Source organism: Thermoplasmata archaeon, from assembly GCA_035532555.1.
In the GTDB taxonomy this organism is placed as follows: Archaea; Thermoplasmatota; Thermoplasmata; order Lutacidiplasmatales; family UBA184; genus Lutacidiplasma.
Genome location: DATKQS010000020.1, coordinates 1 through 57,671 on the forward strand (window position 1 = coordinate 1; position 57,671 = coordinate 57,671).

54 protein-coding genes and 1 pseudogene (1 of these 55 running past the window's edge) are annotated in these 57,671 nt (G+C 62.6%); 28 read left to right on the forward strand and 27 right to left on the reverse strand.

Translation table 11 applies throughout. The features are described 5' to 3' along the window. Positions 1–15 precede the first annotated feature (15 nt). Both VMV28_05140 and VMV28_05145 read left to right on the forward strand, forming a co-directional pair. Positions 16–603 (forward strand): TaqI-like C-terminal specificity domain-containing protein, encoded by a 588-nt coding sequence (locus VMV28_05140; GenBank protein ID HUZ79983.1) that lies wholly within the window; start codon positions 16–18, stop codon positions 601–603. Positions 604–852: 249 nt separating this feature from the next. Next, positions 853–1,785 (forward strand): HNH endonuclease, encoded by a 933-nt coding sequence (locus tag VMV28_05145; GenBank protein HUZ79984.1) that lies wholly within the window; start codon positions 853–855, stop codon positions 1,783–1,785. Positions 1,786–2,820: 1,035 nt separating this feature from the next. Here the strand turns inward: VMV28_05145 and VMV28_05150 are convergent. Further along, complete coding sequence (locus VMV28_05150; protein ID HUZ79985.1) at positions 2,821–4,017, reverse strand: hypothetical protein; 1,197 nt, start codon at positions 4,015–4,017, stop codon at positions 2,821–2,823. A 580-nt stretch (positions 4,018–4,597) separates the two neighbouring features. Beyond that, positions 4,598–5,386, reverse strand: a complete 789-nt coding sequence (locus tag VMV28_05155; protein ID HUZ79986.1) for a hypothetical protein — start codon at positions 5,384–5,386, stop codon at positions 4,598–4,600. A gap of 1,791 nt (positions 5,387–7,177) precedes the next feature. Between VMV28_05155 and VMV28_05160 the strand changes: the two genes are divergently transcribed. The 4 genes from VMV28_05160 (at position 7,178) to VMV28_05175 (ending at position 11,772) form a co-directional block, all read left to right on the forward strand. Beyond that, the gene (locus tag VMV28_05160) at positions 7,178–8,038 is read left to right on the forward strand and encodes a hypothetical protein (GenBank protein HUZ79987.1); all 861 of its coding nucleotides are present in this window, start codon (positions 7,178–7,180) and stop codon (positions 8,036–8,038) included. Between the two features lie 410 nt (positions 8,039–8,448). Next, positions 8,449–9,153, forward strand: a complete 705-nt coding sequence (locus VMV28_05165; protein ID HUZ79988.1) for a hypothetical protein — start codon at positions 8,449–8,451, stop codon at positions 9,151–9,153. Positions 9,154–9,573: 420 nt separating this feature from the next. Then, positions 9,574–9,954 (forward strand): hypothetical protein, encoded by a 381-nt coding sequence (locus VMV28_05170; protein HUZ79989.1) that lies wholly within the window; start codon positions 9,574–9,576, stop codon positions 9,952–9,954. Positions 9,955–10,314: 360 nt separating this feature from the next. Beyond that, positions 10,315–11,772, forward strand: a complete 1,458-nt coding sequence (locus tag VMV28_05175; protein ID HUZ79990.1) for an ATP-binding protein — start codon at positions 10,315–10,317, stop codon at positions 11,770–11,772. A 663-nt stretch (positions 11,773–12,435) separates the two neighbouring features. Here VMV28_05175 and VMV28_05180 read toward each other — a convergent pair. Next, a complete protein-coding gene (locus VMV28_05180) occupies positions 12,436–13,686 on the reverse strand; it encodes a crosslink repair DNA glycosylase YcaQ family protein (GenBank protein ID HUZ79991.1) in 1,251 nt (416 codons plus the stop codon). Positions 13,687–13,903: 217 nt separating this feature from the next. Then, positions 13,904–14,293, reverse strand: coding sequence for a VOC family protein (locus VMV28_05185; GenBank protein HUZ79992.1), 390 nt, complete (start codon positions 14,291–14,293; stop codon positions 13,904–13,906). Between the two features lie 398 nt (positions 14,294–14,691). Here VMV28_05185 and VMV28_05190 point away from each other — a divergent pair, with 398 nt between their 5' ends. The 4 genes from VMV28_05190 to VMV28_05205 all read left to right on the forward strand — a co-directional run bounded on the left by VMV28_05190 (position 14,692) and on the right by VMV28_05205 (position 21,579). After that, the gene (locus VMV28_05190) at positions 14,692–17,559 is read left to right on the forward strand and encodes a YncE family protein (protein ID HUZ79993.1); all 2,868 of its coding nucleotides are present in this window, start codon (positions 14,692–14,694) and stop codon (positions 17,557–17,559) included. A 345-nt stretch (positions 17,560–17,904) separates the two neighbouring features. Continuing rightward, positions 17,905–18,810, forward strand: coding sequence for a hypothetical protein (locus VMV28_05195; GenBank protein ID HUZ79994.1), 906 nt, complete (start codon positions 17,905–17,907; stop codon positions 18,808–18,810). A 471-nt stretch (positions 18,811–19,281) separates the two neighbouring features. Beyond that, positions 19,282–20,190, forward strand: a complete 909-nt coding sequence (locus VMV28_05200; protein ID HUZ79995.1) for an aminoglycoside phosphotransferase family protein — start codon at positions 19,282–19,284, stop codon at positions 20,188–20,190. A 264-nt stretch (positions 20,191–20,454) separates the two neighbouring features. After that, on the forward strand, positions 20,455–21,579 hold the full coding sequence (locus tag VMV28_05205) for a hypothetical protein (protein ID HUZ79996.1): 1,125 nt from the start codon (positions 20,455–20,457) through the stop codon (positions 21,577–21,579). A gap of 237 nt (positions 21,580–21,816) precedes the next feature. On the opposite strand, the gene VMV28_05210 is transcribed toward VMV28_05205, so the two are convergent. Continuing rightward, entirely contained in the window at positions 21,817–22,410 is a 594-nt protein-coding gene (locus VMV28_05210) for a dihydrofolate reductase family protein (protein HUZ79997.1), read from the reverse strand. A gap of 613 nt (positions 22,411–23,023) precedes the next feature. Between VMV28_05210 and VMV28_05215 the strand changes: the two genes are divergently transcribed. Continuing rightward, a complete protein-coding gene (locus VMV28_05215) occupies positions 23,024–23,245 on the forward strand; it encodes a hypothetical protein (protein ID HUZ79998.1) in 222 nt (73 codons plus the stop codon). A 225-nt stretch (positions 23,246–23,470) separates the two neighbouring features. Here VMV28_05215 and VMV28_05220 read toward each other — a convergent pair whose 3' ends face one another. Together VMV28_05220 and VMV28_05225 are read right to left on the reverse strand one after the other, a co-directional pair. Continuing rightward, positions 23,471–23,734 (reverse strand): type II toxin-antitoxin system RelE/ParE family toxin, encoded by a 264-nt coding sequence (locus VMV28_05220; GenBank protein ID HUZ79999.1) that lies wholly within the window; start codon positions 23,732–23,734, stop codon positions 23,471–23,473. After that, positions 23,731–23,967, reverse strand: a complete 237-nt coding sequence (locus tag VMV28_05225; protein HUZ80000.1) for a hypothetical protein — start codon at positions 23,965–23,967, stop codon at positions 23,731–23,733. Before VMV28_05225 ends, VMV28_05220 begins: the two co-directional genes overlap by 4 nt. Positions 23,968–25,278: 1,311 nt before the next feature. On the opposite strand from VMV28_05225, the gene VMV28_05230 reads away from it, so the two are divergent. The 3 genes from VMV28_05230 to VMV28_05240 all read left to right on the forward strand — a co-directional run bounded on the left by VMV28_05230 (position 25,279) and on the right by VMV28_05240 (position 27,700). Then, the gene (locus tag VMV28_05230) at positions 25,279–26,334 is read left to right on the forward strand and encodes a hypothetical protein (protein HUZ80001.1); all 1,056 of its coding nucleotides are present in this window, start codon (positions 25,279–25,281) and stop codon (positions 26,332–26,334) included. Between the two features lie 71 nt (positions 26,335–26,405). After that, complete coding sequence (locus tag VMV28_05235; protein ID HUZ80002.1) at positions 26,406–26,624, forward strand: hypothetical protein; 219 nt, start codon at positions 26,406–26,408, stop codon at positions 26,622–26,624. A 182-nt stretch (positions 26,625–26,806) separates the two neighbouring features. Beyond that, positions 26,807–27,700: a Fic family protein gene (locus VMV28_05240; protein HUZ80003.1), complete on the forward strand. Its 894-nt coding sequence runs from the start codon at positions 26,807–26,809 to the stop codon at positions 27,698–27,700. Between the two features lie 48 nt (positions 27,701–27,748). Here VMV28_05240 and VMV28_05245 read toward each other — a convergent pair whose 3' ends face one another. Beyond that, entirely contained in the window at positions 27,749–28,006 is a 258-nt protein-coding gene (locus tag VMV28_05245; protein ID HUZ80004.1) for a hypothetical protein, read from the reverse strand. Positions 28,007–28,221: 215 nt separating this feature from the next. On the opposite strand from VMV28_05245, the gene VMV28_05250 reads away from it, so the two are divergent. After that, complete coding sequence (locus VMV28_05250) at positions 28,222–28,818, forward strand: nucleotidyltransferase domain-containing protein (protein ID HUZ80005.1); 597 nt, start codon at positions 28,222–28,224, stop codon at positions 28,816–28,818. An 853-nt stretch (positions 28,819–29,671) separates the two neighbouring features. Here VMV28_05250 and VMV28_05255 read toward each other — a convergent pair. From VMV28_05255 to VMV28_05265, 3 genes are all read right to left on the reverse strand, one after another. Continuing rightward, positions 29,672–30,367 carry a nucleotidyl transferase AbiEii/AbiGii toxin family protein gene (locus VMV28_05255; protein HUZ80006.1) on the reverse strand — a complete coding sequence of 232 codons (696 nt, stop codon included), beginning with the start codon at positions 30,365–30,367 and terminating at the stop codon, positions 29,672–29,674. A 759-nt stretch (positions 30,368–31,126) separates the two neighbouring features. Continuing rightward, entirely contained in the window at positions 31,127–31,513 is a 387-nt protein-coding gene (locus VMV28_05260; GenBank protein HUZ80007.1) for a type II toxin-antitoxin system VapC family toxin, read from the reverse strand. Between the two features lie 3 nt (positions 31,514–31,516). Continuing rightward, the gene (locus VMV28_05265) at positions 31,517–31,762 is read right to left on the reverse strand and encodes an antitoxin VapB family protein (protein ID HUZ80008.1); all 246 of its coding nucleotides are present in this window, start codon (positions 31,760–31,762) and stop codon (positions 31,517–31,519) included. A gap of 284 nt (positions 31,763–32,046) precedes the next feature. Between VMV28_05265 and VMV28_05270 the strand changes: the two genes are divergently transcribed. Then, on the forward strand, positions 32,047–32,913 hold the full coding sequence (locus tag VMV28_05270) for a hypothetical protein (protein HUZ80009.1): 867 nt from the start codon (positions 32,047–32,049) through the stop codon (positions 32,911–32,913). Between the two features lie 125 nt (positions 32,914–33,038). Here the strand turns inward: VMV28_05270 and VMV28_05275 are convergent, their stop codons facing one another. From VMV28_05275 to VMV28_05310, 8 genes and pseudogenes are all read right to left on the reverse strand, one after another. Next, a complete protein-coding gene (locus VMV28_05275; protein HUZ80010.1) occupies positions 33,039–33,524 on the reverse strand; it encodes a hypothetical protein in 486 nt (161 codons plus the stop codon). A gap of 146 nt (positions 33,525–33,670) precedes the next feature. Next, positions 33,671–34,822, reverse strand: a complete 1,152-nt coding sequence (locus tag VMV28_05280) for a TIGR04053 family radical SAM/SPASM domain-containing protein (GenBank protein HUZ80011.1) — start codon at positions 34,820–34,822, stop codon at positions 33,671–33,673. After that, positions 34,819–36,252 (reverse strand): protoporphyrinogen oxidase, encoded by a 1,434-nt coding sequence (gene hemG / locus VMV28_05285; protein ID HUZ80012.1) that lies wholly within the window; start codon positions 36,250–36,252, stop codon positions 34,819–34,821. The genes VMV28_05280 and hemG overlap by 4 nt, the downstream gene beginning before the upstream one ends. Further along, complete coding sequence (hemH, locus tag VMV28_05290; GenBank protein ID HUZ80013.1) at positions 36,249–37,154, reverse strand: ferrochelatase; 906 nt, start codon at positions 37,152–37,154, stop codon at positions 36,249–36,251. Before hemH ends, hemG begins: the two co-directional genes overlap by 4 nt. A gap of 288 nt (positions 37,155–37,442) precedes the next feature. Then, entirely contained in the window at positions 37,443–39,101 is a 1,659-nt protein-coding gene (locus VMV28_05295) for an acyl-CoA dehydrogenase family protein (GenBank protein HUZ80014.1), read from the reverse strand. A 476-nt stretch (positions 39,102–39,577) separates the two neighbouring features. Continuing rightward, complete coding sequence (locus tag VMV28_05300) at positions 39,578–39,850, reverse strand: hypothetical protein (protein ID HUZ80015.1); 273 nt, start codon at positions 39,848–39,850, stop codon at positions 39,578–39,580. Positions 39,851–39,982: 132 nt separating this feature from the next. Further along, positions 39,983–40,525 (reverse strand): annotated as a pseudogene (locus tag VMV28_05305) (TATA-box-binding protein). An 80-nt stretch (positions 40,526–40,605) separates the two neighbouring features. Continuing rightward, on the reverse strand, positions 40,606–41,727 hold the full coding sequence (locus tag VMV28_05310) for an FAD-dependent oxidoreductase (protein ID HUZ80016.1): 1,122 nt from the start codon (positions 41,725–41,727) through the stop codon (positions 40,606–40,608). Between the two features lie 214 nt (positions 41,728–41,941). On the opposite strand from VMV28_05310, the gene VMV28_05315 reads away from it, so the two are divergent. Beyond that, entirely contained in the window at positions 41,942–42,328 is a 387-nt protein-coding gene (locus VMV28_05315) for a hypothetical protein (protein HUZ80017.1), read from the forward strand. Between the two features lie 117 nt (positions 42,329–42,445). Here VMV28_05315 and VMV28_05320 read toward each other — a convergent pair whose 3' ends face one another. From VMV28_05320 to VMV28_05340, 5 genes are all read right to left on the reverse strand, one after another. Further along, a complete protein-coding gene (locus tag VMV28_05320; GenBank protein ID HUZ80018.1) occupies positions 42,446–43,129 on the reverse strand; it encodes a methyltransferase domain-containing protein in 684 nt (227 codons plus the stop codon). After that, positions 43,110–43,508: a DUF302 domain-containing protein gene (locus tag VMV28_05325; GenBank protein ID HUZ80019.1), complete on the reverse strand. Its 399-nt coding sequence runs from the start codon at positions 43,506–43,508 to the stop codon at positions 43,110–43,112. The genes VMV28_05320 and VMV28_05325 overlap by 20 nt, the downstream gene beginning before the upstream one ends. Before the next feature lie 28 nt (positions 43,509–43,536). Then, positions 43,537–44,064 carry an OsmC family protein gene (locus VMV28_05330; GenBank protein ID HUZ80020.1) on the reverse strand — a complete coding sequence of 176 codons (528 nt, stop codon included), beginning with the start codon at positions 44,062–44,064 and terminating at the stop codon, positions 43,537–43,539. A 139-nt stretch (positions 44,065–44,203) separates the two neighbouring features. After that, positions 44,204–44,869 carry an isoprenylcysteine carboxylmethyltransferase family protein gene (locus VMV28_05335; GenBank protein HUZ80021.1) on the reverse strand — a complete coding sequence of 222 codons (666 nt, stop codon included), beginning with the start codon at positions 44,867–44,869 and terminating at the stop codon, positions 44,204–44,206. A gap of 80 nt (positions 44,870–44,949) precedes the next feature. Beyond that, entirely contained in the window at positions 44,950–45,216 is a 267-nt protein-coding gene (locus VMV28_05340) for a hypothetical protein (GenBank protein HUZ80022.1), read from the reverse strand. A gap of 100 nt (positions 45,217–45,316) precedes the next feature. Between VMV28_05340 and VMV28_05345 the strand changes: the two genes are divergently transcribed. Further along, positions 45,317–46,048: a helix-turn-helix domain-containing protein gene (locus VMV28_05345; GenBank protein HUZ80023.1), complete on the forward strand. Its 732-nt coding sequence runs from the start codon at positions 45,317–45,319 to the stop codon at positions 46,046–46,048. A 761-nt stretch (positions 46,049–46,809) separates the two neighbouring features. On the opposite strand, the gene VMV28_05350 is transcribed toward VMV28_05345, so the two are convergent. After that, a complete protein-coding gene (locus VMV28_05350; GenBank protein ID HUZ80024.1) occupies positions 46,810–46,989 on the reverse strand; it encodes a CDGSH iron-sulfur domain-containing protein in 180 nt (59 codons plus the stop codon). Positions 46,990–47,176: 187 nt separating this feature from the next. Between VMV28_05350 and VMV28_05355 the strand changes: the two genes are divergently transcribed. Next, on the forward strand, positions 47,177–47,416 hold the full coding sequence (locus VMV28_05355; protein HUZ80025.1) for a hypothetical protein: 240 nt from the start codon (positions 47,177–47,179) through the stop codon (positions 47,414–47,416). Here the strand turns inward: VMV28_05355 and VMV28_05360 are convergent. Together VMV28_05360 and VMV28_05365 are read right to left on the reverse strand one after the other, a co-directional pair. Further along, the gene (locus tag VMV28_05360; GenBank protein ID HUZ80026.1) at positions 47,413–47,778 is read right to left on the reverse strand and encodes a hypothetical protein; all 366 of its coding nucleotides are present in this window, start codon (positions 47,776–47,778) and stop codon (positions 47,413–47,415) included. The two genes, VMV28_05355 and VMV28_05360, sit on opposite strands and share 4 nt — an antisense overlap. A 71-nt stretch (positions 47,779–47,849) precedes the next feature. After that, on the reverse strand, positions 47,850–48,560 hold the full coding sequence (locus VMV28_05365) for a transposase (GenBank protein HUZ80027.1): 711 nt from the start codon (positions 48,558–48,560) through the stop codon (positions 47,850–47,852). Between the two features lie 438 nt (positions 48,561–48,998). Between VMV28_05365 and VMV28_05370 the strand changes: the two genes are divergently transcribed. The 9 genes from VMV28_05370 to polC form a co-directional block, all read left to right on the forward strand. Next, positions 48,999–49,964, forward strand: a complete 966-nt coding sequence (locus tag VMV28_05370; protein ID HUZ80028.1) for an NAD-dependent epimerase/dehydratase family protein — start codon at positions 48,999–49,001, stop codon at positions 49,962–49,964. 59 nt (positions 49,965–50,023) lie between these two features. Next, positions 50,024–50,413 (forward strand): methionine-R-sulfoxide reductase, encoded by a 390-nt coding sequence (locus tag VMV28_05375; GenBank protein HUZ80029.1) that lies wholly within the window; start codon positions 50,024–50,026, stop codon positions 50,411–50,413. Positions 50,414–50,593: 180 nt separating this feature from the next. Beyond that, positions 50,594–51,529, forward strand: a complete 936-nt coding sequence (locus VMV28_05380; GenBank protein ID HUZ80030.1) for a site-specific integrase — start codon at positions 50,594–50,596, stop codon at positions 51,527–51,529. A gap of 137 nt (positions 51,530–51,666) precedes the next feature. Next, entirely contained in the window at positions 51,667–52,032 is a 366-nt protein-coding gene (locus VMV28_05385) for a metalloregulator ArsR/SmtB family transcription factor (protein ID HUZ80031.1), read from the forward strand. Continuing rightward, positions 52,029–52,844 carry an arsenite methyltransferase gene (arsM, locus tag VMV28_05390; GenBank protein ID HUZ80032.1) on the forward strand — a complete coding sequence of 272 codons (816 nt, stop codon included), beginning with the start codon at positions 52,029–52,031 and terminating at the stop codon, positions 52,842–52,844. Before VMV28_05385 ends, arsM begins: the two co-directional genes overlap by 4 nt. Positions 52,845–52,849: 5 nt before the next feature. Further along, positions 52,850–53,296 carry a low molecular weight phosphatase family protein gene (locus VMV28_05395; GenBank protein HUZ80033.1) on the forward strand — a complete coding sequence of 149 codons (447 nt, stop codon included), beginning with the start codon at positions 52,850–52,852 and terminating at the stop codon, positions 53,294–53,296. A gap of 111 nt (positions 53,297–53,407) precedes the next feature. Then, positions 53,408–54,577 (forward strand): ACR3 family arsenite efflux transporter, encoded by a 1,170-nt coding sequence (arsB, locus tag VMV28_05400; protein ID HUZ80034.1) that lies wholly within the window; start codon positions 53,408–53,410, stop codon positions 54,575–54,577. 484 nt (positions 54,578–55,061) lie between these two features. Further along, entirely contained in the window at positions 55,062–55,760 is a 699-nt protein-coding gene (locus tag VMV28_05405; protein HUZ80035.1) for a class I SAM-dependent methyltransferase, read from the forward strand. Positions 55,761–55,790: 30 nt separating this feature from the next. Further along, positions 55,791–57,671: the 5' portion of a DNA polymerase II large subunit gene (polC, locus tag VMV28_05410; protein ID HUZ80036.1), read on the forward strand. 1,431 nt of this gene lie beyond the right edge of the window; 1,881 of the gene's 3,312 nt are visible here — the first part of the coding sequence; its start codon is at positions 55,791–55,793; its stop codon lies off the right edge, out of view.

The window sequence follows — 57,671 nt, forward strand, 5'->3', positions numbered from 1 at the left end:
TCTCGTGGGTACGGTTTGGGGCGGGGAAATCGGTCCGGGAATGGTGCACCCGTCTCACCAAGGAGCAGAAGGAACTCCTCGCCACCCTCGGAGCGAGCGAGTATCTACCTGCTACCTAAATCCGCGGGAAGGCAGGTCAGACAGACCGGGGATTCGATTATAGCAGCACTCGACACTCAACGGTTCGTTGTTAGGGACAATCTCTACACCATTGTACCGAGAGAGCGATCTCCTGACCTAGGATATCTTTGTGCGCTTCTAAACTCGAAGCTGATGACCTGGTTTTACCGGAAAATAATCAATCCTGAAGAGGGTGAAGCACTGGCTCAGGTCAAGCGCGGCCATCTTGCGATCTTGCCCATCATTATACCCGAGCAGAAGAATCTAAGCCAGTGGGCAACTTACATTAGTCTAACCGAACTTGCAAATCAGATTCACTCCCTAAAACTCACGAAGAGGGCAGCAAGGACCCCTACACAGGTAACCATGCTCGAGGATCAGGAGAATGCCCTCGAGGACCAAATCGATCAACTGGTTTTCACTCTCTACGGGTTGGCAGTCGACGAGATCGAATTGGTCACGGGCAAGGCCGCGAGAGCTTGAGACCGGTGTTCGGCTTTGTGATGTCTAACCTCTCGTTGGGACCAACAACTCCCAGGAGACCTGTGTTCAAGAGTCATTGAAGAGACTTTCGCGCGGCTGTGGGGAGGGGATGGTGCCTGGCCCCTCAGTGGGAGATGCTTCGGCCTAGGGCTACAGGATTATGCATAGGGCCAGGCTCCGGCGGCGTAATCCCCCTTCGGTGAACCCTTCGGGAAGACTCTTAGATCGCCCCGTGTTCCAGAAAATTCGATGCCCGATCCCTTGGATAGAGTCGGGAATGCCTCCCTGAAGGATCAGCTCGCTAAGATCCGGCGAATGTTCGGAGACTCGGTGCCTACCCAAGAGTTGCAGAGAGAAGTGCAAGGGTTTCAGGGTCAGAGGGGAATTTACAAACCAGCTGGGTCGGAGTATGCGCTCTGGGTGAGGCAGACACTCCGCGGAGCCTATCCTGATGAGGAACCCGCCTTCTATCCTGATGGATCTTGGACCTATCGATATTCACCCGAAGGGCGGGATGGTCGGCCGGATCTCGAGCTTCCGACGAACCGTGGACTTCTGCGGTGCCAGGCTGATCACGTCCCAGTTGGAGTCTTTCGCCAAGCAGATTCAAAGCCGGGTCGTGGTGGCTATGAGGTCCTTGGGCTGGCATTCGTAGACGGGTTCGACGGAACCCACTTCATCCTGAGAGGGGAACCAATCGATTGGACCGCGACCCCACAAGCTGACCGGTTGGTTCCCACCTTTGCCCCCTTCGAGTTGGACCCCGCCCCTTCAGAGGCAGCGAATCGCACGCTTCGTGATCGGAGATTTGGGGCCGTCATTCGTCGAATCTACCATGACAAGTGCAGTCTTTGTTCCGTGGGTTACCGACTTCGGGGGAAATCACTCGGACTGGACGCAGCGCACATAATCCCCGTAGAGGAGCGGGGAAACATCGCCGACATCCGCAATGGACTCCTGCTCTGCAGAAATCACCACTCGCTCTTCGACGGATTTGCCTGGACAATGGACGAGGATCTCAGGGTGATTCTAACTCCAGACGAGGACTTCCGTCGATCTGCAATGGCGAATCACGTCCTGAGTTGGGAAGGCAAACGGCTTCCGAATCTTCCGGAACTGGCAGAGGACCTTCCAGCACCCGAGGCGATACAGTGGCGGCTCGCGGAGTTCGAAAAGGTGTGACCTCATCCAGCCGATCCCGACGAAAGCGCTTCGACCGGTCAAGCAGCGGCAGGGCCTGAAGGGAACAGTTCGTAGCAGCCAGGCGACCGTCGTAAGATCGCGCCCTCCGCCACGAGAATCTGGAGCTGTTGCCTGATTTTGGGCCGAATGTTCCGGTTGGCGGGATGCAACGAGGCTAGCTCATCCTCGAAACCGTAGACCTCTTCGAGCCTGAAGGGGCCGGGTGCAAGTCCTTGCACAAACGAGAGTACGTCCCTTAGCCAGCCCCTACTCTCAGGTCGAAGGCGGACCATGAACTCAAAGCGAGCCCACTCTTTGGTCACGATCGGCCAAGGTAGCGCACGCCCATCCCTCACGACGCTTACTCGTCCGGAAGCCGGAATCAACTCCATGTTGATGCTGCATCCCTGCCATCCCGCTCGTCGCGCTTTCGAAGAGAGCGGCTTGCGTGGAACGATCGCCTGGTCTGAGATCAAGCTCCTATGCACTGCTAGCAAAGTCCTGACGCCTAGATCGTCACGGTTGTACTCCATGAGCAGGAGATTTGGAACACGGTCGGAGCCAACGGCTGACCGGAAAGTGGAGTACTCTCCATCGGGCACAAGGCGACCGAACCGTCTCGAACTCGCTTTCAGTTCGTAGGGCTCGGAGCACTCTGGACATTCAAAGTCCCGTGCCCTTGTGTTCTGGGCGGTTGGCGTCAGTGGAGCGGCAGAGCAAGAGAGGCAAGGAACTTCCCGACCCACCCACTCTTGGGTAAGGATGCGGGCAATCTGTGACCGGCTTTCGTATCTCGAAGCCAGATCGCCCCTGAGAGTAAGGTCCACGAGCCAAGAAGCGAGGGGTACGATCTAAACGTTCCTGGGGGTCTTCCCTTTCCACTCCCAGGGCGGCGTTACAGTGGATCCGCTGCGGCCGCTGAACGCCGAGGGTAGTGATTGTCTCCCGCGAAGGCCCAAGACGCGACACAGGGAGGCTACGCTCAACAAGCGTTGAACACACTCGCAACGCTCGCCTTGTAGTTCAGGAAACGACTCAGATCAGAATACGAGCTAGATCGCGATCGGTATGCAACATGAGCATCATCAGACCGTACTCGGTCATCGGAACACATGCCCCGAAACCGTGCAAGCTTCTTGCTGACAACTCACGAATCGGGATGCCGCGCTCTTCTGAGAATTCTATGTCCTGCCGACCAACAAACTTGGTCTTTAGTTCATCATATGTTAGCCTAAGGGGCACGTAGGCGCATAGCCCAACTGTAGGTAACGAGCCTTCCAAGAAGACCGATAGAATTCGTGCGTCCATGGGTTCGAAATCATCGGGTGGGGCAATGGAAAGCTCCTCCAGGAGTCCTCGCGCTAGACACGCTCCTAATCGTGCGTCAGGAGGGAACCTCAGATCGTCCTCGGACACATTCTCGTCCACAGTAGGGGACCAATGGTTAGGGTACCACCCTACGTCTGGAGGGCGTTTGATTACTAGCAATCGATCATCCTTGGTGACGACCAAGCAGTGAATCGCGGTCGAGGCGGGAAACGAAATTTCACCTGGAGTTATGGCCTCCAGGGCGGAAGCCTCTAGCCGTTGCGTGTCTCCAGCTGCCCACGCCTGATAGAAGCGGCACACGGAGTACTGCGTCTTCCTCGCCTCGAGAACCAACTCCGGACTGTCCGTGAACGCTGTGGGTGATCGCGCGATCATGTAGTTCGTGCCGTCATTGTAGAGTCTGAGAGAGTCACGATTATCCTCGACAAACCGATTGTAGGCCGCCTTCATACCTGAGGGAAGTTCGAACGGGGCTTCCGAGACTCGGAACTCCACCTCCTTCAGTTTCCAACCCTCGGCCGGATTGGGGTGAGCGCGCACCGTAACGATGGTCCCGAAGGCATATCGATCCTTTGCTGCAAGTCGAAGGTATGGGGGGACAGAGCGCAGCATCGCCGCGCTCAAGCTCGAATCAATCGACTTGGCTCGTCTTCTCCGCTCCAAAGCGTACCAGAGCACTACTGGGACGAGAACCAAGCTGATTCCCATCCATAGGAGAATGCTCTGGCCAACGTTTCCGAACAGCAGCGCTGCAGAGAGGCTGCCTCCTCCGGCCGGGTTCGAGGCGATTGCCGCTGTGAGCGTGACGAGAATCGTTACCCCTACGATGGCAACCGTAGCTCCATAGCGTGAGAGATAGTGACGAACCCAGCCTTCGAACGTTCGGTCTGCCTTTAGCGTCATTACCGCTCAGTCACGGGGTGTATTACCCGGCCAACATTATAGAGCCTACCGCAGGCTGTTCTTTCTCCGTCTTCACGGTAGACTGCGGGAGTGGAATCCGCAGGCATTCGGCGCGATGACCACATCAGATGCTGATTGATCGATCAAGAGCTCTGCGATCGTGATTCGTGTCCACGACGGCGCTGGGAGTTGGTCTATCGCCGGTAGCACCGGCCTCGGGTCCAGTTGCTCGCGTGTGTTGTCTTCCCCTCGTAGTGTGTGAGATTTAAGTCTGCGAACTGAGCTCAACGCTCGTTGTGTCGGAATCGTGAATCCTTAGCGGGTAGGCAATGAGTGAGGGTGGTGTTGGCCCGTCCGCGGGCGCACGTGGCCGCCCGACATCCGCTACGGTCTGAGTTGCTCCTCACCAAAACCTGTCGGCATCGGAATGACCCAATACACTCGGCGCGATGCGGGCGTTCGCTCAGGCAAGTCGTACCTTCAGGATGGTGAATAGCCGATCAGCCAAGCTAGGCAGACGACCGGGACACAAGGAACTGCAATCCCTGTTCCCCCTCCCTCGATGTCAGCAGCAAGGCAGTCAAAGGGAGGGACTGGTGGCCCAACGCGCATCGAACGTTGCGTGGAGGATCCGATGCAGATCGTGCGCAACGGATTCGGTGAGAAGGACTACGAATGACTCCCGTGCGCCAAGGTCCTTGATGCCCGGGCCAACAAGCAGAACGGCCTCATTCGCCAGAATGTATCTATCGTGTAACTGGTTGTGCCCGGGAAGGCGACGCATTTCGAGATTTGGGTGTTCGGACTTGAGGTCCCGAATCTGAGGAGCCATCGCTGGTGCGCGCTCGCCCCCACCGAGGTCCTGGGTAAGGAATCGCACGCGTCCGGATCTGTTAGCCAACGCGTCGAGAACCTCAAGAGATCTTGTTCCGTAATACCGATCCGTGATTGCCAAGTCTCCTTGGAGCGTGTCGGCTAGACCGAGGAGACCCTTTCGGGCGCTCCAGCGGCGACCCGCTTCGAAATACATTACCTCGATCGAATTCTTGCCACCGATAGAGAAGAGGCGCTCTCTGCCCTTCCGTGCGATTCCGTAGCGAAGCCCGTGCTCAGTTGGCTCACGAATCACGAGATCCTGGGCTCGGTTGAGGGCGTTCGCGATTTGCCCCCGCCGAATCGCAACATCGAGAGACTTGAGGATTGCCTCGATTTCGCTGACAGACAACGGACCGGACTCTCCCGAGTCGCGGGCGGCAGCGAGGCACCAGAGAGTGCGATCGAGCGGTCTAGAGAGGTTGTGCAACTCCTCAGGATTGACGTCTGGCGAACCACGTATCTGTGCAACGATAGACACTGGGTCGCCCGTCAAAGTCGTACTCTAACCTATCGCCTCTATCTCACGGAACTTCACGATCTGATTGACGCAAACTCAGCGATTTCCATACTTCCAGCTACCACCGTCCCGCGTCCGTTGAAGTTCCTTCCTTCGAACTAGACGAAGCAAGATCACGGCGAGCGGTGTCGATGGTACTAGGTGGCCGTCCTTTCCGAGAGCGTCCTTAACCTCAGCCAATTTCCTGGGCGTACGGAAGTACCCCGATTCCCGAAGAGCGAGGACGTGTCCAACTGCCCCGCGCTGGGTCTTGTTCGTTTTCGCTGGACGAGTCGTGTGAGTTTTCTCAGGTCTGCCAGTGCCAGCCTCTAGCTTGTGAAGAACCGAGGCAACCTCCTCGGTAGTCCCTTCAATCGTAACCCGGGCTCCGGATGATGTAACGTACTGCGCTTTGGGCATGCGAGACGTGAGTCGATGGACCTCACAGTATATCAGGATTTTCAAGAGAGTTGCAAGTGTGCTAATCCGGCCCGTTCTCCGTCTAAGCCGACATGTCACAAGTGTCCATCAAGTGAAAGTCTAATATCCGTCCATCGCACTCACGCGCATCGCAGGCCAAGGGAGATCGGGGGCCGAACTAGATGGCAGATGAGAAGGGCGACGATGAGCTCACCGCAATACGCACTGCACTAGGTGCGTTGATACCTCTTAGTGAGTCAGCTCGTTCCCGCGTGATCCAGTACATCATGGCCCGTTTCGCACTGAAGCCTCCAATAGACTCCCAAGCCTCCTCTACGCTGACCGAGGGAGCAAACGCTGGAAAACCTGCTCTAGACCCAGCCCCCCGACCACCCCACAACCGTGCCGCAGGTGACATTCGGGAGTTCGTGTCCGAGAAACAACCGAAGAGTGGGATTGAGATGGCAGCCGTTATGGCCTATTATCTCGCCAACGTGGCTCCTGCCGACGAACGTAAGGGAGCGGTCATCGCCGACAATATTCACACCTACTATGTACAGGCCGGCTTCCCGCTGCCTGCGAAGCCTCGACAATGTCTGGTCGACGCCAAGAATGTCGGGTGGCTTGTGCCAACAGGCAATAGGGGAGAGTACAAGCTTACTCCCGTAGGAAACAATCTAGTCGCTCACCGTCTTCCTGAGTCAAGCGATACCGTACGCCGCCGACGGGCGAAACGTACACCTCGTGTGCCGACCGAGTCGGCGACACCTCGCCCGACTTGAACACGATAGGTCTCGTCGCTGCACTGGCTCTTCCTCGCGTCTCCGCCTCGCCTTCGTTTGGACAGTAGCCAAGCTCAGCGGGCGGAAACCGACATGGACTCGTCGGACCGAAGGTCCGGTATCTCGTCCAACTTCAGGCGTGGCAATCAGACAGACGGGTCGGCTCCGGCCGAGGGTCGTTCGCGTGCGATCCGTACAGCTCAGTGAGACAGAATCGGTGGGCGGTCCTCGATCAGCATCCCTCTCCAGCCGGGAGCACAGGTCGAATCAGTCAAGGTGGGTTCAATAGTGCTTGAGCGGACGGAGCAATTTCACTCATACCAACCGGCCCTCCGACCCAGGACCCGCCAGATCGACGTGTCTCGACGGACGCCATCTCGGCAGGATACTGTATAAGGGTGGAGCCCCCTGTCTGACCACCTGTCTAATGGCAACTCACCGCGCTCCTCAGGGTGCTCGGAAACGAGCTGCTAACGCTAGGATCCCGACACAGGCGCTTCCCCCTGCCTCAGTGTCAGAGACCCATCCTGTACAATCGACCAAGGCTGGTTCTGAGAGGTTGAGAGATGCATTCACTTCAACGGAGATGTTTGCCGACATCGGGCCCTTCGGTGACTCCGCGCTGCCCCCAAAGCTCTCGAGCCGGGAGGTGGTCGTCTGGTACAGTGATATCCGTGGATTCACTCGCTATTGTAACGCCCTCAAGGCGCGGAGTCAGGACCGTCTGATAGAGAATCTGCTCGCATCCTACCTCAAGATCTACGTCACAGCTTATCGGCTCACACTGGATGATTTCACCGAGACCCACCTGAGAGCCGACCTGGCACGAGCAAAGACGCTTAGAATGCCGAGTGCGACAGCCGAGGCTCGGACTCGATACCTCCGGACACAAGCCCAGCTCAAGGAAGTTCGGCACATTGCCACGCCCGTGTACTACAAGAACCTCGGTGATGGCTTGCTCGTCGTCTGGGAACTCGATGGGGCGTCGACTATGGCAGTGAAGAGCCTGGCAACGGACTGGATCCAGTCAATTATTTTGGAGACCCACGCGCTGTTCCTTTATCGCTTCAGTCACCTGACGCCTGTAGAGCGTGATTCCTACGCCGACGAAGCCACTTCCCTGAAACTTGGCTCGGGCGTCGCACGAGGAACGGTGCTGCGATTGGACTTTCCAGGACAGACCATGCATGACTACGCGGGATCCATCATGAACCTGGGCGCAAGGCTCTGCAATCTTGCTAGACCCGAGGGCATAGTGGCGGAGCTCGGCACTACCCGAGCCACTTACTACAGACTGTTTAAGGGCGGGCGAGGCGAGATCATAGAGTTGCGCGGGCTGAAAGGAATCGAGAAGGAGACCATTACTGTCTGGACGTTTCGAGTCAACAAGATTCCTGGGAAAGTCATCAAGAAGAAGTGGTCAACGAAGGATATCCCTGCAGATTAGCGGGCCGAGCAAGACTGGTCGGAGTCGATACTCACCGACCGGCCGATCTGGTAGCGAGTTCCTCCTGGAACGGCTGGCCGTCAGGGCCCGGCGGAGACCGTCTCGGGCCTGAGGTGCCACGGGGTACCCATCCGTGTCAGGGCTCAGGTCGCCGGTCCGGCCGCTTCAACCGCTCGGGTGGAACCTCGGATCCAAGTCGGACCGCCGCCCAGCCCGGACACACACAATCCAGCGATCATCTATGCAGAGGCGATCTGCCTTCCTCCACCCGAAGCGCAGTCGCGCTTGTTCTCGACCCTGCTATGCTCAACTCTCCTTGTGCGCGATTTCTGCGGATCGAGAGTTTTGAAGTGAGCGCGGGAGATCTTCTTGTGTGCATGAGCAACCTTGTGCGAGTCGTAGGTGCGTAGGTGACCTGGCTGACAGCCCCAAGTCCCGGATTGCCTGTCAAGAGAGTCGCAAGGTGCAAGTATGGTTTCGGGTTGCCTGATCCTGTGGCTTACCCCGACTTCCCCCCACATGTGATTGTCGATGTCAGCAACGTAGCCTATGGTCATTCGAGCGGCCCTCCAGCCCAGTTGCGAAACGTCGAGACCGTCGTCGAGTCCCTCAGGGCTGCAAGGGTCGAGTTTGAACTGTTCGTCGACGCTTCAACCTTTCACAAGATTGACGACCCGCGAGGACTCCGAGAGATCCTCAGAAGCCCGTCTGGAATCGACCTCATCAGGTTTGCAAGGACGCCCGCCGGGACCCAAGCCGACGAGACAATCATCAGTAGGGCAAGACTGGAACTCGAGGAGTATGGGCGACCGGTGTACATCCTTTCGGGAGACAAGCTCCGAGACCACCCCAGTGCCGAGGGTATACCCCGAATCACCTTCAGATTCGATCGAAGCGGAGGCGTAACTTTCAGTCCCCCGCTTACTAAACTGCTTTCCAGGAGAGATTACCTGAGGGTGTTTCCCAACCACATCCTGTCTGAGGGTGTGCCATGTCCCCACACCAACGTCGAGACATCGATCACGAATGCGGGCGAGATATCACCTATTTGCGTTGTATGCAGTCAAGTAGTCCCCGATTGGAAATTCCCGGCAGACGGGTCGGAGGAGGACTAGTCGCTGCCCCTCGCCCTCACAGTAAACTTCCTGCTACGGGGCATCTGGTCAAACTCGATCTACGGAGTCCGACTTCTCCGGCAGCGATCGAAAATTCTCCCAGGGCTGCTCATGGAATGCGCCAGCCACTTGCCTACCGCGCTTTCCAAGGAGCGTGACTGAAGAGTTCGGAGCTTATCGACGGTGACTGCGGCGGCAGTTCCTACGGATTGTGAACCACCTCATCGAGCTGCATGGTCAACCTACAGATCCGGGTCCTGCCGTCCCAGAAGGCTATAGCAAGAAGTGCCGTATATCCTATGAGGTGGCTGAGGATTGTAGATGGCTCGGAGAGAACGGTGCGTACCTGCTCTCATACGCAACGACGCCGCTGACATCAAGTTCTGACCGAGGAAGCGACAGACCTGAAGGAGTAGTCACATGGCCGCGAAGAAGCTCTCACCAGTATCCGCGGAGTACGTCAGGGGCACGCTGATTCGAATCGCTACCAAAAAAGGAGAGGCGTTCAACAGGTACTTCCCTAACGCCTCGTCCGAAGGCGGGTACATTGGTTACGAGCTAGTTGACGATCTCACTCATGACCAGGCAGAGTACCTCATCTATGAAATGGAAGAGGCCGTCAGCACGTTTTGGTTCAACGAGAACAAAGTCAAGAGCGGGTATAGAGGTCATGGCAGACCGGGTCTCGCTCCAGAGGATGAAGGGGCGATCCAGGCAGCCATCAAGGACCTACAGAGAAAGAGAAAGGGGATGGAGCGCGCTATTGGCGAGCTCCGCGAGCTCTACGACCTAGCGAATTAGGCAATTCGAGATTTGGTCAAATCAGAGAGTTAGTAATGCTGACAAATTACGGACCATAGCAAAGGTTCGGTTCAATGCTCGATGTAGGTAACTCCAATGGCTTTCCAGCTGATACTGGGGAGATCTGCCTGAGGATGACGGTGCGTTAGAGGGGGGGGCACGGCCTTTCGGACTTACCGAGCGAGTGTCTACTAAGCCATCAACAAGACCCGCCGCATGCGAGTCTTGAGGGGCATCTGGTTGCCAAACGAACGCGACAGGCGACGCGTTCTCCCTGCCCGGAGTCTTTCCGAGCCTCTGAAGGGACCGACATCATGATGCGGTAGATTTAATGTGAACATGCGCATCATGATGTTGCAGATGGCCGAGCAACCCGAGCGCCTTCTCGAGCTATTGTCGGACGCCAACCCCTGGTGGGAACAAGGGTCTGTACCCGATGCTCTCGCTCCGCCTTATCGACGACGCGACTTCTTCGTCATTCGGAACAAACTGCAGGACAAGCCCATCACAGCTCTAGCTGGTCCTCGCCAGGTCGGCAAGACCACGCTCATGTATCAGCTGATAAAGGACCTGCTTGCTCAGGGGACGGATCCCAAGCGAATCCTCTTCGTCAGCTTCGACCTTCCGGGCTTGGGTCTATACAGCCCGCAGCCCTTGAATGACGCCATTCGCGGGTTTGAGGAGCGGATCCTTCGCGAGCCTCTCCGAACCGCCGGTCAGCCGGTCTATGTATTCCTCGACGAGATCACAAAGCTCCCCAACTGGCATCGTGATCTCAAAGGATGGTACGACTTTCACTTCCCCCTCCAGTTCCTCGTGTCATCTAGCTCCAATTCGGAACTCCAGTCCGGGGCGTCGGAGAGCCTGACTGGAAGAGTGACGATTCAGCTGCTCCTCACGTGGAAGTTTGTCGACGTGATGTCGCTTAGGACCGGAGATTACCGGGCGAACGACGAATATCTTCAAGCCCGATCCGAACTGGAAATTGCCCTGAGAAAGCGAGATGCCTCAGGTCTTTTCAAGCGGCTTAAGCGCATTAGGCCGCGCCCGACGCGGAGACGAATCGCCCTCAAGGCGGCTCTCGAATGGTATCTCCTGGTTGACGGCTATCCCGAGCTGATTCAATCGGATGACGCTGGGCGGTGCGCCCGTCGTCTCGACGACTACGTGAAGTTGACCCTCGCACACGATTTGTACCGATTTCACCGGATTCGATCGAGCACACGTGTCCTTGAGGACCTACTGAGTCTCATCGCCGGTCAGAGCGGTGGGTTGGCGAATCACCGGAAGCTTTCCGAGCCACTTGGCCTGGATGAAAGGACGTTGTCGGAATATCTCGACTATCTCGAGGGTGCATTCATGATTTCTAGAGCCTACTTCTACTCTCGAAGGCGGGACACTCGCCTTCGGAAGCAACGAAAGATTTACATTCCCAACCCCGGGCTCCTCAACGTACTTCGAGGCCGGGTCGATGCGTCGATGTTTACGAATTCCATCGAGATGGGTCAGCTCGTGGAATCGGTTGTCCACGGCTATGCAAAGAGACTTGCATTCAATCTATCGCCGGGCCCCTTACCCCCGGTCTACTATTGGCGCGACAGACACGATCATGAGGTGGATGTGCTGATCGAGTACCAAGGAGAGCCCCTCCCCATTGAGGTAAAGTATCGAACCGACCCGAAACGAGACCTCGAAGGAATGCACCATTTCATCGAGGAAAAGCGGCCCCCCTTCGGGGTGGTCGTCACTCGTGATCTGCTGGAGTACGAACCCCCGATTCTATTTGTTCCGTTGGTTGACTTCTTGATGCTCGCGTAGCCGTGACCAAACACTGAGGGAGTTATCGCTCCCGCGAAGTCAGGAGCGTGTCGCGCTACGTGAATGGGTGTACAGATAGACCGTTCGGTTGCGCGTAACCAGCGGTAACCAGGGAGTTTCCGCGTGCGTTACGCGGCCGGATCGGAGGTAGGAATGTGGACCATCAGCGATGATGCCTAGCGACGGTCCGCTTCGAGATACGTAACTTACGGACCATGGGATCGCCCGTGACCCGCCCCCGAGGCATCAACGGGCCCGGTCTCGCGAACAGAGACGCCCGGGACGGAGTCGAGGATCGGGATTCGTGGTCTCCCCGCTTGGATAACTGCTCGGGGGCGACGCCTCGCGGATGGGAGGCTGGTCGATTCGGAATCCCGTGAGGGGAGCCAGAGCATACTGCGCTCATTACCCGATGAGACTCATCCTCAGGAGGACCACAAAACGCGTGTCAGAAACTCGATAGACTTGGTCGACGGGAAGGCCCTTACCCCGACGGACTCAACGTTTGCAGCCTTCCTTCAGTCCACAGGGGATTCGGGACCTTGCTGTGAGGCATGAGAAGAGCACTCCTCTCGGATGTTCAAAACGGGTGGGTTTCGGTCGCCTCACCGAGTAGGCGCGCCTGAAGCCCTCCCTTGGGAGCTAGCGTAGCCTTACTCCGGCTCAACGGAGTGAACGTTTCCATGCCCCAGGAACCCGGGAGGTGTAGGTCACTTTGCTCGCTCCGAGAAAAGTGGCGAAGCGGGTGATCGTCTCTCCGACCTGGGAGGCGACCTCCCGGTCGCGGGGCGCATCAGGTTCAGCATGGACCGCATTGACAAGGAGTTCCCCACGCGCTCTGTCGAGCCGCGGGTCAATTCGGCCGATGAGTCTCTCCCCCCAGAGGATGGGAAGCACGTAGGTCCCGTACTTTCGCTTCTCCTGAGGCAGGAACTGCTCGCGGACGTAGTCGAAGCCGAACAACCTACTCGTTCTGGGTGTGCTGCAGATCAGGTTGTCGAACGGGGGAAGCAAGGACATGCGAGGACGCCAGGCTGCACTACCCATCGATTCGAGGAGGGGAACGTCCCGATCGTGGATGTAGCGCTCGTCCCTCGTACTCAACCCCGCAACGGTTACTCGATGTATCGTGGATTCGTCCTGAAGGCGTTGCAACGTCGCTCTCAGGTTCTGATATCGGCCGCGGACGAAGTAGTAATGGATCTCAGAGGGGGTGGCGGCACCCAGGGCTCGGATGGCCCTCTGAGCGGCCTCGCGCTCGAATGCCTCGTCCGACAATTCAGTTCGGTCCACCCAACGAGGGAGGAACGGCTCGGAAAGGCCCCAGACATTCTGGTTTCCCCGGTGGCCGACCACCATCACCTTTCCGCTCATCAACAGGTGGAATAGCATGAGAGAGACATCGGTCCCGAAGGTCCATTGGCCCCCACTCCACTTTCTTCGAGGAGTGTCCTTGAAGCCACTCAGTTGCAGCGGTCCCTTCCTGAGCTCATTCAGCACCTTCTTGCGGAGTTCTGAATGCTCGGCGAGGAATCTCTTGGCCTGTGCCCTCGGCGTCTCCCAGGAGCTGGACAGGGATTGGGGATATCTGCTCATGAGCGAGTAGTAGAGGGGATAGTCTTCGGTCAGGACGATAGACGCGACCGGCGTCCAGTGCTGGAAGAGCTTCTTCTCCTTCCACAGGAGTCGATCCAAATCCGATGGCCGGAAATCGCCGAGCCTGCACCAGAGCGAGATGAGGTGGGACGGCGCGACGATGCTAATCGGGTCCCATTGAACGTAGGCGAGGTCCCGAATCACGGAAAGGATCGCGCTAGGCGTAGGTCGCGGGATCAATTTCCCGGCAAGGTGCTGCTTCGTGACGGCCAAGCGCCGGAGGGACTTCAGTGAGGTAGTGAGGCGCTCTCGGCTCATCGTAGCCTGACTCCCAGAGGGAGCTCAGCAGTAGGGATACAACTTTCGAGTAGGTCCCCTTGCGGCTCGAGGTAAATGCCGGACTGTGCCTGGCAACCGTTAGTCGGGGCGAATGTCGCCGGGAGGTGCCCGGAGCCATAGGTTCGCTATCTCTGCGCGCGCCGGACGGGTGGGGATCTGCCCGGAATCGCCGGCTTCTATGGCCCGCGGCAGTGCCCTAGCCGGGCGGGACAAAGAATTCGATCCAGATGCCGTTCGGATCTTGGATGTACGCCCATCGGTGTTCCGGGTCTTGCATCTCGAGAACAGCGGGGTACCCGGCCTTCTTGGCCTCCTCGAGCACGCCGTCCAGATCTTTCACCTCGAAACCGAGGTGGTCTAGCCCCTCCCCAACCTCATACCTCGTGTCGAACCGGTTTCCCGGCGGATAGTAGTTCAGCTCTAGCTGATGGCCGCCCGGCTCCCTCATGAGAATCACGACATTGCCCTTCGTGGAGTGCTGCGTAAACCGCGCCACCTCCATCATCCCCAGGACGCTCGTGTAGAACTTGACCGACTCCTCCAGGTCCTTCACCCGGATGCCCGTGTACCCAAACTTCACGTCCATGTCGATGGCCCACTTCGTAGGTCCACAGGGGGTAAAGAAGCTATTCGGGACTGACTCGGCAGCATTCAGCCAGACGGGTACAGTAGCCGCTCAACCACGCCAGGCGGAACGAGACGAAAGATCCAAGGTGCGCGTCGCCCACCCAGGGCTCCACACAGCTCGAAACTCGGTAACCGGACCCTTTCGGGCCGGCGTTCATCGTGTTCGTTTGCCACGCCAGCAACGGGTACTTTCCTCCACTAAATACGGAATCGGACTCCCACGAAGACGCACTCTCGGCGGTTGCTCATCCAAGTATATACGCCGACCCCAAGTTACCAGAGGCAGGCCGGATAATGTGGGGCCGACGTCGAAGCATCGAGGGTGCGACGATCTCCTTGCTCCTCGGCCTATCGATCTTGACCCCAATGGTTCTCGTCATGGGCTCGGGCCCTATTGCGGACCGTTCGGTTCAGGGTGGGATCGGGAATCCCTGGGACTCCGGCCCTTCCGCGGTCGGTAACGCGGCGGCCGGAGCCGGCATCACCTCTGGCGGACCGGTGACCTCCTCGGACCCCGCGGGTGTGATTTCAACGATCAATGTCGGCACCGATCCGGGACTCGCCGCTTACGACAGTGGGAACGGCTACGTCTATCTCGCGAACACCGGATCCCACAACATGAGCTTGATCAACGCGCTGAAACTGCAGGCCACGGTGAGTGTCGGAGAGTCTCCTGAGTTCCCGACGTACGATAGCACGGACGGTTGGATCTATGTATCTGACGTTGACTACCACACAATCGAAGCACTGATTGGAACGACGGTGGAGTTTCTGATCACCGTCGGCGCGAATCCCCAGGTCTCTGCTTACGACTCCGGAAACGGGGACGTTTATGTCCCAAATCAAGGTTCGAACAACGTCAGCGTGGTCAGTGGGAGGACGGTCTTGGCTACCGTCAACGTGGGTACGAGTCCCTCCTTCGCCACATACGACAGCAAGAACGGGTACGTCTACGTGGGAAACAGCGGCGCCAGCAACGTCAGCATTCTGAACGGAACTACCCTGGTCGGCACGGTCAACGTCGGTTCCAACCCGTCGTACGCGACTTACGATGGCGGAAACGGTGACGTCTACGTTTCGAACGTTTTTTCGAATAATGTGAGCGTGATCAACGGGACGACGCTGGTGGGCACGGTTAGCCTCGGCAGCACTCCGGAATCCGGCGCGTACGACGCTCGGAACGGGTTCGTCTACGTGCCGAACGTCAACCCGTACTCCGACTCAAACTACGTGAGCGTGATCAGCGGGACGACGCTGGTGAGCATGGTCAGCGTCGGCAGCATCCCGGAATTCGCTGCGTACGACAGCGGCAATGGCGACGTCTACGTGCCGAACGCCGGCTCGAACAGCGTGAGCGTGATTAGCGGCACGTCGGTGATAGCCACGATCACCGTCGGTTCCGACCCAGTCTTCGCGACTTATGACAGCGGGAACGGATATGTCTACGTGACGAACCAAGGTTCGGGCAGCGTGAGCGTGATTTCGGGCAACGTGAGCGGGATTGGAGCTGCTTCTACGGTAGTCTTCACGGAGACCGGAATCCCCTCGGGGACATCGTGGTCGGTGTCGTTGAACGGAAGTCAAGAGAGCTCGACGGGGTCGGCGATCGCGTTCACGGAGGTTAACGGAACGTACTCGTATTCGGTCGGAGACGTACCGGGTTGGCATCAGAGCACGCTTCCGTACAACGGACGGGTGGCGGTAAGGGGGTCGACCGTGATCGAGCCGACGTTAGCGTTCACCCAACTGACGTATTCCGTCACGTTTACGGAGACACCCCTTCCGTCGGGGACGAATTGGTCGGTGACCATGGGAGGGACCCCACAGGCGTCTACCACATCAACGATCACGTTCACGGACCAGAACGGGACGTACGGCTACACGGTAGCCTCGGTCTCAGGGTACACCAGCTCGCCCTCGTCCGGGTCGGTGACGGTGGCCGGTGAGGCAAAGACGGTCACCGTGACGTTCAACGCACTTGCGCCGGGCACGTTCGCCGTCACGTTCACCGAGACGGGCCTCCCATCGGGCACCGACTGGTTGGTATCGTTGAATGGTACGATGGAGAGCTCCACGGTCTCCTACATCGACTTCGCCGAAATGAACGGGACATATTCGTACATCATCGGGGCGGTCCCAGGCTCGGTCGCATCCCCTTCGGCGGGGAATGTGACGGTGAATGGGGAATCGATCAGCATCTCGTTGGTCTGGACCTTGCTGGCCTCAATCACCTACAACGTCACCTTCACCGAGACGGGTCTAGGATTGAGCGCGGAGTGGTCGGTGAGTATCGATTCCACTAGCTATTCGGCTTCTCAGACCGGGGACACCGGACCGAATTTTGCCTTTGACTCCTCCATCGTGTTCCAGGGCGTGCCCGATGGGAGTTACAACCTCTCGGTGGCTGCCCCTGACTACAGCGCCACCCCATCCTCGGGCGTGGTCACCGTGGACGGATCGAACACTTCCATCTTCATCACCTTCACCGTAGCGGGTATGGACCTGGTCAGTTTCTCGGAGACCGGCCTCGCCGACGGAACCGCCTGGTCGGTGACCTTGGTGGGAGTGGGGATCGTGCAATCGACGTCAGCCACGATTGCGTTCACCGATCTAACGCAAGGAACCTATGCCTACACGGTAGGAGCGATCCCCGGGTGGACCACCGCAAGTTATTCCGGGTCCGTGACGGTGACCGGGGTGGCGCCGAGCGTATCGGTTCCGTGGACCCCGTTTACCTACTCTGTGACGATTGAGGAGACTGGGATATCGGCCGGGACGTTGTGGACGAGCCAGGTGTCGGAGGTAGTCCTCCCGCCGCAGACCGTCGGGTCGACGTCTATAGGAGTAAACCGGGTTGCGATCGCGAGAGGGCCGACAGCACACGACGGCTTCGCGCCCGTGAAGATGAGTTGGTCTGCGAACTCGACAGGGCCAACGGCCGTCTATCAGCTCCCGAATGGGACGTATTCGTACGTGATCGCGGCATCCGGGTATCAGACGACGACACCGACGCCGTTCACGGTGAATGGGCAATCGGAAACGCTGCCACCGGTGTCGGTCTCTCTGAGCTCCCCGTCGGTTGGGTTGTCGCTTTGGGTCTATGTGATCATCGTGGTCGTGATTGCGGCGGTCGTTGTTGGCGTCGGAATCGGTCTGATGCGACACCGCCGGCCGCCCGCTCTGGCTGTTTCACGTCCTCCCCCGAAGCCGCCTACGAATCCCTAGCTCGCGGATACGCCAAAGTAGATACGCGGTTTGTCGTTTTTGACGTAGGTCACTCGCGTCAAAGAGAGCCTGCAGGGCCAATTCGCACTAGCGTGGGATGGCGGGGAGTAGAATGCGATGGAGAGTGCCCGGTGGCCGGGACCGATCCTCGAGGGTACAGAGGTTCCGACCCTGAGGGTCGAACGAGGCGAGGAGCATCGCCGGGGCCGCCCCACTTCGCACGGCAGGTATCGACTCGATTCCATGTTCGCCGCAGGGGTCGCTATCGGAGTTTGCGGCCTCCTACTGGTTGTGGCTGCGGTGGTATCGAGTGGGGCCGCGAGCGCAGGTGTCGGCCGGCCCGCAATGATCCCATCGGCCCTCGACGGTCGGTCGGCGGTGTCTCCTCCCGGTTCGGGGGTTGTGTACGAAGTGACGGTCACCGAATCCGGGCTCACACTCGGAAGCGCTTCCGACATCGTGTGGACGGTTACGATAGAGGGTGGCCTGTCGTACTCTTCGCAGACCGGGACGCTGTCGTTCTTCCTACCGGACGGGACCTACCGGTTTACGGCCACATCCAGCGATACGACCCGCAGCTCGCCCGGAGGTGAGTTCGTCGTGAACGGGTCGGCCGCATACCCGTACGCCCGTTTCTCGCTGTTGACGTTCCCGATCACGTTCACGGAGATCGGCCTTCCGAGCGGGACCAACTGGATGGTCACCTTCGCCTCCGTAACGGAGAGCTCGACGACCAACAGTTTGGCATATGCGGAGCCGAACGGATCGTACTCGTTCTCCGTGTCGGACGTGCCGGGCTTCGACCCCGCTCCCGTCACGGGGAACCTGTCCGTCGGCGGGAGCCCGGTCTCGCAAGTGATCGAGTTTATCCCCATCCTACCGGGGATGTACGAGCTCTCGTTCACGGGGCCTGCGCTGCCGGCGAACGCGGCTTGGTCGATCGTGGTCGGTGGCGTAGCCCACAACGCGATTGGCACGACACTCGTGCTCAGCGAACCGAACGGGACCTATTCCTTCTCGGTGCTCCCTCCGGCTGGATACAGCGCGAGCCCCTCCTCAGGAAGTGTCGTGGTCGCCGGCCACGCCGCCCAGCAGTCGATTGCCTTCCAACGGAGTTCGGCGAGCACTGGCTCGGGTCTCTCCGGCTTCGACTATTTCTGGGGGGCTCTCATCGGCGCGGCCATAGCCCTCGCGGTGGCCGGGCTCCTCTGGGTGTGGATCAAGAGGCGGGGACCGCCACGGGGATTTTGACGACGGGCCCCCGGCAGTCGAAGCGAGCCATCTTGGATACGAGTACGGCTGCCCTGAGGCTCCGATGGCGGCCTGTCCGCTGAGCCACGTGCGCGACTCGTTGAGGAGATCGGATCAAGAGACCCCCGCGGCCCTCAAACGGAGACTCGGGATTGTGAGGAATATCAACGAGACGAAGCGAACCCGTGGACTCCCGGTGAGGGACTACGCTGTCGAACGGCAGGTGGTCGGTCGATGGAGATGCGCGATGGGCGTGATTGAGGTACCTTCCGGAGAGAGGATAGCAGATCGCCCGGAGCGGTTGGGCACCGCCTGGGGTGCACCTCTCGTGGTTCCGGCCCCAGCAGGGGCCATATCAAGGTCGTACGGGGGCGGCAGCAGTTCCGGGTCAACCACGCTCAGTCAACGGGTCCCTTTTAGCACCCGACATGATGGGAGTTCCGTCTCAAGACCCTCCCGGACGAATCAACGATGGCGACCTCCCTCCCTTCGGTGGCGGAACTGAAAGGGGCCGCCCGTGCCGCTTGGCCCGAGCAACGACTCGATCGATTCCGAGTCCACAACGGTGGGTGGGCGAATCTCGTCCTAGAAGCGGACGCGGGCGTCATATTCCGATTCCCTCGTCGTCGTGCGGTTGCCGAGTCGCTAAACTTCGAGTTGCGGGCGCTCGATCTACTGTCCCGCCATCTTTCAGCGCCGATCCCTGCTCCCGTTCGGGTTTCGGTTCTTCGCCGACCCCGGGGCTGGCCGTTCATGGCCTACCCGAAGCTCCTGGGGAAACCCCTCTCGACGGTCTGGCCACTCGATTCGGTGGGCAATCGGAGGCTCAGCCGGTTTATCGAAACCCTCCTAAGGGAGCTCTCGGCCGTGCCTTCCAGTGCCTTGCTTCGAATCGGCGCCCAACCGGGAGGTCGACCATCCTGGGCGAAGCGCTTTCGGAGATTACAGCAACGGTTCCATCGAAGTGGGGCCAGCCAGGTCCCGTGGGAGTTGCGACGGCGGTTGGCGGCAGGGTTTGACTCGTTCTACTCAGACCTTAGAAGAGCTCGATACCATGCGGTCGCCACTCACCGGGATCTCGGGCCGGATCATATACTCTGGAGCGCGGAATCGAATCGGCCGACCGGAGTGATTGACTGGGAAGATGTATGTCTCGGCGACCCCGCGTTCGACCTCACCGGGCTGGGCGCGCTGGGACACAAAAGACTGGCTCCCTCGATCTGCGCGCGCAAGGCCCGCGGCGACTCGACCTTCGATGAGCGCTTGAGGTTCTACCGGAAGGTCGCACCCATCCACGGCCTCATCCACGCCGCCGAGACGCGCGACCCGCATTGGCACAACATCTTCTTGCCTCAGCTCGCCGCTGAGTTCCCTGGCTGAGTCGCTTCGAGTTCCGGGTCGTCCGAGAGATTTTCGCTGGACTCGGTGAGACCAACGAAATCGGGTCCGTCGTCAAAGTGCGGTCGACTTCTCTCAGCATTGCCCATTGTCAACGCGGGGGATTGTGAACGGTGCGCCTTCGATCATCGGCACTCAAAACCCGCGTATCAGCTCCCCCTTCTGGTTGAGGTGAAGCGGGCCATCTGACCTTGCTCCTCAGGATGGAGTACGCTACAAATACGTACTTTCGCTCGCCCCCTTGCCATGAGCGAGAGCCCCTCGTCCCTCGAGCGCGCCGCGGCCCGCAACCTGGTCAAGAACTACCTTCGCGTCAAGCCCGGCGAGAATGTCATGGTCGAAGCTTGGGCCCATACGCTCTCCATGTCGTCGGCGATGGTGGACGAGGTCCGACGGGTGGGCGGGAGTGCGTTCCTCGCGTTCGAGGACGACGACACCTGGTGGCGCGCGGTGGACCGCAAACAGGCCAGGCCCCTCGGCCGCTTGTCCGACCCGGAGTGGGCCGCGGTCGCGGCAGCCGACGTCTACGTGCAGTTCTGGGGCCCGGCGGACTCAGCCCGGTTGGAGAAGCTAGGGCAGAAGGGCTTGGACGCATGGGGCGATGGCTGGTTCGACCGGTGGTACCGGCTCGCCCGGTCGACCGGGTTACGCGGGGGGCGGATGGCCATGGGGTGGGTAACCGACTCACGTGCCCGTCAATGGGGGGTCAGCAAGCAGCGTTGGATGAAGGCCCTCCTCGAGGGGTGCCTTGCCGACCCGGAGGAGATTGCCAAGAGCGGCAAGCGCATCGCCCGCGCCTTCACCGGCACGAAGAAGGTCCGTATCACCCACCCCAATGGGACGGACCTCGAAGTGGCTCTGGCCGGTGTGCCTCCGAGGCTCTACGAAGGGTACCCCCACCCCAAGGACCATGCCTACAGCGAGTATGACATGCTGGCGAACTTCCCCGACGGGAGGGTCCGGATAGCCCTGGATGCCAAGACGGCCCAGGGGAGGATTGTTTCGAACCGACGTAGCTACGACGAGACCTGGTTCCCTTGGGTGGTGTACTCGGGCGGCGCATTCGAGTTTTCCGACGGGAAGCTGACCTCCTACTCATTCGAGGAGGGAGGGTCCGCGTTCGCTCGGAACTACGCCCGGGGTACGCCAGGGAAGGACCGAGCGGGCTCGCTTACGATCGGACTGAACCCCAACCTCGATAACGTGCCGTACCTGGAGCACTCAGAGCGGGGCATCATCGAGTTTGCGGTGGGCCGAAACGCGTACCTGGGGGGGAGCAACACCTCGGACTTCTATGGCTGCGTCGACCTCGCGGGGTCGGAGATCAGCGTCGAAGGGACTCCGGTCGTACGTGCGGGGAAGATCCTGTAGGTCCGGCGGTTTCGTCCTCGAGGACGGTCCTCCATCCTCCCCGACTCTTACGCAAAGGGTTCCATGATCCGCGTAGGCCCGGCCCAAAGCCCTCAGGCATACCGATCGATAGGGTGGGTGAGCGCCGACGCTCGAGATACCGCCCCGACGTGACCCGGGAGAGACAATTCCTCCCGAGAGAGCTCGCGCGACGCTAGACACGCAACACGAGTTGCACCCATGGTGTCCGGCCCCGCGCTACTTCCAGCGCCCTCGAGCCGATTCGTAATGGAGCAGAAGTTCTCCATCCTCCATCGTCTTCGAAGAGAGGAGCTTCAGCGTCCGCTGCTTGCTCAGCGCGCCCCAGTAGTTGGGTCCCTGTCCGTAGACGACGGGCTGCACGAGCAGCCAGTAGTCGTCGGCGAGATCCTTTCGGATGAACTCGAGAATCAGCCGCGGGCCACCCTCCGCGATGATGTTCCCGCCCTTCTCGTTCTTGATCCTCGCCACGATCTTCGAGAGATCGCCCTTCATGATCCGAGAGTTCTCCCATCCGGGCGACTTCAAGCGGGTCGAGAGGCAGACCTTCTCGACGCGGTCGAGCCAGCGCGCATAGTCGATGAGGTACTGGGGGTCGTCCGGCGATCGTGCCTTCTCGGTCCAGACTCTCCGGTGGCCGGTGAACGACCTTCGACCCATGATCACTGTGGTGACGTCGTCGAACCGGTTGATCCACATCTCGCGCCAAAAGTCGCTGGCCTTTTTCGTGACCCGGTCCGAGCCCGGGTACTTCGGGAACGCGCCGCGCCCGTCAATGGTCATGTACAGATTGGCCGTGACTTTTCGACCCATCGATGTTCTTCTACGATGGGGTTCGGATATACTCTGGCCCCCCTCGCAAGCGAGCAGACCAAGAGCGGGTTCAAGTACCCGATGAGCGCAGAGCTGAGCCAGCGTAGGCTACTGGATGGATTAGCTGCGAGCATGGGCAGCTGTGAGCGGGGACATGTATATGTATACTGGATGTATGTATGGAGTACATGGCTCAATCTTCACGAGCGCCTCAGATCGAGTACGCCCGCCCGGGCGCAAACCCCACTCTCGAGACCATCGAACTGATTCGCGCAGCTCTAAGAGAATCTGAAGCTCCTCTCAGTAGGAATTCGATTCTGATTAGGCTCTCAAGTTGGGGCCATTCCACCAGCAGGCCGACCCTGAACGCGGCTCTCGGATTCCTCGGAGACGAGGGTCACACGATTGAGGGAAGCAAGGGCATCGTCTGGGTATCCGATGCCTCGGTCAAGCTGAGGGCAGAGATTCAGAAGGGACATCCGCTCTGATGCCACCCCGAGCGGCGAGGGTGCTGCTGGGCCCGTACGCTCGGGAATCGCTCGACCGACTGAAGTCTGATCGGAGTCCACGGTCTCACTCGGTCGTACGCCGGATTGATGGGTTAGGAGCGATCTTGCTGGAGGATGCGCTCCATGGCGAGGTGGTCCCCAAGTCCAAAATTCCCCAGGTGCTGGTGCGTCGGCATGGCATAGACAATCTGTACGTCGAGGACCCACCCGATTTTTGGAGGCTGCTGTACACGCTCACCCGACTGGATGGCGAGCGGCTCGTCATGATTGTCGAACTGGTCGATCACACGACGTACAGCAGATGGTTCGCCGGGAGGGGCCGTTAGAGCCAAGAAGGCTGGCCGCGGGTTCAAGTTTCCGAATCGGTTCAATATCCAATGTAGGCAAACCCGACCTCTCGGCTCACGGCTATCGATTGGCTATGTGCGAGGTCGGGCGGCGATTCGGGTGGACAGAGCGAGGTGGCGTGTCGTCCGCCATTCTCTATCCGGTGGATGTACGAGTGGGCAGCGGCCCGTGGCTGAGGCTAGGTTGTACCTGCCAAGCCGAGATCAACGTTTTCGGTCATAAACTCGCGACCTGTGATCCACTCGTTCAACCAGAATAGTCTGTTCGGAGTGAGAGAGCACGGCTAGGAGGCGATAGTCACCGATGCGCAGCTTGTATTCATCCGAGGCCGTCAGTCTTGTGAAGTAGTGGAGCGGGTCGGCAGCTGCCGCCTCTAGCCGGACGACGACTCGCCGAGCCACCGTCCTATGAAGTCCGTGTAGGTCACGGACGGCAGTGTCCGACCACTTGATGGACCAATGCGTCAGAGTCCCAACCGCTTCTTGACTTCATCGTGCTCGGTCACGTGCCCCGACCTGATGTCGAGTCGAGCGCTAAGCAGCCCCATCCGGAACGCATCGCTGTACACCCCTTCATCGTCTTCCCGCGGGATCAGGGCCAGTAGCTTGTTCAGAATCTCATCGTAGGTTTCTCGAGGAGAACTCTTCAAGGCGGCGAGTCGCTCGCGAGTTGACGGCGTAATCTGGATGGTCGTAATCATTTACTGTGTGACAGCACATGGTGCACATATAGACTGCCATGCGCCATTCCTTGTGGAATCCTCCTCGGGGCGAAGGGGTCTGCAGGGAACGGCTCCTTGACCCGCCCTCGTGGCTGCGTCGACGCCGGGGGTCCCTTGCCGCTTCCTCCCCCTTCGCGGCCTTACCTCGGCGAGGCGCGTGCGGCCTTCAGCGTCCCGGAGGGGCGCTCATCCCCGGGGCGCCCAGGGAATCCATGTGCACTACTCGTTGAGCGCGACAGCGAGCTCGGGCTCTGTCAAGCCCTCGGTCGGGAGCCGGGGCGGGAGTCGTGACCCAACTAGAAATCACTCCCGGATGGGCCTCGCGGTTCGCTGATGGGCGGAGAGTCGCCGGCGGAGCTCGGCCCGGGCAGCAGGGGTGTAGGCAGGGGGTCTGGGTGAGATGGCAACGAAGACCAGGGCCGAGCCATCCACCGTGTAGAAGACCCGCCTGCTTCCGAGACGGAATTTCCACACTCCTCTCATCTCGTGCAGCTCCCCAACCTGGAGCCATGGGTAGGACCGAAACGGGTTGGCAAGCAGATACGGAGTCAGGTCGCGGAGCTGGCGTTGGAGCCCTTTCGGGAGGTCGAGAAATTCCCGTCGGGCCTCGCTTACGAACTCTGCCGAGACAAGGCTCAAAGCCCTGCCTCACGAAAAACCTGATCAGCAGGGTACCTGCGGCTGCTCTTGATCCTGCTACGGAGTTCTTTGATGAAACTCGGAGGATAGTGGGCTTCCACGAGCTCCTGGAGCAATTCGTCGTAGGACTCCCCCGAGGCCTTGACCGACTCCAAGAGCCGGCGGGTACTCGAGTGCACAGAAATGGTCGTGATCGGATCGCTTGCCATCATGGCATAATTAACGGTAATTATACTTAAGAACTCGGTCTGCCCAACCGCATCCGCCTCGCCTGCCCTTTGAGCGGGTGGGGGACCTGGGCAGAAAGTTGCGGTCAATAGCCGGTGAGCGCAATTCGGCACGCGTTACGAGAATTGAACGGCCCAACACCGTCGAGTCCAGGGGTGGTGTGCCAAAGTCTGTTGACGAGGGAGGTCTCCCTCCAGTGGGGAACTGCAAGGAACCCAACAGGAGGAGAGACCCATGGAACCAGAGGAGATCGCCCAGATAGACTTGACGAACCTATTCCCGAAAGCGCGAGACTACGGAGCGGAAGCCCTGGTCGGTTTCCTTCACCAAGAGGAAGACCGATTAGTGCGGTTGCTCGCGGCGGATCGTCTCCCGGACGGGCGCCATCGATTTGTTCGGGGAGGGCGGTATCTCCGCACCCTCGTGACCAAGCTGGGGAAAGTGGTCGTCCTGGTCGGTCGGATCTACGACCGACTTCACCGACGCACCTTCACTCCGGTGTTGCTCGCCCTCGGACTGGGTCGGCGGCGCTACACCCGGGACCTTCGTCTCGCCTGTGCTGAAGAGGCCACGCGCACGACGTATGGCGAGGCGTCGGAGTCGATTCACCGGACCCTCAGTCTTTGGGTGCCTCGACGGACGATTTGGAACTTCGTGAAGGAACTGGGCCCATGGATCGAGGCGGGGCTACGGAACATCCCACTCCTCGAGACGGAGGGGTGCCACGCCGCCGACGGGACCTTCGTGCGCGGATGGCGACGGGGCACTCAGCACGAGGTGAACGTCGCCGTCCGTCAACGGAGCTCGGACCACAAGGTCGAGCTCGTAGCGGTCCAGGTGAACGGCTCCGCCCGAGGCGTGCTCGACCCGGAGGGAGTCGAGCGCCTAGTCACCGACGATGCGCCGGCCTACTCGGTGGATCTCGCCCGATGGCACCAACTGTGTCAGGTCCACTTCCTCCGCCACATCCGTGATCTCTTGGCGGAAGAGCGGGGTCTGATGGGGATCCCCGAGCGGGAGGCGGTGCTCCGCGAGCTCGGAGGAGTGCTCGGCCACCTTCGGGCGTCGGTGGAGAAGCATCGTGTCGATGGGGACAAGGTGGCGATCACCTATCGGATCGAGTCCACCCTCCGCCGTCTGGGGGAGATCGGCACCGAGCTCGAATGGCGAGGCCTCCACCAGGCGGCCCGGTATGTGCGGGAGCGGGGTCGGGCGACGGTGGTGTTCGCCGAGGTGGCAGGGCACGGTGGGTGGATGCCCGCCACCTCGAACGGAGTGGAGCGGATGATGGGGACAATCGCCGATCGCTGTAAGCGGAAGTGGGCGCACTGGAATGGAGGACTGGAGAACCTCATGCGGCTGCTGCTGGCCCGGAAGACTCGTCCGGCAGCCTACGGGTGGGCGATGCGAAGATATTTGCGGGGAGGATCGATGACCGAGCTATCCCTACTGAGCGGACCCCGCGTCAACAGATCGTGACACAGCACTAGTCCAGGCGCATGCCTAGGAATAAGTAGACTTACTTATACCTGCATAACTATCAATACTCGATGCCGAACATGACGCTGTCGCTCCCGGAAGGGCTGCATCGCGAGATGAAGGCTCACCCGGAGATCAAGTGGGCTGAAGTGGCGAGGACCGCCTTCCGAACTCAGCTGGGCAAACTCGAGATCTACGATCGACTCCTGAAATTGTCCAAGCTGACGAAAGAGGACGCAGTTCGCCTCGGACGCGAAGTCCGCCGTGCAGCCGCCCGGCGTACAAAGTGACCAAGAGTCGTGCACGGGAGGTGCGACCCGCCCTAGATGTTTGATGAGGGCCGGGCTTGGTAACCGGTGATTGTGGCTCTGGAGTTGCCACTGGGAAGCTCAGTCAGGGGTTTCTGTAGTGAATGGTTGTGTGACCACATTTTGCGAAAACTACATTAACTCTACAATATGTGGTCACACATATGACGGCGGTCGTTCGATCGGTACGGGGCGGCCGTACGTACTACTATCTCGCGCACACCTACCGATGGCATGGCAAGTTCGCGAAGACGCGAAGGTACCTAGGGGAGGCAGTACCGGCGAACGTCGACGACATCAAGTTGGAAGTCGAGCGAGAGGCGTGGAGCCAGACCTGGTTTCCAGAGTTCGACAAGATTCGAAGGGGATATCAAGAGCGGTTGAGAAAGCTACCCTCCGAGGTAGTCGAACGCGAACGACACGACTTCATCCTTGACTTTACGTACGACACCAACCGAATCGAGGGATCCACACTCTCTCCGGATGACACCTCCGATCTAATCGATCATGGAGCAGCGCCCGGGGCGAAGCCTCTATCGGACATTCTTGAGACCCAAGCACACGCACGCCTAGCCGAAGATTTGCTCGCGCGCCCCGCTCCATTTGGACTTTCCGAACTGCTTCGATGGCACTCGTCATTGTTCAAAGCGACGAAACCCGGAATCGCTGGCCAAATCCGTGATTACGAGGTGCGAATCCGGGGAAGTAAGCACCAGCCGCCTACTGCGCTCGAGGTTCGGCCGATGCTCAAGGAGCTCCTTCGCTGGGTCAGGCGAAGTGGGAAGGGCGTGCATCCAGTCGAGTTGGCAGCCACCTTCCACTTTCGCTTCGAGTTCATCCATCCCTTCGGCGACGGGAACGGGCGAGTCGGACGATTGGCGATGAACGTGCTTCTCGCCGAGGCGGGATACCCTCCACTGAACATTCAGTACACGAAGCGACGTGGGTACTACCACGCGCTGGAGCGAGCGAGCTCGCTGTCGAACCCTGGCCCGTTCACGGCCTGGTTCTTCCGTCGCTATCTTACGATGAATCGTCACGTTGCCAGGGCCGATTGAGTCCCAATCAATGACCGCTGAGCGTAATGATGCCTGGTCCGAGAACGCCTAGTCGCGCGAGGGTAGTCCTAGCTTGGCCTTCCGCCAGTTCCTCCACTCCAGAATAGCCTCCTTCTGCCGCTCTTTGAGGGAGCGCAGGTAGTCCTGCAGATGCTTCCTGTCCGCTCGCGAGGCCCGAATATAGGCGATCTTCTCTGGAATGCGGTCGATGAACCCTTTTCTGACTTGCTGTCGAAGAGATCGCAGGACCTTGGCGCGTAGATCGGCAAGAGAGTCCGCTTCCGCTAGGACCACCGCGACGTCCATATTCCAATCTGCCCAGAGGCGAGGGCCGTGCGCTTGTCGATGGACATAGACTCGATATGTCCGGGGCATCCTCTCGGTGAGGACCGTCGGTGAGACTTGTTTCGCCTCTCGTCTCGGAGGCCTCCGGGAGCGGTGGGCATTCGGTCTCACGGATCGGGGATGTCAACAAAGCATATTAGGAAATCCTTACATTAGGTCCGTCGAGGCGTGACTCGATGAAGGTCCATGATCCCCTGGAGGCGTTGCTCGCAAGCCCTGTGCGATGGCGGATTGCGCGAACGCTCGTTCTCTCTAGAGAGGGTGCATGGAGCGGCCGCACTCTTGCAGCTGAGGCGGGGGTCTCGTTGCCACAGGCCATTGAGGCGCTGAAGCGTTGGGAGGAAGCCGGGTTGGTTTGGCGGGAGACCAAGGGCCGAGCGCACAAGTGGAGCCTGGTCCGGACTCACGTTCTCGTGGCACCCTTGAATCGCCTCTTCGACATTGAAGCGGGTCTTCCCAAGAAGTTTCAAGAAGATCTCGCCCACGGATTGCAGGGGCTGCCCATCAGGCGCGTTGTCCTTTTTGGCTCGTTCGCCCGAGGCTCCGAAGGGAACACGAGCGATGTGGATCTGTTGGTTGAGCTTTCGAATGGAGCATCACGCTCGAAGGTGGAGGAAGGGTTGACACGCGAAACCGTGCGAATTGTTAGAAGGTACGGGTCAGTCATCTCGGCAATCGTGCGCTCTCCAGAAGAGGCGCGACGCTCAGCTGAGTCTCCCTTGACCAAGGAGATTGAATCCTCGGGGGTAGTGATCGTTGGGGGCCGGCCGTGAGTGGCCCCCGGGTCACCGACATTCCACGAGCTCGATCTGAGTCGTTCCTGAGACGCGCGCGTAGCTTCGCCAGCCTGATGGAAGCAGCCCTCGAGCGGGGGAATTCTGAGGGAGCCGCGCTCGCAGGGGTTCACTGCGTAATCTCGGCCTGCGATGCCCTGACCGTGCATTCTCTGGGCCTTCGATCGAAGGGCCAAGACCATCGCGAGGCAGTTCGCCTCCTATCCCGACTCAGCATCCCCGCCAGTCTCTTGACGCAAGTTCGGGGCGTTCTCGGTTTGAAGACCCTCATAGAATACGATGATCGAAGCCTCTCGGCACAGGAAGTGAGGACGTTGTGCGACCGTGCCCGACGCATCCTAGCTACAGTTGAGAGTCAGCTCGCCCCACGAAAATAGGCTCAAGTCTCGGTGAGCATGGAATCAGGATCTGCAAGACTAGAAGGGTCCATGTCCGGCAGGTGGCCCGGTCAATCGTCTGGAACCTGCCTAAGATGATTGGGCCCCCGAGACCGAGTTCTTCTCAACGATCGACCAATCCTTGGGACCTCGACTTGCGTGAACTCCCACACCCGCTTGAGGTTAGACTCTCTGCCGGCGCTGGTAAGTACCTGAGCGCCAACGCTTGCGATTCGCACCCAACGAATTGATCGGTTCTCTTTACGGAAGGTAGGGGTGGTCCTGCTTGCGGATTCTGCGAGATGGATCACGTCGAACAGGACGACCTTCTGTGTGCGTTTGTCTCCGAAGAACAGACTTGGACCAGCGGCGGTATCCCGTTCGATCTCGGCGATCGCGCGGAGCATGTGCGACACGGGTAGGTGATCAGGATCGGACTCCACGGGGTTCATGGATTAGGGTAGAGAGCCCTCTACAAGGGCGACGAACCGATTCCAGACGGCCCTGTTTGAAGGATGTGATGGACGACCGCGGCTAAGTCGAGAAATCGTATCGAGGTATGTCTTTGGAGACGCCAGTTTCTCCTTGAGGAGATTCGTCCGCTTGGTCAATCCCGAATTTGGATGCTCGGCAAGAAATGCGCGGATTTCGGCGACCCGAATTTGTCTGTCGCTCAGCGCCAGGAGGTCTGCGAGGTCCTGGTCGCGACCCGCAAGTAGCTTGAGCGCCCACAATGCCTCGATACGTGCCACCGAGACCGCTGCACTCGTGCGGCCCGTGCGGAGGGAAAGCACTTCGCGAATGGCGTCCCGGCCCACCCATTCAGGCTCAACCACTACTTGGGCTAGTCGATCCACTACGCCATCGATCATCAAATCTACAGTCACGAGGCCCAGTTGAAGGCGCTCGACTCTAGGTGGGTTGGTCCCCGCAATATTGGGAAGGCGAAGCAAGGTCGATCGCTCTGCAGCTAGAATGGGTCTGATCTCGTTATACTGACGTGCTGTAAGAACGAGGTCTAAGTCCACCGAGAAACGGGGCGATCCATAGGCCGCCAGGGCGTACCCACCGATGAGGGTGCCCCCCCTCTCCCATGGCCAGGAATCCAAGTAGGCAATCGCCTCTCGCTCTCGTTCAACGGGGTCGATCATCCAACCATGCTCGTGCCCCGCCGAATACGTCCGGATGGGCTCGGATGAATTCGTCTACCGCCCGACGCGGGACTACCGGCTCGTGGCCTTTGATGACACACCGAAGTTTCGAAACAGAGTGAAGCCGAACCACTGTCCCCGTCCGTTTACGGCCGCCTAGCGAGATCCCGTGGGATCGCAGGTACCTGAGAGTCGGTCCTACATCCGTTGCTTCCACGGCAATATGCAGCTCGCTCAAGGCGAGAGAGGGAGGGGCGGAGTATCGCCCGTCAGTCCAAACCTCTACAGCGCTGGGCCCCGTCCACGCAAAGCGATAGGGAAGCGCTCGTGCGATGCCTCGCACACGTCGGTACTCTGCTGCGCGAAGATCGGGTTTTTCGGAGGGGCCTAGACAGCGGTAGCGCCCTCGGCCCACGCGCGCGACAACTCCTCGCCGCTTCAACTCAGATAGAGTTCGCGATGCCCTCGGACTATTGATGGCACGACTAAATTCGGCTACTGAGAATTCCCGATCACCGTACAGCGCCGAGACGGTGTCCGAGTACGTTAGTGCCATGTGCCAATAATATCGGTATTAGTATTTAATAATATTCACAAAATCATGTCAGAGGGCGGGGAGGGCTTCCCCTGGACGGAGTGGGTTTCTATCGAAGTGATGGGTGGGATCGAGACAACGTTCAAGGCCCGGTGAACCGAAATCGATCGATCGGGTTCGAGGGCCATCTAAGACGCCTGCGGAGGTTCACGACCACCCGTGAGCTAGTAGGTCTCGACCGCGATTCCCGGGATCCTGGAGAAGTCCGAGTCCTTGGTCAGGATCGTGGCGCGGTGATGCTTGGCCACCGCCGCCACGATGAGATCCAGGTTGCCCACCGAACTTCCACGACGAGCGCACTCGCCGCCCAATCGGGCGGCGTCCACGACAAGCGGCTCGGTAACATCTAGAACCTCGAGCTGGGAAACGAATTCGAGTGCGCGCGCGAGTCGTTTTCCCCCTTGTGCAAAGGCACCCACCAGGAACTCCGTGAGGCCCGGGGCGGCTATGGCCAGCCGCTCCTTACGCTTGTCCAATTCGCGGGCCTTGTCGATCGCCCCGGGGACGCCGTTGGCGAGATCGATGCAGAAGGTAGAGTCGAGGCAGTACATGCTTCATCCCCACGCCAGTCGGATCTTCTCTGCGCGCCTCTGATCTCCCTCGCGAAGAGCCGAGTAGATCTGGTTGAGTTCCCTGCGCTGCTTGGCATTGAGGTCGCTCCAGATCCCTGCGAACTCCGAGAGAGGTTGGCGGGGCCGCGCGAGTCGCTTCACTACTTCGCTGAAGCTCTCGGCACTCTTCTTGCTTCGACGAAGCATTTCGTAGGCCTCCTCGTCCAAGGCCACTGTCCGCGTTGCCATATATGTTCCAAATATATGTTGGTCCTATATATCGGTCAGGCCACCCGCCTCGGGGAAGGCGGGATGCATCCAACGCACCGATGCGGGATCCGATGACCCCAGCGGGGTTTGCGAAGGCCCCGGGCCCCGATCCGTTCTTGATTTCCTTCGACCTCGACGATCCCTCGGACCATGTTTCCTCCGCTTCGGTTTTCCGAAGGATGATCCAAGAGCGAGCGTCGGGGGCCGGAAGCCCTCTCGTACGAACACTCCCCTCATGGCCGACCGAAGGGTGGTTCCGTCGAATGCAGGCGCGCACGGACCCGGATCCCACCGCTTCGGAACGTCGGGCGATCCTGCGGCTTCTTCTCGGAGTCGGGCTGATCTTCGTACCGATGGGACTCTACCCGGGAAACTGGACGACGACCTACTCGACGGCGCTCGACAGCCGGTGGGAGATACTCGCCATCGCGGTCTTCGTGAGCCTGGCCGTGGGCGCCGCGATGGTGGTCGCCTCCCTACGCGACCTCATGCGCGCCTGGTCCACCCGCGGCATTACCACGGCACGGGGCGCTCTCGCGCGGAGCCTGCTCGATCCTCAGCAGCGCCGCGCGCTCTACCTCTCCGCTGCGTTCTACGCGCTCTTCTTTGCGTTCGTGGCGAGCCTCTACAGCCTGGACCTGTCGGGCCCCGGGATCGCGGCCGCGAGCTACCCCTCGGCCACGAACGTGCTCTGTTGCGGCTATATTGGCATCACGCCGGCGGCGGTCCTCCTGGTTACCCCATCGTTCGAACTCGTGATCTACCCCCTCGTGCTGGTCATTCTGTTCGCGGCCACCCTGCTCTTCGCGCTGAATGTGACCTTGACCGTCGCCCTCTTCCGATCGAGGGCCTCGCGGGCGTCATCGGCCGGATCGGGAGCCCTCGGCGGAGTCGCTGCCCTTCTCGTGAACTGCCCGGCGTGTGGAACGCTGCTCCTGTGGAACGTCGTCGCCGGAACGAGCGCGGCGGCGTTTCTCACGGGCTTCGTCACGTACTACTACCCTCTGCTCGCCCTGGCGTTTCCCCTGGCCGTCTTCGTCCTCATCTGGACCGCCCGCCGTCTCGCCCGGGTGGCGGGCAGCGGGGAGGCGTGCCCACGCCCGGCCCGGGCGATGACCGATGGGTCATGAGCAGCCCCCCTCCTCTGCTCAGAGAGAGGAACAGTCGGACATGATCTTGCGTGAAGGGGGATCGGGCAGGGCCCGTTGACACCGGCTCACCTCGGCCGTCCGAATCGCGTGGGCGGGGGCCGCGTTTAGGGGGAAAGCTCGGACCGAAGGTAGTCGGGCAAGGGAATGCCCGCCCGCTCCACGACCTCTCGCCCTGCGGGCACCCAGGATGACGCGAGCACCCCGCACGGCTTCCCGGACTCCGTTTCGCTTTCGGCCCGAATTTCGAGGCGGGTCGGAGTGGTCGCCACGATGCGCCCCCGAGCTACGTGAGCAACTCCGACGCGAGGGAGACGGAGGGCATTGTAGGAGCTCGGCCCCTGACTGATCCAGAGCTTGCGACCCAACGTAAGCGCGGTCCAGTACGAAGCTTCGTAGAGAACCATGAAGTGCAGCCCATGATGGAACAGCGTCGGCCAACCGATCTCATCCGGCTGCGGTACGAAGCGTGTACGGACCTCGGGAGTTCCATCGGGCGAGGTCGTTTCCTCGAATTTCAGCCGGAGCCCTCGGGCGTGTCGGGGGCCGCATCCAAAGCACGGGTTCTCCAGCGGGTTCTCGAGTTCGGACATACCCGCCCAATGGGTGGGGAGGTCTTGTGGATTTCAGCGGCGTACTACCGCTACGTCGCCGGGGTGGGATCGCGCCCGAACGGTGGTCCGGGAAAAGAGGGTTCGTCGAAAACAGGTCCGTTAACCGCCCTAGGCCCGCCCGCCGATCAGCCACCGTCGGCGAAGGCGGCCGAGGTCCACACGCATGCGGGATCCGAGGCGAGGGCGTCACCTGTGGTGGCGTATGCCCGAGCCCGGCTTCCTCCGCAAGCCTGCCGTAAGGAGCAGGCGCCGCACGCGCCCGTGAACGCCCTTCGCCGGATCTGTCGCAGGAGCTCGTGGGATCGGTAGATCGAGGGCAGGTCCCCGTCCTTGATGTTTCCCAGCGCGTAGGGGAGGAGCCCTCCGGGGTACACGGTCCCGTCGTTGGCTACAAAGAGGATCCCGTCCCCGTCGAGGGTGCCTACCGGCGCGAGTCCCGATGGCATGCTCGGTGCTCCTTCCAACGCGATGAGGTCCGAGCGGAGGGTGCGGTACAGCGGGTCGTCCCAATACTCACCCCGTTCCTCCCGCATCCGAAGGACACGTCGCAGGAATGGGGCCTCCACGGTGCGGACCGTGATCCCATACCGGGAGGCGTCGTACAGGAAGTTCGCGACACTCTCGCACCCGGCGGGCGGCAGGTCGTGGGTATCTCCCTCCGCCCCCCGGCCGACCTTGATGAGGAAGAAGAGCTCCCACGCGCGGACATCGAGCTGCCGAAGGATATGGAAGATTTCCGGGAGCTCTCCGACGGTCTCGGCCATCACGGTGGTGTTGATCTGTACGCGGAGTCCGAGGTCCCGGGCCTCCCCGGCCGCTTGCAACGTGCGCTCGAAGGTCCCGTTCTGTCGACGGATTGCGTCGTGGGTCTCAGGACGGGAGCCGTCCAGACTGAGGGAGAGCGCGGATGCGCCCGCGTCGGCCAGCCGCGAGAGCGTGTCGCGGGTGAGTCCCTGCGAGACCGCGGGCGACACGCCGAAGCGCAGGCCGAGGTCCCGAGCGTACGAGAGGAGATCGAACAGATCCTGCCGTCGCAGGGGATCGCCTCCGGTGAAGATCACCGTGGGGGGGTGCTCGCCAAAGGATGCTACTTGGTCGAGGAGACGGCGTCCCTCGGCGGGGGATAGTTCGCCGGGCAGGGGATCCGGGATCGCGGAGGCCCGGCAGTGGACGCAGGACAAGGGGCAGGCCCGTGTCATCTCCCAAAAGAGGAGGAGGGGTGCCTGGGAGTAATCTCGGGGGTGGTGTCCCTGCGGACCTCCGGGATGGGGGGTCATGCGGTTGCCTCCATGGGCGCGATCGCCTCCGTGACCGCGGATAGGAAGGAGGTCACGCCTCGTGCGGCCCGGTCCGCATCCTCGATGCAATCGGGGACGCCGATGCCGCGATACGCGCTGCCCGCCAGGAAGAGGCCCGGCACGTTGGTTCGCGCGGACTCGATGGCAGCCACTCGCTCCATGTGATCGACGTCGTACTGGGGATGGGCGTTCTGCCATCGGTGGACCCGGGCGAACTCCGGAGGTCCACGAAGGCTCAGGAGAGGCGTCAGTTCCTGAACGGCCAGGTCCGCGAGCGCGTCATCGGGTCGATCCAGTACGGAGGCTTCTCGTACCCCGCCGTAGAACGCCCGCAGCAGGACGTGCCCGGAGGGAGCCCGTCCCTCGAACTTGGAGGAGACCCATGTGCAGGCCTTGAGGTGGACACCTTCCGTGCGCGGCACGAGGAGGCCGGACCCGTCCAGTGGCCGACAGGCATCCGCGGAAAAGGCGAGTGCGATCACCGCCGAGGAGGCGTACGGGATGGCGAGGAGTGCGTCCGCCAGCTTCGGTTCGAGCCCCGCGAGGAGCCGTGCGGAAACGGGAGCGGGAGTGGCCAGGAGGACGGCCTCCGAGCGGAGAGCGCTCCCGTCGTCGAGGGGGATCTCGAAGCCCCCCTGCCTCCCCCGCTCGACGGCGAGGGCCTGGGTGACGGGTCTCCACTCCACATCGGGGGTCTGTGCCACGAGGGCATCCACGAGCTCTGTCATCCCGTTGGGGAAGGTGGCGAACGGCCCCGGGAGGGTGGGATCTCGGGCGGGTCGTGACCGTGCCGCCGCCTGAAGACCACGGAAGACGCTGCCATGCTCCCGCTCGTAGGCGAGGAACTGAGGCAGTAGGCTCGACATGCTCAGCCGCTCCGGGTCCCCGGCGTGGATACCGGCCACGAGAGGATCGGCGATCCGCTCCAGAGCCTCTCGTCCCAATCGCCGACGGACGAAAGAAGCGAGGCTCTCATCTCCGCGCTCCCTTCGTGCCGGAACGAGCGGCTCGACCGCGAGGCGGACCTTCCCTCGCATGGAGAGGAGGGAACTTCGCACCATGGGGCCGAGCCGGGGCGTGGTCAGCAGTGCGAGTCCCTCCGGGAGGGGCACGAGACGGCCGCGACGCGCCACGTAGACCCGGCGGTGAGCGGGGCCCTGGAGTCGCCCCCGCAGGCCCAGCGTGCCGGAGAGCTCGACCGCCGCCGTCTTCAGGGTGAAGAAGGAGTCGACACCGCTCTCGATGAGATAGCCCTCGTGCCGCTCCGTCCCGATGGACCCACCGAGGCGGCTCCTCCGCTCCACGAGGGTGATCGCGAGGTCGTCCGAAGAGGGAACCGTCCGTCGCAACCGGTAGGCGGCCGCAAGGCCGGTCACGCCGCCACCGAGGATCACGACGTGCCGCGTCACGAGGTCAGCCTTGGGCGCACGGCCGCGGCCATGGCCTCGATGAACTTCGGGTCGGCGTTCAGCGACGGCGTACGCTCCAGCCGCACCCCGAGGCGCTCCGCCCGCTCCTTCGCCTCTACGTCGATGTCGTACAGGATCTCGAGGTGGTCCGAGACGAAGCCGAACGGCACGATGAGGATCGCCTTCTCGCCCTCCCTTCCGAGGTCCTCGATGACCTCCTCGAAAGGTGGGCCGAGCCAGGGATCGGCGGTGCGGCCGGCGCTCTGGTAGGCCAAACGGGAGCGGATCGGCGGGAGTCGGGCCCGGATGGCTTCCATGGTCTCGAGGAGTTCCTTCTCGTAGGGATCCCCCTCCGCGAGGATCTTCCGGGGGAGGCTGTGCGCCGTGAACAGGACGTACGGATCGGGGAAGCCGTCCTGTGCGAGCGACGCGAGGCTCGCGGCGGCCCTCTCGGCGAACACGTCGGCGAGGGCGGGGACGTCGTTCCACGAGTCGACGTAGGCCACATCGAGGGAGAGCCCTTGCGTACGGACGGCCTCCTTCACCGCGTCGAAGTAGGCCCCCACGCTCATCCGTGCGTAGTAGGGCGTGAGACAGAGGGCAACGACCTTGCGAAGACCGTCCCGAGCGATCGCCGCGACGGTCTCACGGATGTACGGGTGCCAATGGCGCATTCCCACGTAGGCCCGGACGTGGTAGCCCTCCGAGGCCAGTTTCGCTTCGAGCCCTGTCGCCTGACGCGTCGTGATCTCTCGGAGAGGAGACTTGCCTCCGATCCGGCGGTACCGTTCACGGAACTCCGCCACCAGCTCGGGAGGCGTAGGCCGGCCGTGGCGGACCTCGCTCAGATACGCTCCGACATCTTCGAGGGAATCCGGCCCACCGACGGCCATCGCCAGAATGGCGCTCGTCTCCGTCTGCGTATCGGCCCTCTTCCCTCCTCCGGATCACGGTGGACGGACCGGAGGAGGCTCGAGCCATGCGCCCGTCTTTCATAACTTGAGGCTCCGTTTTCGGCGTCGAGGATCGGCGATTTCCCATAGGACCGAAGGGAGCGGACCCGCGGGTAGGGAGTGGTCCCCGACAGGCGGCCCGACCCTAAGCCCCCATCGACAGCGCTCCGAGGTATTCTGTCGGGCTCGACGGTGGGCGTCCACGCCCGAGCACCCTGTGGCCACGATGCCGGAAACCTAGGCGTCGGTGCCCACCGCCGGAGCTCGGTCGATGCCGATTACCTCGTCGACCTCCTCGGGCGTGGGGAGATCGTAGCGCTTTCCTTCGAGATACCTTCGGGCATACAGCGCGGCGACGCGACCCATGCGCGGCGAGGGGAGCGAGTTCGATACCCGAAGCAGCTCGACCACGGCGATCGCGTGACCGAGGTCGTTCAAGACGTCCTTCCCGAAGAACTGCGCTTCCGCCTCCGAATAGGAGGCGAGGGTGTTCAGGGCCTCCTCGATCCGCGCACGTGCGAGTGCGAACGTCGCGGGACCCGTGCGGATCTCCGCTCCGATCCGCTCGATCTCCTGGAGCAGAGTCCGGTCCGCACGCTTCTTCGCGATCACTTCCAACAGGTCGAGCGCTTGGATGTTGCTGGGGCCCTCCCAGATCGGGGTGATCAACGCCTCTCGGTGCCAGCGCTCGATCGGGAACTCCCGCAGGAAGCCGAGGCCGCCATGGAGCTCCATGGCGACCTTCGTGACGTAGGCGGACATGTCCGCGGTCACGTTCTTCGTGATGTGCGTAAGGAGCCGGGCGTAGTGATACCTCGGTCCGTAGGGGGGAGTGTCCGTCCAGGATGTCTGAAACCCCTCGACCGCCAGGAACGCTAGGACCAGGGCGCCCTCGATGGCGACCTCGAGGTCCAAGAGATCGCGTCGGATGAGCGGGTGATCGATCAGACGACGCCCGAAGGCGGTTCGAGTCTGGGTATAGTAGTACGCCTCGAGGTACGCCTTCCGAGCGATACCGAGCGCGGCCATCGAGTTCGCGAGCCGAGAGACCATCAGGTTCTCCAGCGTGTAGTAGATCCCCTGCTCAACGTCTCCGAGCAGCATGGCTTGCGCGCCATGGAACTCGACCTCGCCCGTCGGTACCCCGACGGTGCCGCTCTTCTTCTTCAGGCGGCGGACCAGGAAGTTGCGCTTCCCATCGCGGTCGTGCTCCGGGACCAAGAAGAGCCCGAGACCCTTCGCTCCTCGGTCGTCCGGCCCGACCCGCGCGGTCACGAGCGCCAGGTGGGCCAGCCCCGCATTGCTGGCGAAGTACTTCGTATCCCCATCGATCGTCCATCGTCCCTCGTGCAGGTCGGCCCGCACTCGGTTGGCACCGAGATCGCTGCCTCCCTGGATCTCGGTGAACCACGTGGCGCCATACCGGATCGGGTCCTCCTCGCCGATGAGGCTCGGGAGGAGCGCCCGGGCCGAGGCATCTCCGTACTTATGAATCGCATACGCCGTTTGATTGGTGACCGTGAGGATGCAACCGATCCCGGGATCGGCGATGAGATAGAGGGACGCGAAATGCTCGAACCAATCCCCGCGGCGGTACGGTCCCCGGTTCACGGCCCCTTCCTTGAGGAGCCACTCGAGCGCGCGCATTTCGGAGGGCGCCATCCAGGCGCGGTCGACGCGTTCCCCGTCCACGCTCCACATGATGTGTTCGGGGTGCCCGAACTTGTCGACGTAATCCGCGACCTCGTACAGATCCTTGCCGGTGAATTCCCCTAGTCGCGCCAGATCGGGAACCGTACCCAAGTGAAACCGCAGGACGGCTTGGAACGGGAGGTCCAGGGTGAAGTGGTTTCGGCCGTAGGCGTGAGAGAGATGGCGATAGGGAGAGTCCGACACGGCCTCCCATGGCTTCGGTCTAGTTAACGAGGGTCGGGAAACGCATCGTGGGTCGGTCGTCCGATGCCGGACCCGTACGATCGCGAGTCGCCACGTTGCATTGTACGATCGATCGCTCCATACCGGTCGGAGCGGGTGGGTTCAGTGACGGATGGTCGGAAGGCCCGTCACCATCGAAGGGCCGAAGCGACCTGCTTTCGGGCGGCTCTCGTTTGGTGGCCCGGACCACTTCGGGTGTAACTCGTGCACGCGCATGCACGACACGGACCATCCGACGGATGCAGTCGCCTCTGGTGCCGGCAGCCCGCGGTCTCACACTCCGTCGTCACGTAGTCCTCTGGGCAATCTGTGAGTTCGGTGGGGCGGATGTAGCTTCCGCGGCGGTGAAGGGTGGAATCGGGGCCATGGCACGCGGAGGGAGCCAATCCGCCCGGGGCCCCTCGCGAGGGAGACGACGAGGACCCATCCCCGAACTCTTACGGTGCGCTTCGAACCACGCGAACATTGACATCGTCATGGAATCTTCGGACCTCCAGCGTGGACCCCTGGGCACGGAGGGCGACGAGGAACGGCTCCGCGCCCAGTCCGGGTCCGTCTCTCCACTTCGCCACGAACAGCCCAGTACCCTGCTGGAACGGGATCGCCAAGCCGCGCGCGACGAGTTGGCGGAACCCATCATCCGACAACGGCTCGAATGGCGTTGCCAGCATTCTCTTTCTCCGGGGATAGCTCTGCTTCATGGTCTTCATTCTTCACTCCGAGGCGAGGATTCCGTTTCGGCTTGGCACGGACCGCACCCGGGGCCGAGGGGCGGGGCTCCGCGAAGGCGCGGCGAGAATCTCGCTGGGATCACGGCCCGACGCCGGGGTTCGCTCCGGGGACAAGAGGCCTGCCTGCCGGAGCTCGGTCGTGATGGTCTGCACGGCAAGTTCGACGTCCGACGGTCGACGGGCTCCGGTGCAAACTAGCTTGCCGCTGCCGAAGAGGAGCACCACCACACGCGGCGTCGTGAGACGACAGACCAGTCCAGGAAACTGCTCGGGCTCGTACTCCACTCGGTCCAGGCCGAGGGTGACCGCGATCGAATTCAGGTTGACTTCGCTCCCCAGGTCGGAGGTCGCGACGATGTTCTGGACCTGGATCTTGGGGTGCGGGAGGATCTTCTGGCCGGCCTTACGGATCAGCTCGGAGATCGTGCGGACGGCGGCATCCACCTGATTCCAGCTCTTCCCTCCCGTGCAAACGACCTTGCCCGAGCGGAAGAGGAGGATCGCCGTTTTCGGTTCCTTGAGCCGGTAGATGAGTCCGGGGAACTCCTCCGGATTGTATTCCGCCCCGTCGAGCGCAAGGCCGATCGACTGTAGATCGAGCACGTCGCCGAGCGAAGTCGAGGCCACCACGTTCTCGATTCGGATCCTCGTCATGATGCGTATATATACTATTTAAAGATATATTTAAAAGGGATGGGTCGAGTCCGCCGCGGTACCCCGACGGGTGTCGACTCTCAGACGGGCCCGGCGTGCAATGACCCGCAATACCTCGAGAGAAATGGATCGTTCTGGGTCTGGTTCGTGCACAGGAGCGCCGCGCGCTTTCCCAGGGCCGGAGCGAAGCTCCATCCGAGCCGGAACCCGCCGTTCGCGATGATCAACCGGCCCTTCCTTCCGACGATCGGTAGGCCGTCCGGAGTGCACGGGCGGGATCCGTCACCGAAACTGAGGACCCGATCGACGGGTAGGAGTTCCTTCACCGCGGCGAGGATGCTCGGCGCGTGGGAAAGGCGTGCGGAGAGGTCGAAGTCCCAGCCGCCCGTTACCTTCAGCTCGTTCTCGAACGGGACCACGGCGATTCCCCGGTCCACGAAGATGGTGGCGACCTCCACCTTCATCGGGCTCTGAACGTGCCAGCCGTACCCCTTCACACCCGTGAGAGGGAGACCGAGCTTGCGTGAGGTCACGCCGGTACTGACCACGACCGAGTCGAAGTTCGCCGTTGTCCCTCCCATTCGGAGGGTCCCGTCCAGTCCCACATGATCCACGCGCTGGCGCACGATCTGGGTCTGGGTCAGTTCGCGGAGCATTCTCTGGACGAACCGTTCGGTGTGCACCCATCCGACGGACGGGTAGAACAGGCTCCCGGCCCAACCCTCCCCCTCCCGCACCTCCACGGGAACGATCGAGCCCTTCGACGTCGCGACCGCTCGATCCTCCAGGAAATGGGTCCGGTGGTCGTACCGTTCGAGCAGGCCCTTGAGGGTGTACGCGAAATCGTTGTTCTGGGTAGCCAGCTCCTCGTACCCAGCGACGGACGTCCGCGCCATCTCGCGGAGGACCTCGTCGGCTCCGGGGATGAGATCTCTCTCCAGCTCGCGAAGGCTCGCGGACAGCCATCTCCCGTCGACGCTCCGAAACGTACAGGTTCCGCCACGCCAGAATCTCCAGACCCGACGAAGGAACGCGAAGGTGTTCGTCCGGTAGGCGTTGGCCGGCTCGATGATCCCGGCCGCATGATCGGAGCGAGCGCCCGGCTTCCCCTCCTCGTAGAGGGTGACCTCCGCGCCTGCCCGCTCGAGATGAAATGCGGCGAAGAGCCCGACGATCCCCCCGCCGACGACGGCTACCTTCATCGACAGACCCGTCGCCTTCCGAAGGAGTTCAACCACCTCACCATTGAAAAGCTCGCCATTCGATCGTGGACCCTTACGTAGGACCGCGTGTCGGCACCGTGGAACGGGCGTCGGACGAAAGCGCTCCCGCGTTCCCGAGGGCGGGTGGGCTGCTTGGTTCGAGCTCGGCGTACTTACTATACCATGGACTTCTGCACGACCCGAAGGTTGTAGCATGGCGCGGGGAAGCTGGGTAGGCGTACTCGCCGCGCTGGGCGGGATTCTCATCGTCGTGGGAGGGTTCTTGGGGTTCTTTCTCAGTATCCTCCCGAGCGGCTACGCTCCCCAGTACTCGCTGGGGACGTCGGTCGCGGTAGCGATCGTCGCCGTCCTCCTCGGGGTCGCCATTCTGATCTTCTCGGGCTATACGCGCTACCGGGGAATGGGGCAAGGCATGGCGGGGGCCCTCGCGTTTCTGATCCTCGGGGCAATCACGTGGGTGATTGCGGGAGGATGGCTCCTCGTGGTGATCGGCTCGTTCCTGACCATCCTAGCGGGCCTGATCCTCTTGGTCGTGATCCTCAGGCGCGGGCCTAACGAGCGAAGGTCGGGCCCATCCTGATATCGCGTGGGACCTCTCGCAGAGTCGTAACTTAGCAGGGAACGGTGCGTGGGGCCGAAACGGCAGGGAGTTCCCATGCTCGAGGGTCGGGGCCCCGAGCCTAGGATCGGCGCGATCCTACGCGCGACGCTTCTTCTCGAGCATGAGGGCGTAGTGGTACGGACCTAGATCCCACTCTGCGTTGGTCTCCAGGCCATATCCCTCCAGTATGCGTCGGGCTTCCGTTGCGGCGAGCCGATGTTCCACCGGCGGACCTCCCGGGGTCGATTCCTTCTTCCAGTCCACGTCCACGAGGCGACCCCCCGGGCGAAGGATCCGCACGGCTTCCGCGACGGTCGCCGGTGGCACGCCGTGGAGGACGTTGGCCAGGAGGACGCGATCCGCGAGATCGTCGGGAAGGGGCACTTGATCCGGCCGAGAGATCAGAGCTTCGATGTTGGATCGGTGTCGTTCGGTCGCTCGCTCCCGGATCAGGTCAATCAGCTCGTGGGAGACATCGACCGCGTAGACCCGACCGGTCGGCCCGACGCATTCGCTCGCCGGAAAAGTGTAGAATCCCGAGCCGGCGCCCACGTCGACGACCGTCATGCCGGGTCGGAGACCGACCCGGCTCCACAGGTTCCGTGCATCCTCCGACTGGAGGCGATCGGGACTCTCCAGAACGGCACTCGCACGTTCCCGGGTCCAGACCTCCTCGTGCATCTTCCGATGATCCGCATGATGGTGAGACTTCGGACGATGCGCGGGGTGCCGGGCGTCCACCTCGGCCGGGCGATCGCGGCTACGTTTCTGCGGAGGCATCCACGGCTTCCTTCAGGCTCTGCTCGATCTCCGCTCCCATGCGCTCCAGCTTGGGCTGCGGCAGGAACGCACCGATCAGGATCGTCGGTCGTTGAAGGGTGATCCGCGTTCGGCCCTGCTCCGAGGAGACCTCCAGTTTGCACGGGAGGAGGATCGCCACTTCCCGGCTCACGCCCAGCGCGGCGAGGGCATGCCTCGGGGAACAGACGTCGAGCAGAACGATGGGCTCGATCACGGCCTCGGTCTTCTCCAGGAGGATGTCGTGGATGCGGACGGTGGAGAGGATGCCGAACCCGCGTCGCTTCAGCTCGGTCCCGAGACGGACGACGGCATCCTCTACTCCTTCCGTGGAGAATCGTTCGTACGTCGAACTCTCCATGGTGATCCCATACCTCCTTCGCGATGTCTCACCCGCGCGGATGAGCTCCCGGGCGAAGGGCCGGCTGAGAGGTTATCGGTTCGCTCGTAACGAGGTCCGCCGGCGAAGGCGCCGCCTCGCGAACGGCGCTCCCGAGCGAAGGTGCGAGCACCCGAGCGACCACTTGGACGGGAACGTGCGCTTGCTCGAAGAGGACACCTACAGGGCAGATACGGAGCGTCACCCGCAGTGCTGTCTCCACCTCCTCGCTCGACGCTTCGGTCCGAACTTCGAGGGTGCCTGCGACCCGCTGGATGGTCGGAGCTCCCTTCGGTCGCTCGGCCCCCAACGCGACTCGCATGTCGACGAAGCGTAACTTTCGCCTCTGGGCTACGAGCCCGAAAATCGTTGTGATGCATCCGGCGAGGGAGAGCACCATCAACTCGAGTGATGAGGTGCCGGCATCCGTCCCATCTTCATCGGGCGGTAGGTCGACGGTCACCATGTGACCCCGTCCGTCGTCCAGCCGGGTCCTGAAGCCGCCCTCCCAGACTCCGTGCGCTTCCATGCTTACCATCCTAGGACCACAGATGCGGAGTAGATGGGAGCGGAGTCAACGCCACTTGACCCTCTTTGCAGCGGATGGAAGGCGGTGCTTCTCGAGCACGGATCGCTTCTCTCGCCCGCCTGCGACAACGAGGGGACGCGCGCGACCATCAACGATCCTTCCGTACTGGGGTGTCGGGGGTTCGCGGTTCTCCGCGAGGTCGCCCAGGGAGGAAGCGGCCGGTCTCGGCCATGAGCCGCTCGTATTCGGCCCCCAGACGCGGGGAGCGGGTGAACATCCGCTCTTCCACGGTCGCGCGGTACTCCGCGAGCGCGAAGAGCACGATCGCATCGATCGCAACGACCGGGCTGAGAAAGAGGAGCGTGGTTCCGATCGATAGGAAGAGGATTGCCGAATACATCGGGTGTCGAATCCAACGGTACGGACCGCTCCGGACGATCGGCTGGGTCTCGGTGATCTGGATCTTCACGGTCGTGTACCGACCAAGGGTGCGTAGTGCCCAGCCGGCCAGCAGCGCACCTCCGACCCACACCACGAACCCGACGGCCTGAACGATCTCATCCCCGGGGAACCCGAACGTCCATGGGCCGAGGTAGGTAGGGTGGGGGACCAGCAGGACCAGGAGGGTGTAGAGCAGTAGGATCGAAACTGCCGCGAGCCATACGATTTCGGTCCACTGGGGGACGCCTCCCTCGGTCGCTACCGATTCCCTCGGCCGGTGCTGGGACAGGCTGGGGCGAGCGAGCGCGACGGTCGCCGCGAGGATGAGGAGGGCCGTGAAGGCGAGGCCCTGAGCTACTTCGAGACCGAACATGCTGCTTCCCGATCTTGTTCTTCTGCGCGGGCTCAGGGAAAGGCAGGCTGGAAAGGGTTGTGGGCTGACGGAAGGATCGCCTACCGGGTGAAGAACGGCGTCACCTCGCGGATCGTCCGTTGGGTCGGGAGCCCGACGCTCTGGTACAAGCCCTCGAGACCTTCAGCGCTCGGGGCCTCCCACACGCAGTGAGCTTCGGTGGCGTTCGGAACGCCCACGATCGAGATCGGCCGGAATCCCGCCGGGATCTGGCCGTTCTTCGCGGAGGTGATCGTCCCCTGCACTTTCGCGATCACGATCTTCGTGTCTGCATCCTTCCACTTGTGGCTGATTTCGTAGGTCGGCATTTTTCATCGACCCGAGGAGGCCCCGTACCGAGAAGAGCAGCCCCGTTGCGAATGCAATGGGCTTATCGCGCACAAGGCGGTGGAGCCAAGGGCAGAGCCGGTGCAGCTCGTACATATCCTGATCCAACACCCCTGCCTCCTGTCCGCGCCGGTGACGGCCTCTGTGCGAGGGCTGCGGGTGACCCACCTCTGCCACCGTGGGAAAGAGACGACTCTCGAGGCCCATTCACCGGATCCGGCGGATCTCGCTCCGCTCCTCGAAACGTACCGGAACGCAGGGGGCACCGAGCTCTTCCGCGAGGGAGATGGGTCGGCCGCGCTCGTGCGATTCGCTGCGTGCGCGTGCTGTCGCAGCGGCCGGGTGATTCCCACGATCGAGGCCGCGGGCAACCTCTACCTTCCGCCCTCGATCTACTCGGCGGAGGGTGAGACGTATCAGTTCCTGGTCCCGGAGGGCGGCCTCGATAATGCGGTCCTCGCGACGCTCCCAGCGGACGTCCGCGTGATCCGGATCGGGACCCGAGCGTTGACTTCGCTGGGGTTCGAGGACACCTTCCTCGTTCCGGTCGGCAATCTGCTCTCCAACCTCACACCGCGGCAGCGCCAGGCGATCGTGCTCGCGTTCGCCCGAGGGTACTACCGGATCCCTCACGCCGTTACAACCGGAGAGCTCGCCCAGGCGCTGGATGTTTCGCGGGAGGCGTTCGACGCGCTGCTCCGAAAGGCCGAGAACAAGCTGATGACCGCGCTCTTCCCCTATCTGGCGGCCCAGTCGACCTCCGCGGAGGGCCCGATCTCTTCCGACCGTTCAGGGGGAACCACCGATTCATGAAGCCTTCGCGCACCGGCCCAAGGCCGAGCCCCGTTCGACGGCGGAGGGACGTACGATCCAAGAGCCGAAGCGCATCCGGAGGCGGCCCCTCCCCGCTCCGCCCCTCGACGCGCTTCTGGCCCCAGCACTCGCCGTTCACCTGCGGCCCGGCCGCTCTCGGCAACGTGCTCCAACAGATCGCTCGGTACCGGCCGCCGGACCTTACGGCGGAGGAGATCCGGATTTGGAGGGAGAGCACTGCTCTCGTGTGTCCCGGCTCGCACCCTCTCGGTCTCGCACTTGCAGCGGTGCGAAGAGGATTCCCAGCGGCCGTCGAGATGTCCGGACCGCGCCCGTGGCTCTGGAGACACATTCTTTCAGAGCACGGCGGGCCCGGAGCCCTCCGCATCTACCGCGTGGCGGAGGAGCGACTCCGGCAGGAATGCAAGGAGCGAGGGATTCGCGTCCGTTCCTACCGCGAAGTGCCCAGCCGGGTCGGGTCTCGCGCCGGGCTCCTGCTCGTAGATGCGAGGAGCGTGGAAGCACGGCATTCCGACCCCCACTGGGTGGGACTCGTCTCCCGGGGCCGAGATCTGCAGGTCTTCGACCCGCTTCGGCGATCGCCTTACCGCTCGGAGCGCTCACTCGACGACTGGAAGAGGCACGCCGGGTTCCAGGGAAGCAAGGTGTGGATCTCCCTCCTCCCACTCCGCGGCTAGCGCGCGGAGATTCTTCGGCACCCCCGAGCACCCCGCGGGTAGACCGTTGGGGCCGTCCGCGGCCTACGAGGAGATCACGGGGAGGTTGGTGGCAACCGCCTTGAAGCCCGCGGTGCGGTGGGCACCGTCGCAGTTCGGCTTCTTCGAGGAGTGCCCGCACCGGCACAGAGCCGTCACGACCTTCCCATCGACCAGCACCAGGTTCGGCCCATTCTCTACAGCTTGGATCTCAACCTTCGTCATCGGCTCGTTTTAGGACGCCTGGGATTAAGGCGAGCCCGTTTCCTCGGGTACACCAACTGGTTCTGAGCCTACCAGCCCCGAGTGGCCGGGCCGGCCCGGCAGTCGCCGACCCCTCCATCGACTTCCAGCGGCATCCGAAATCGTATAGGGCGATGGGGGCCTGTACTTCGTGCTGGAGACAAGGACGATGAGTGCCACAGAGGATGTTTTGGGAAAGGGGATGGTCGAGGGGCTGATCGGCGCGTTGAGCGACAAGCACGCCCAGTTGGACCTGCGGTTGAAGGGCGTGACGCTCAATCTGGTCGGAGCCCCCGTCAAGCTCGAAGTGAACGGGACGGTGTCGGTCTCCGTTCACATGCGCGACCTCACCAAAGAGGAGACGGCCGCGCTCGCGGCCGCTCACATCGCAGCCACCAAGGCCGCCTAGATTAGACGCAGCAGTGCGGGTAGAGCGCCGAGCTCTACGCGGATGTTGCCCGTGAGGGCGCTCGCACCCCTTCCAAGCCGTGCCAACGGACGCTTCCCTACCGTGAGGGTCACTGTCCAGCCGAGCTCCGATAGGCGCTGAGGTATCCGGAGCCCTTGTCGCATCTCCCTGAATCCTCCCGATAGGAGGAGGCGTGGGAGCTCCTTGGCGAGGGTCTTGACGGGGGCAAGGTCCACCTCCAGGTTGCGCTGGTCCGCGTCCATCTCGACCCACGGGACCCCGTCCCAGTCGATGCTCAGCTGACCTCCGCTGATCCGCTCGAGGAGGGCCAGCCCCGTCGGGGCAGGAGGAGATCGGGCCATGCTCATGGAGGGCTCGGCCCCTTAACCCGCTTCCCGCCCCGTTCCGAGGTTGACTGAGAACCCCCTCCGACTCACGAGTGGTGGTAGCCTAGCGCCACGGCGTCCCAGACTACGGCTCGCAGAAGAATCTCAGCTCGTTGGGTGTCCGGCCGACGGGAACGGACCCACCCGCCGAACCGCTCCTTGAACGCTCCGAACGTTCCCTCGATCACCGCCCGTCGCCGATACCGACACTGGAACTCCCGTCGGTGGTTCCGCTGGTCCGACAACATCTGGCTCCACGCCGGGGCTCCCCCGGCATCGATGCGCCCGATGTTCCGCTTTAGATCCATCACGGGCCGACCGCCCCGGTCGGCCACCGCTTGGGCGTTCCGTCGCGAGAGATACCCTTTGTCGAGCGCCACGTTGCCGATGGAGACCGTTCTCGGGAGCTGCTCGAGAAGTCGGGGCAGTTCCGTGACGTCGTTCGTGCGGGCGTCGGTGACGTGGGCGGCGAGGAAGAAGGGAAACTGGGCCCGGGTTGCCACGAGCGCGTGGAGCTTCACGAAGACGTGGCGAAGTCCATAGCCGAGACGGGCGGTGATCCACCGCTCGTATCGGCGGGTCGAGAGTCCTGTTCCATCGGCGGCGAGGTTCTCACGCGGTCGGCAGAGCTGGTGCGCCAGGGTTCCCACCAGTCGTTCGAGGTAGAGGATCGGGACTCGGACCACGAGAGCGGCAACCGTGGGAGCGGCGGGGACTCGCCGAAAGCCGAGCTTGCGAGCGAGTTGAGGGAGAGCCACGAGAGTCGTGTGGACCTCATCATACGACCATCCCTCCAGGGCACGGAGGAGGAGAAAGCGAACGACATCCCGAGGGTCGGTGGGAGGTCGGCCGGGGGTTCCGGGTGGGCGGACCCAGAACGGTGGGGGAAGTCGGCGAACCAGTTTGGCGAGTCGGCGGAGGACATCCGCCCACCCGTTGCGTAAGAAGCGACGGTAGCGCGCCCAGTCGATGCGTCGACGGGTGCGTGGGCCGATGGGTGTTTCGTTCGGTCGGTGGCTGCGCTCTTCTGGGCCGAAGGGCCCCCTCCGTGGCGGTTGGCGTACACAACCACGCTGTCGCGGAGGTTCCCTCTTCATCGAGAGGCTCCAGAGGAACCTCCGAGTGGCCCAGCGAGGTTCTCAGTCAACCTCGCCCGTTCCCAAACCGTTAAGCCTCCGGTCCCAGAGTGGCCCCCGATGCGCTACGTGGTGCTGGGGGCGGGCGGGAGCATCGGTAACGCCGTCGCCCGATCCGCGGCCGTGCGCGGTCACACGGTCCGAGCCGTGGCCCGTCACCCAGAGCTCATTCCGGATCTCCCCGCGGGGGTGGAACGATACCGTGCCGATGTGCTCGATGCCGCCGCGACGACCGCCGCGTGCACGGGCGCGGACGTGATCATCCACGCGGTGAACGTACCGTACCCCGGCTGGGCCGAGATCGTCCCTCGGGTCGCGGCCAACGCACGGAGCGCCGCGGAGGTCACCGGGGCGATCCTGGGCTTCCCCGGAAATGTGTATCCGTACGGGGTGCCCCAGACGAACCCCGTTCTGGAGAGCCATCCGTTCGCGGCCACGACCGTCAAGGGACAACTGCGGGCCGAGATCGAGCGCGACTACATGACCGCTCACGCGGCGGGGAAGATCCGGCTGGTGCTCCCTCGGTATCCGGATTTCTACGGTCCGAACGTCCTGAACCCTTTGTTCGCCCCGATATTCGACGGGGCGATATCGGGAAAGGGCTGCCGCTGGCCGATCGATGCGGACCTTCCGCACGAATTCATCTTCATCGATGACGCCGCGGCGGCCATGATCCGCCTCATCGAGACGCCCGCGGCCCACGGGATCCCCGTGCACGTTCCCGGGCCCGGAACCATCCCCGCTCGGGAGTTCGTCCGAATGGCGTACGCGGAAGGCGGGCACCCTGAGAAGCTCAGCACCTTCGGGCGAGGGGCGTGGCGCGTGGCCGGCACGTTCAACGCCGAGATTCGCGGAGCGTACGAGATGGCGTATCTGTTCGAGACCCCCGTGGTGCTGGGGGGCTCGCGCTACGACTCTCTCGTAGGAGAGTCTCGCCCGACCACCCCCTATCCCGAAGGTATCCGCCGCACGGTCGCGTGGTTCCGTTCACCGTCGCGCGGGTCCGGAGCGACCACCCGACACTGAACGGATGGACGAACGGGCGTTCACTGCGGCGTAATATCTCGGCGCGCATCTGTCTCGACATGGCCGGAGAGCCGACGGTCTCCTTCCGCAAGCTGACCCACGCGGAAGAGTCCGTGATCATGCATCGTGGCACGGAGCGGCCGTTCTCCGGAGAGTACGAGCACCACTTCCAGCCCGGGACGTACGTGTGCAAGAGGTGCAGCGCTCCGCTGTATCGGTCGAACGACAAGTTCGACGCTCGATGCGGCTGGCCGAGCTTCGATGACGAGATCCCCGGGGCGGTGAAGCGACTGAGCGATTCGGACGGTACGCGCGTCGAGATCCGATGCGCGCGGTGCGACGCCCATCTCGGCCACGTCTTCGAGGGCGAGGGGCTCACTCCCAAGGACACCCGCCACTGTGTGAACTCGATCTCCCTCCAGTTCGTCCCCGCAGCCGATACGCGCTAACCGCGTCCTCGCGGTTCGTCGCATCGGACCGCCCCGTCGCACCGTGCGCACGGCGAGCCGGGTGGCCACGCAGCTCGCGTCGCCCGGATCCGGAATCCGGAATCCGGAAATCGCGCATCGCACCGTTCATCGTTCACCCGGACCGCAGAGAAGGGAGCCACTAGCGGCCGTGCTCGTGCGATGGTCCAAGCCGACCCCGGCTCGCTCTGCCGTTGGCTGCGTTCGAAGGAAAAGCGTGGGTGTCAAGGCGAGACGCTCCGCCGGTATCGAGAGATCGTACGGTCCTGCCTACAGGAGATGCGCCGGCAAGGTCGGTCGGAATCCCCCAGCCGCTGGCGCGAGCGAGATTTTGACCACTTACGGCTCCGCGCCGCCCGGTCGCGTTGGGCCTTCGGGATCCTGATCGATTACGCGCGCTTTGCGGGAAACCGGATCACTCCGCTGGTCTCCGTTCCCCCACGCCCGTTCTCCCAGCGCGTTCGATGGCTCGATCGATCCAGTATGGAAGGGTTGATTCGATCCGTTCGAAGGGATCCCGCCCTTTCGCTGATCGTCGTGCTCGGGCTGGGCCAGGGCCTCCGCCGGATCGAATGGAGGAGGCTGCGGGTGGCGGACGTAGACCTGGAGTCCGGGCGCATTCTCGTGCGGGGAAAAGGACGCACCGTTCCGAAGCTCGTGTGGATGCCGGTCCATCCTGCATTGCCTCCGATATGGAAGAGGTTCCTAGCCCGACGCGATCGACTGATCGCGAGAAATCAACTTCGAAGCGACGCCCCGCCCGTGCCTCCAGAGGCGTTCATCCACTGGTGGCGCGGGAGGCTGGTCCCCTACTCGCTCGCCGGCCTGGACGCGTGGGTGGGACGGCTCGGGAGGCGATTGGGGACCGGAGCGGGGGCGCATCGGCTGAGCTCCCATATGCTTCGCCGCTCCGGAGCGACGCTCCTCGAGGAGGTACTCCTCGGATCCCCACATCCATCCCTCGACGGAGTGTATCGGGCCATCCAATCGTTCCTGCGGCACGAGAACCTCGCCACCACGATGCGATACCTCCAAGAGAACCCCGCACGTCAGCGGCGGGCTCTCGAGCAGTTCGGTTCGGCGCTCCCGTGGGTATAGGGCGCCCCCATCTGAGGGCCCGATGTTCTTGGGCGTCGACCCGGCACGGGCACTCGGCCCTCCGAGGGACCGAGAACGCCCGGTGAATCTCGTGTTCACCGCTATCTACATATATCGTGTTGATAGTGGTCGACATGATGGCCGGAGCGAAGGTCGAACTAGGTCTGGTCCCTCGACTCGAACGACTCACGGGTGAGGACGCGAGCTGTTGCGTCCCGGAGTATCGCGCGCTCTCTCGTGAAGTGACCCATGCGCAGGGATTCGCGCAAGCCCTGACCCGAGCGCGGGCTCTCTCCGATAGGAGTCGAATGACCGCGGTCAGCCTCCTTCGCAGGCGCCCGGAGCTGTGTGCCTGCGAGATCCAGGCCGTCCTCGGGGTCTCCCATGCCACGGTCAGCCACCATATGAGGGTCCTGTCCAAAGCCGGGATCGTTCAGGGCCATCGGAAGGGGAAGTGGATGTACTATCGTCTCGCTTCGGCGGCGGGGGTCGACATCCCGTGACCGATCCGGCGACCGACGCGGATACGGTCCGAGCCCAGGTCCGAGAGCGATACGCGGCCCAAGCAAGGAGCGGAGAGGTCGTCTCCGGGGGATCCGCCTCGTCCTCCTGCTGTGGGAGCAGCGGCGGCCCGTGCTGCGACGCCGGTTCCCAGTCGCTGGCACTCGGTTACTCGGCCACCGATCTGAACGCACTCCCGCCGGGTGCCGACCTCGGCCTGGGGTGCGGCACGCCCGGAGAACTCGCCGACCTCCGACCCGGCGAGGTCGTGGTCGATCTAGGGAGCGGAGCGGGGATCGACTGCTTCATCGCCGCCCGCCGTGTCGGGCGTAGCGGTCGGGTGATCGGGGTCGACATGACGCCCGAGATGCTGGCGAAGGCCCGCGACCTCGCAAAGACCTCCGGCGATCTGCCCGTAGAGTTTCGGCTGGGCGAGATCGAACACCTACCGGTCGCCGACGAGTCGGTGGACGTGGTGATGTCGAATTGCGTCATCAATCTCGTAGTCGACAAGGGCCAGGTCTATCGCGAAGCCTTTCGGATCCTTCGACCCGGGGGCCGGATCGCCATCGCGGATGTGGTCGCAACTCGTCCGATCTCCGCCGCCATGCGGGCCGACTCGGACCGATGGTGCTCCTGCTCTTCGGGGGCGATCCCCTCCGCGGAGGTCTCCGCCCTGTTGCGCTCCGCCGGCTTTGCCGACATATCGATCGAGATCCCGTCTGCGAGCAAGTCCCCGGAGTCCCTCGAAGGGCAGGACGAGATCGGAGTGGTGGCAGCGGCGGTCCGAGCGCGCAAGCCCGGAAGGAACTGAATCCGGTGTCCGATCGACTGGTTGTTTTCATCTGCGTCGAGAACGCGTGCCGCTCGCTCATGGCCGAGGCGATGTTCAACGCGAGCCCGCCTCCCGGCTGGCAGGCGACCTCCGCGGGGACCGTGCCGTCGCCCTCTCCGAATCCACGAACCCTTCCCATGCTGGCCGAGATCGGCCTGGCGCTCCCCGACCATCCTCCGCGGCTGCTCACGAAGGAACTGATGGACCGCGCCGATCTGCGCGTGACGATGGGGTGCCTCGACGACGCGAGCTGTCCCGCACATCTCAAGGAGCTCGAGCTTCGCGATTGGGGCCTGCGCGATCCGGCGAGGTTGGACGATGCCGGGTTCCGTGAGGTCCGAGATGACATCCGGCAACGGGTGGGTCGCCTTCGGCTCGAGATATCGTTGCACGACCGAAGGCTCGGCCGTGCGCCGGCCGCCTCCTCGTGAAGCGCAGTTGTTCCCTCCGATGCGTCGCCGAAGCGATCGGCCCGGCATTGATCGTCCTCGACGCGGAGACGGGAGCTGTCCTACAATGGTCGGACCGTTGAGGTGGGGAGCATGGTAACGCCTCCGGAGAGCTGCACGGTGCGGTCCCCATCCGCGAAGCTGCCGTTCCTCGACCGCTACCTCACCGCCTGGATCTTCGCGGCCATGCTCGGAGGACTCGCCCTTGGTCACTTCGATCCCTCGTCGATCGGGGCCATTGGGACCTGGATGGTTCCCGGGACTCCCGTTCCGCTCGCGGTCGGTGTCGGACTCATCCTGATGATGTATCCCCCCCTTGCCCGGGTCCGGTACGAAGAGCTCGGGAAGGTCTTCCGGAGCGGGCGGCTGTTGATCCTCTCGCTGGTCCAGAACTGGATCGTTGGCCCGTTCCTGATGTTCGCTCTCGCGATCGTGTTCCTGCGGAACTCCCCCGACCTCTTGATCGGGCTGGTCCTCATCGGCAGCGCGCGCTGCATCGCCATGGTGCTGGTATGGAACGAGCTCGCCGGAGGAAATCGCGAATATGCCGCCGGACTCGTGGCTTTCAACAGCCTGTTCCAGGTGGTTTTCTACGGCGCCTACATCTACCTCTTTGTCACGATCCTGCTTCCTCTCGCCGGTCTTCCGAGCGTTACCGTCCCGATCTCCTGGGAGCTCGTGGTTCTCAGCGTGCTGGTATTCCTCGGGGTTCCGTTCGCGGCGGGAGTGGCCACCCGGTGGCGGTTCGTCCGCTCCGGACGCGAAATCGAGTACGACCAGCGGATCGCCCCCGCCCTCGCTCCGGTGGCGTTGGTAGCCCTCCTCTACACGATTGTGGTCATGTTCGCATTCCAGAGCAATGCGATCCTCCGGCTCCCGGGCGAGGTCCTGCTCGTGGCCGCCCCGTTGGTCCTCTACTTCGCCATCATGTTCTTCACCAGCTTTTTCATGAGCCGCCGTGCCGGGGCCGACTATGGACGGACGACGGCCCTCTCCCTTACGGCGGCGAGCAACAACTTCGAGCTGGCCATCACCGTCGCGGTCGCCGTCTTCGGGATCGCCTCCGCCGAGGCATTGGCGGCCACGGTCGGTCCCCTGGTCGAGGTCCCGGTACTACTAGGTCTGGTCCGAGCTTCGATCTGGCTCGGTGCACGGTATTTCCCGCCTCCCACGCGGGCTCCTGGGAGCCCAACGGTCGAGGCGGGACCAACTCCCCTGGCCCAAGGAGGCGGAGCGGGACCGCCCCCCGTCCGCCCATCGTAGGGAGGAGCCAACCCCGACGGCGACCGTAGCGGCTCCACGACGGGTTTCGCATGGATCCGAGCCCGAGTCTCCCAGTCCGAAATCAGCGGAAGCTCGCTCAACCCGGTTCGCATCGTCCGGTCCGACGTCCACACCGCCCTCTGGGGGTACGCAATCGCGGTAGCCTCCGCCGCTGTCGCGCGCATCGAAGCCGCGTACGGTGGACATTCCAGATCGAGAACGGGCGGATCGGCCAGACGATCGGACTGCGCCCCGGGGCGGACGATTCCCGGACCGGCGCCCGGGTGGAGCGGCTCGAACGCAGAGCTATTCCTCCCCCTTCCATGAAGGAGCGATCATGTCTCCTCGCGCGAGAGCACCGCTTCGGACTCGAGCACACCTCCGGTCATCGCCTTCCCATGTGAACCGAAATCGTGCGCTCTGGGAGCGAACTAGTGCCGCGTACGACCAACGATGCAGGCGGGTGCTGGGCGGCCGATCGGCGATGGCCTGGGGATTGTGGCGAATCCCCGAATCGCGGGTCCGATATCTGGGGTCCGTGCGCGGTAAGTCGATCCTCGAGCTCGGGTGCGGCGCGGCCCGATGGTCGATCGCCCTCGCCAAGAAGGGCGCGCGCCCCACCGGCCTCGATCTGTCCTTGACCCAGCTCGCCCACGCGCGCCGGGAGCTTCGACGAGCCCGAGTACAACTGCCCCTCGTTCGCGGGAGCGCGGAGGCGATACCGTTCGATGCGGGCTCCTTCGACCTCGTCTTTTGCGACTGGGGGGCGATGACGTTCGCCGATCCGCGGAGGACGGTGCCGGAGTGCGCGCGGGTGCTACGCCCCGGAGGGATCCTGGTCTTCGCCACCGCGAGCCCCATTCGACTCCTCACCCACCATCGGGCGAAGGATCGACAGTCCCGGCGTCTGAGGAGGGAGTACTTCGGCATGCACCGCATCGAATGGGAGGACTCCATCGAGTTCCAGGTCCCGTACGGAGAGTGGGTGGACTTGTTCGTCCGCCACGGGTTCGTCATCGAACGGCTCGTCGAGACCCAGGCACCGCCGGGAGCGAAGACCCCCTACCTCGCCACGGCCGACTCCGTCTGGGGAACACGGTGGCCGATCGAATGCATCTGGCGTGTTCGCAAGGATGGGCCCGGCCGCTCGAGAGGCGCGCGGTCTGCCGTTCGGCGGGTCTAGGTTTAAGCCCGACCGCGACGATGGGGCGTCGTGGAATCCTACTTTCGACGGATCGAGGCATCGGTCGACCGCGCGTACGCGGTCGCGGAAGCCGCTCGTCGTAAGGGGCTCGACCCCAGTCTCGCTCCGGAGATCCCGCGCGCGCAGGATATGGCCGGGCGCGTGGAGAAGTTGCTGGCCCACCTCGATATAGCGGGCATCTCCGAGGAGATACGAGCGCTCGCGGAACGCATGCCGCGGGAGGAGGTAGCGGTCGAGATCGCCCGACGCCTCGCCCGCGACGAGACGCGCGCGGGAGGGCTCGTCAAACGAGTCGACGCCGCGCTGCGGGTCGGGCTCGCCATCCTAACGGAGGGGATCTTGGTCGCTCCCCTCGAGGGGCTGGCCGAGGTACACCTGACTCCCGGGCCCGACGGGACGCCGTTCATCGAGTTGCACTACGCCGGCCCGATCCGCGCCGCGGGAGGGACCGCGCAGGCGCTTTCGGTTCTGCTCGCGGACATCGTCCGAAGGGATCTCGGGCTCGCTCCGTACCGCCCCGAACATGTCGAAATCGAGCGCTACAAGGAAGAGATCCCGCTGTACAAGTTTCACCAACATCTACAGTACGTTCCCTCCGCGCACGAGATCGAGATCGTGGTGCGCCACGTCCCCGTGTGCATCTCTGGAGAAGCGACCGAGGGAGATGCCGAGGTGAGCGCCTGGCGCAATCTCCCTCGGGTCGGGACCAACGGTATCCGAGGGGGAGCCTGCCTCGTCATCGCCGAGGGACTTTGCCAGAAGTCCGCGAAGCTGCAGAAGATCGTGGAAAAGCTCCAGATCCCGGGCTGGGACTTCCTCAAGGAGCTCGGCCACAGCCGTCTCGATGATGACCACGGAACCCCCAAGTACCTAACGGAGGCCGTGGGCGGGCGCCCGATCCTCGCCCATCCGGGCCGCCCTGGCGGTTTCCGACTCGTCTACGGACGCGCTCGGACCACCGGGCTCGCCGCGTGCGCGGTGAACCCGGCGACGATGATCGTGCTCCACAACTTCGTGGCCGTGGGAACTCAGGTCAAGCTGGAGTACCCCGGGAAAGCGTCGGCGATGGGCCTGTGCGATCTCGTGGAGGGACCGATCGTCGAGCTGGACGATGGCACGCTGACCGCGATCAACGATGCCCCGCGCGCCCGGGAGCTCGTTTCTCGCATCCATCGTATCGTGGACATCGGCGAACTTCTCGTCTCCTTTGGGGAATTCCTGGAGAACAACCGGCCGCTCGCCCCGGGAGCCTACACGCTCGACTGGCACCGCGAGGAGCTGCGAGCGACGGGCGCACCGCTCGAAGAGACCCTCGATCCTCCGTCGTACGAAGCGGCGGTGGAGATCGGGCACACGTGGGGCGTTCCGCTCCACCCGCGCTGGTTGCTCTTCTGGCACGACCTGACCTCGGCCGAGATACGCGCCATCGGGGAGTTCGTCGAGCGTTGCGGAAACTGGCGCGACGGGGCCCTGGAACTACCGTGGGATGTGGCGTGGCGCGAGGTCTTGGTCCGGCTGGGATTCCTGCATTACCGCACGGCCGCCGGGGCGATGCGCGGAAATCCGGATGCGAGCGCGGCGCTCGTCGGCACGCTCGGCCTCGGCATCGAGGGCGGACTGCTGCTCCGTCAGGTTCCGCTCGATCCGATCGATCCCGATCCGCTGAGCTACGTGAGTCGCCTCGCGCGGATCCCCGTCCGGGCGAAGGCGCCGTCCCGGATCGGGGCGCGCATCGGTCGGCCGGAGAAGGCCCACCAGCGGAGCATGAAGCCGAACGTGCATGCGCTCTTCCCCATCGGCGAAGCCGGAGGCTCCCGGCGCTCCGTCTCGCAAGCCGTGCGCGAGACGGTCAAGACCGGCGTGAACGTTCCCCTCGGAGTCCGCCAATGC

Coding starts and splice junctions, on each gene's coding strand:
- VMV28_05145 (HUZ79984.1), top strand. CDS start 853: ATGCCCGATCCCTTGGATAGAGTCGGGAATGCCTCCCTGAAGGATCAG.
- VMV28_05150 (HUZ79985.1), bottom strand. CDS start 4,017: ATGACGCTAAAGGCAGACCGAACGTTCGAAGGCTGGGTTCGTCACTAT.
- VMV28_05160 (HUZ79987.1), top strand. CDS start 7,178: ATGTTTGCCGACATCGGGCCCTTCGGTGACTCCGCGCTGCCCCCAAAG.
- VMV28_05170 (HUZ79989.1), top strand. CDS start 9,574: ATGGCCGCGAAGAAGCTCTCACCAGTATCCGCGGAGTACGTCAGGGGC.
- VMV28_05175 (HUZ79990.1), top strand. CDS start 10,315: ATGGCCGAGCAACCCGAGCGCCTTCTCGAGCTATTGTCGGACGCCAAC.
- VMV28_05180 (HUZ79991.1), bottom strand. CDS start 13,686: ATGAGCCGAGAGCGCCTCACTACCTCACTGAAGTCCCTCCGGCGCTTG.
- VMV28_05185 (HUZ79992.1), bottom strand. CDS start 14,293: ATGGACGTGAAGTTTGGGTACACGGGCATCCGGGTGAAGGACCTGGAG.
- VMV28_05195 (HUZ79994.1), top strand. CDS start 17,905: ATGATCCCATCGGCCCTCGACGGTCGGTCGGCGGTGTCTCCTCCCGGT.
- VMV28_05200 (HUZ79995.1), top strand. CDS start 19,282: ATGGCGACCTCCCTCCCTTCGGTGGCGGAACTGAAAGGGGCCGCCCGT.
- VMV28_05205 (HUZ79996.1), top strand. CDS start 20,455: ATGAGCGAGAGCCCCTCGTCCCTCGAGCGCGCCGCGGCCCGCAACCTG.
- VMV28_05210 (HUZ79997.1), bottom strand. CDS start 22,410: ATGGGTCGAAAAGTCACGGCCAATCTGTACATGACCATTGACGGGCGC.
- VMV28_05225 (HUZ80000.1), bottom strand. CDS start 23,967: ATGATTACGACCATCCAGATTACGCCGTCAACTCGCGAGCGACTCGCC.
- VMV28_05235 (HUZ80002.1), top strand. CDS start 26,406: ATGCCGAACATGACGCTGTCGCTCCCGGAAGGGCTGCATCGCGAGATG.
- VMV28_05240 (HUZ80003.1), top strand. CDS start 26,807: ATGACGGCGGTCGTTCGATCGGTACGGGGCGGCCGTACGTACTACTAT.
- VMV28_05245 (HUZ80004.1), bottom strand. CDS start 28,006: ATGGACGTCGCGGTGGTCCTAGCGGAAGCGGACTCTCTTGCCGATCTA.
- VMV28_05250 (HUZ80005.1), top strand. CDS start 28,222: ATGAAGGTCCATGATCCCCTGGAGGCGTTGCTCGCAAGCCCTGTGCGA.
- VMV28_05255 (HUZ80006.1), bottom strand. CDS start 30,367: ATGATCGACCCCGTTGAACGAGAGCGAGAGGCGATTGCCTACTTGGAT.
- VMV28_05260 (HUZ80007.1), bottom strand. CDS start 31,513: ATGTACTGCCTCGACTCTACCTTCTGCATCGATCTCGCCAACGGCGTC.
- VMV28_05265 (HUZ80008.1), bottom strand. CDS start 31,762: ATGGCAACGCGGACAGTGGCCTTGGACGAGGAGGCCTACGAAATGCTT.
- VMV28_05270 (HUZ80009.1), top strand. CDS start 32,047: ATGCAGGCGCGCACGGACCCGGATCCCACCGCTTCGGAACGTCGGGCG.
- VMV28_05275 (HUZ80010.1), bottom strand. CDS start 33,524: ATGTCCGAACTCGAGAACCCGCTGGAGAACCCGTGCTTTGGATGCGGC.
- VMV28_05280 (HUZ80011.1), bottom strand. CDS start 34,822: ATGACCCCCCATCCCGGAGGTCCGCAGGGACACCACCCCCGAGATTAC.
- VMV28_05300 (HUZ80015.1), bottom strand. CDS start 39,850: ATGAAGACCATGAAGCAGAGCTATCCCCGGAGAAAGAGAATGCTGGCA.
- VMV28_05310 (HUZ80016.1), bottom strand. CDS start 41,727: ATGAAGGTAGCCGTCGTCGGCGGGGGGATCGTCGGGCTCTTCGCCGCA.
- VMV28_05315 (HUZ80017.1), top strand. CDS start 41,942: ATGGCGCGGGGAAGCTGGGTAGGCGTACTCGCCGCGCTGGGCGGGATT.
- VMV28_05320 (HUZ80018.1), bottom strand. CDS start 43,129: ATGCCTCCGCAGAAACGTAGCCGCGATCGCCCGGCCGAGGTGGACGCC.
- VMV28_05325 (HUZ80019.1), bottom strand. CDS start 43,508: ATGGAGAGTTCGACGTACGAACGATTCTCCACGGAAGGAGTAGAGGAT.
- VMV28_05330 (HUZ80020.1), bottom strand. CDS start 44,064: ATGGTAAGCATGGAAGCGCACGGAGTCTGGGAGGGCGGCTTCAGGACC.
- VMV28_05335 (HUZ80021.1), bottom strand. CDS start 44,869: ATGTTCGGTCTCGAAGTAGCTCAGGGCCTCGCCTTCACGGCCCTCCTC.
- VMV28_05340 (HUZ80022.1), bottom strand. CDS start 45,216: ATGCCGACCTACGAAATCAGCCACAAGTGGAAGGATGCAGACACGAAG.
- VMV28_05350 (HUZ80024.1), bottom strand. CDS start 46,989: ATGACGAAGGTTGAGATCCAAGCTGTAGAGAATGGGCCGAACCTGGTG.
- VMV28_05355 (HUZ80025.1), top strand. CDS start 47,177: ATGAGTGCCACAGAGGATGTTTTGGGAAAGGGGATGGTCGAGGGGCTG.
- VMV28_05360 (HUZ80026.1), bottom strand. CDS start 47,778: ATGGCCCGATCTCCTCCTGCCCCGACGGGGCTGGCCCTCCTCGAGCGG.
- VMV28_05370 (HUZ80028.1), top strand. CDS start 48,999: ATGCGCTACGTGGTGCTGGGGGCGGGCGGGAGCATCGGTAACGCCGTC.
- VMV28_05375 (HUZ80029.1), top strand. CDS start 50,024: ATGGCCGGAGAGCCGACGGTCTCCTTCCGCAAGCTGACCCACGCGGAA.
- VMV28_05380 (HUZ80030.1), top strand. CDS start 50,594: ATGGTCCAAGCCGACCCCGGCTCGCTCTGCCGTTGGCTGCGTTCGAAG.
- VMV28_05385 (HUZ80031.1), top strand. CDS start 51,667: ATGGCCGGAGCGAAGGTCGAACTAGGTCTGGTCCCTCGACTCGAACGA.
- arsB (HUZ80034.1), top strand. CDS start 53,408: ATGGTAACGCCTCCGGAGAGCTGCACGGTGCGGTCCCCATCCGCGAAG.
- VMV28_05405 (HUZ80035.1), top strand. CDS start 55,062: ATGGCCTGGGGATTGTGGCGAATCCCCGAATCGCGGGTCCGATATCTG.